Here is a 57,671-nt window from a genome sequence, read left to right on the forward strand (position 1 = left end):
AAATACCACTTTGGGGCACAAATCCTCGTAAATTGTCCTTAAAGTTTAATTACAGCAATGGTTCACTAAGCGGGTATCTTAAATATCGGATTGACTTATACGATCGCTCCACTATTTCCTCTCTTACTGAACAATTTGTAAAAATTATCCAGATAATTAGTAAAAAACCAGAAATAAGTTGTGGCTCTTTGTTCCATAAATTGTGAGTTAAATTATGCCTAAGTCCTATTTAATTTGTCCGCCAGTATCGATATTTAAAGAATATGATATACGTAACCTGATTGGTGAATCTTTGAATGAAAATACCTATTACACCTTAGGGGTTGCTATTGGTAATGAGTTACAGGAGATTTATAAATTACATACCCTGTTGCTTTGCCGTGACGGCAGAGGCAGCAGTGCTGCTTTTAGTGCGGCTCTTGCGAAAGGTTTATTGATAAGTGGTATCAATATTATTGATCTTAGCTCATTACCTACGCCATTAATGCATTATGCAATGTTCTATTTACAATGTGCATCTGGGTTAATAGTTACTGCGAGCCACAATCCCATTGAATATAATGGACTCAAAATAATTTTAGGCGGTCAAAACTATCATGGAGAGCGCCTTCAGGGTTTGTACAACCGCATTCTTGATAAGAAGCTTGAACCGTTCGCGCACAGCAGTGGTAAATTAATAAAATATCCGGAAAGACAGATAATTAACCATTATATTGACGCCATTAAAGCCAATGTAGGTCCTATAAAGAAATTACGTGTTGTAGTTGACTGCGGCAATGCAGTTGCGGGATACGTTGCTCCACAATTATTAGCCAGTTTAGGATGTGATGTTATTCCATTATCTTGCGATGTATTACCAACTTTTGTTAATCACAATCCAGATCCGTCAATCGAAGAAAATCTGGTTGATTTGCAACAGATGGTTTTGGAACAACATGCTGATTGTGGTGTTGCATTTGATGGCGACGGGGATCGTTTGGGCGTAGTAGACAGCCATGGCAACATCATACCTTCAGACTATCTTCTTTTAGCCTTTGCAGACGCTTCTCTTAAGAAAAACGCAAATCAAGCATTTGTATTTGACGTAAAATGCACCCAATGTTTGTCCGAATGCATCACCCAAAACAATGGAATGGCGATAATGACTAAAACAGGAATGGCCCATATTATGGAAGGTATGCAGAAACATCAAGCTGTTATAGGTGGAGAATTCTGTGGTCATTTCTATTTTAGTGATCGTTGGTTAGCCTACGATGACGGTATTTATGCTGCCGTTCGTACTTTAGAACTGTTGAGCACACAATCTCTTGATAGTCACGATTTCTTTGAACAATATCCTAAGTTATTAAGTACAAATGAAATAAAAATTGATATTGCGGATGAGTTGAAAGAGGAGTTTATGCACCAATTACTAGCCCAAGCGCCTCAATATTTACACGGAGAACTTTTACATATAGACGGTTTAAGGGCTAATCTTGATGACGCCTGGGGTTTAATTCGCCCATCAAATACCAGCCCTTATCTAACGCTCCGCTTCGAAGCAAAAACTTCTGAGGGAATGGAGGACGTAAAACAGCGCTTTGCAAAGTTAATTACCCAAGTTAATCCTTTATTAAAATTACCTTTTTAGTGGATATATATGGAGAAGCAGATTATTGCCGCTTTTGATTTTGATGGAACCTTGACACAAGGGTTTTCAAGTCGGCTATTATTTTTAAAACACCTGGTCGGCATGCCAAAAATGTTACAAGGCATCGTCTATTCTGTGCTTCAGGCACAGGTTAAGCAAAACAGCGTGACTTGGCACAAAGAGTTAGACCGGTTTGTTCTTAATGAAAAGGATATGGATTTCCTAAATGAAGAGGCTTTAATTTTCTTCAATCAGGTTTTGATTAAGAAATTACGTACAGAGGCATTACATCGCTTAGACTTTCATCAACGACAAGGACATACTTGTATCCTTGTGAGCGGGGCTTGGGACATTTATCTTAAACATTTTGCAAATCAATTTCAGTTCGATCAGTTGATTTGCACAGAGTTGGAATTTAATCCTCAGAATAAATGCACTGGTCGCATGAAAAAAGAGTACTGTCTTGGAAAATATAAGCTGGAAGAATTCAAGGAAAGATACAGTACCCGGGATAATTATATTTTGTATGCATATGGAGACAGCCCCAGCGACTTAGCATTGCTTAATTATGCAGACTATGCTTTTTATAAATGTTTCCAATAAAGAAACAATGATGAAGCAACAAGATATTACCAGAATGTTAAGGATGGTCCATCAAACAGATCCTCGTCATTATGATACTGCCTTTTTGGAAATTCTACGAATATATTGATCTCCATACTATTATTCTTACTTTTGGGGGGTGCTCAGTAGCCCCTTCAGCATTCTTTTGCAGACTTATTTTCATATGACTCAAAACGGTTTAAGGTCTGCGTTTTTCAGGGTTATCACCTTACTTCTGTGTGGCATGGGTATATTTTTGACAAAAAAAATAAAATCGGAAGAAGTTTAAGAAGCTCCAGCAACAATTGGGATGGTGGAGCTTTTATGGGCATTTCTCTAACATCATTCAATGAAACTAATCTCGAAAATTCTCATACTGTAAGGGCAATTTGATATCTGATTTCTTCAAAAGCGCGATTGTTTCTTGCAACTCATCTCGCTTTTTCCCTGTAACCCGAATCTTGTCTCCCTGAATAGATGCTTGAACCTTAATTTTGGAATCTTTTATACATTTCACAATCTCCTTAGCTGTTGGCTGGTCAATTCCTTGCTTAAAGGTCATATTTAAAGAATAAAATTTTCCACTGTGTACGGGCTCATCTTCTATATCTACTCCCGAAGCATCAAGATTTCGTTTACTGCAATGATTACGGAATAAATCCTCTAATTGTCTGACTTGAAAGTCTGATTCGGTTCGTAATGTTACCGTCATTTCTTTAAGTTCTATACTTGACTCTACTCCCCGAAAATCAAAGCGAGTACCCATCTCACGCAAAGCATTATCAACAGCGTTACGTAATTCAACCATGTTTGTTTCAGAGACAATATCAAAAGAAGGCATAAGTTACTCGTTCAAATTAAAAAATATAATTTAACAAAAAACCGAATGCTGCACCACATTTTCTAATTGTCAATTCTTATTGTTGCATATTCACTTAAAGAGTGTTATCAAATTAATTGGCTCAAAAATATTCTATTTAGTTACCAACCGTACAATAACCATCTGGTTATTCTAATCTCAAGGAGTGAGAAGTATGGCAAAGGAAAAAAAGGAGTATTACACGTCATATCAACCCCAACCACATCATTCTCGTTTTTGGGTCCATTCGGAGTCTTGTTATACTGAGGAAGAATTGGCGCAAAGAGAATGGATTCTAAAAGCACGTGCCAACTCAGGGATTCACCCAGATTATTTAGCCAACCCTAGTTCCTGGTTTGCTGATGATTCCCAAGCTTTAATCAACGTTTACGAGCGCTCTTGGTTTTACTCTAATGCATTTAAGACGCGCCATGCATTAACTCGAGATGATTTTCATGTCCAACCCATTGATAGTCAACGTCTGCAATGGTCTTCCTTATATCAATTAATGCAAAAAACTGGTGATTATTTATTGTTAAGAAACCAGGACTTACGCCTAGATCATTTAAATCAACCAATGAATTTCTTCTTATTGGATCTGAATCATATACTGAAAGGAATAAGTCAAAATCCAAATATCAAGCAAACAAGCGAACAATTAGAATTAGTGACTCGTTACGTACGTACTATTGAGAAAAATATCTCTCCTTTTGTGGGTTCAGATCGCTTATTTTTAGCTAATTTCCGCAGCACGATTGATGATGAAATTCATCCGCAGTTAGCCCACAGGATTGAATCGCAACTATTGAGAGATCGCCTTGGCGACTTATCAAAAACGATTGAACAATTATCCACCGAGCGCAACAGGATATTGCACTTTGCTCTGAATGCAAATCAGGTTAATCCCCATCCTTATACATTCGCAATCGATAAACCTGCTGATTTAAAATCGTACCCTACTCAAGCGGTAAAAGAATGCGGGAAAAGTTCAACTGAGATCGTAGATGGTCCTATTTCTACATTACAGTTAACAGCGGACCAACTTAAAAACTGTCCGGATTTTCAATTAGTCAATATGCAAGATAATGTGTTAGATAATTATGCTCAAGCCATAACTGATTTAAATGAACTCGATCAGTTTCAAAAAGTTATTACTCATACGATGGATCTATTAGGGCAAGCAGGCGAGGTATATACCGTTCTTCAATTTAAAGAACAACTATCTTTATTATTGAAACAAATTGACTACTTCATTGATGAATCTTCAATTCATATTAATGAAATTATACACGCCAATACAAATGCGTATCATAAAGCGATTCAAGAGGAACAAAATTTATCTTTAATTAAAAAATGGTTAACCTCTGAGCAATCAAAATTAAATACTTTCATTGCAAATCAGGATACATTGGCACAATTTCCGTCCACAACAGTCGATCTTTCAAAAACGAATCAAGTACTCAAACAACAAGTCAATTACGTTATTGCTCATTTAAATGGACCTAAATTGAAGGATACTGATTTCGCAACCCTAGCTGGACAGGCTCAAGAATTAAATGCCTTAATGGATTCGATGCATCGCTGGGTCTCATTTCAATACTCCATCAAAGGTCTGGAGCCCCCCAAAGAACCAGAAAAATTACAGTTATTACCACAGTCTAGCTCGCAGCAAAAAAACCATCACCAACCGAAACTAAGCCCCTCATTTTTTGACTCGAACAAAAAACAAGCTATAGACTATTGCTCTCCTAACTTGAGTTACGAACCCCCAATATGCCGAATCACCCCAGAACAACCACCGGCTATAGCAGCCTGTACCGATCAGGATATGTCTGTATGTAGAGTACAAAATGACTCGTCACGAACAGATCTTTCAGGGATGTATATTGGGCTCATTATTTTTGTTCCCCTTGGAATGATTGCACTCTATTTACTGTATCTATCTCTTAATAAATCAGAACCTAAGGTGAAAATTCTAGGAAGCCAAGAAGAGTATGAAAAAATGAAAACTGAATTGGATGATTTTATTATCGAAATCAAAAAAAACGTCGACTTAAACGACTCCCAAATACAGTTCAAACTAGAAGATTTCATTGAAACATACAATAAGTTAAACAACCAAGCACAAAAAGGAATGTATGATGTAGAAGAATTAACAGAACTTTTTGAAGAAATGAGGGACTTTTATATTGAGTACACCTCTGAATCGGAATCACTCACATCATGTATGTATTAATCTAATACTTAATTGAGTCGTTCCAATGAGCAACATACAAATAAACCCGGGGGATGCGTTACTCCCCCAGGCTTATATCATTTCATCAACCGAAATAAACTTTGAACAATAAGAATAGACCGATGAGTAATGAAATTACATCAATCGTAATAAATAGTTCCGACTTATTTATCAATTTATTCCAAATTTTATATACAGTATCTGGACAATAGAGCCTAAATAAGCCGCTAATTAGTATTAGCCAAGCAAAAACTGTCACAATGACAGGCCACCCCATTACCCATACGTTATGACTAAGTACCATTAATAATCCAATAATTAATGTTATTACGCCAACAAATAACATGACAGCTCGTTGCCCCATCAGCTCCTTCATTGCAGCAACTACAATTTCACGTCGTACAAGCAAAAGCAGGCTCACAATTACCAGATACCAACCTAGTAATGCTGCTAAAAAATTGGTACCCATAACAATCTCCTAATATATAACCCCTCTACTTAAATTATAGTTCAATATGCACCTTTATAATGTGGTGAATTAGGTAAAAATAGCTAAACTTATATATATAAGTTTGGATCTAGGATTCTTAAAATGAGCAAGCTATTTACTGCACATGTTTACTGTAAAGAAGCAAGGATTGCGACCCAAACAGGAGAAAATCTCGATAAGCTTTATACTTGGATGTTAATTCAAGTTAATGGACACTTTGATGATATTCGCGGTGAAATTATTGATAATGACACTAACAAAACCGTCAGGACATTTCGCAAAGCACCCATAGAATAAGAGCAAGCTGAGCCTACTTTGGGTTATCTCATTATCCATCCATGATGAATCATACATACACCCAAAGAATATGTTGAAGATAAAGAAGCACTTACAATGAACCACTTTATTTTTAAAGTCACATTAAGGACAATTATGTAGTGGGTATTGTTTGGCTCTTTGTTGTTGAACTATTGCTGATAAAATCTTTAAAGGTAAAATAATACAGTGCTGTATCAGGGGGTTCAGATTAACTAGAGAGCTCGATAGCTCGATTTAGGGAGACAGCGATGGGACATGGTCATTTACCACAATCACTTCAAAATTTCTTAGATTTGACCAATACAAAACCAGCAGTCTTCATTCCTGAGGAAGTACGTGCTCTTGCTGAAAAGACAGCTGAAGCTTTTGCCCTACCCAAGGTATTTGTTCCTCTAATCAGCAATTCATTGCTGCAACTTACGGATCATGAGATACCGATACGAATTTATCATCCCGCTCCACAAAAAAAATTACCCTTAATTATTTATTTTCATGGAGGTGGGCATTTATCTGGAAGCCTCGATACCCATGATGCACTTTGTCGGCGAATTACTGTGACAAGCCAAGTCGTCATCGTTTCTGTTGGCTATCGTTTAGCGCCAGAATTCCCCTATCCAGCGGGGCTGATGGATTGTATCGCTGTTTTTGAGCACAGAGATGAATTACTCAAAGAGTTTCAGGTAGATACTCAACATGTTTTTTTAGCAGGTGACAGTGCAGGAGGAAATTTAGCACTTTCTGTCTGCCATCAAATGAAAGAACAGGGTGATCAAGCGATTAAAGGATTAGTATTAATTTATCCGTCTATAGATTTCTCCATGAACTATGAATCGTATCAACGCAATGGGGAAGGTTTTTTACTCACCCGCGACAAAATTAAATGGTATTTTGACAATTACTTCAAAAATGGCGGAGATAGAATTCAAGCATCCCCCATGTATTTTAAACATTTGGAATTACTACCGCCCTGCTATATTGCAGCTGCTGAATACGATCCTCTATTTGATGAAGCAATCACTTTTGCAAAAAAATTAAATGCCCTGGGAGTTTCGGTTGAATTAGAAGAATTTAAGGGAATGATCCATGTTTTTGCGCAACTTGAAATATTTGTACCTGATCAGGTCTTTCGATTAATTGAATCCATAGAACATTTTATCAAGTTATACCCAAGGTAACCTGGGGAACGCTCTGCGCCACCCCAGTTATCGCTATGTGTTAATTAAAAAGTATCAAAGCCTTGATATTCCTGCCAAATAACTTCTTCATAAGTACATTCATCTACAACAGCAAGTTGGGGGCCCTTTTTTAACCATGAATAAAATAGTTTTAACTTGTCAGCCTTACCGCAAGCAAAAACTTCTACGCGTCCGTCATCCAGATTTCGCGCCCATCCTGTAATTTCCAATTTCATCGCTTCTCTTTGTGCTGAGGCGCGATACCATACTCCTTGTACTTTTCCCGATATATAACATCTCATACATGCTTGATTTGCCATAATAGTTCTTACTTGGTTTTTGGAGAAATAAAGTTTATCTTATTTTAATGTCTTTTTACATTTCACTAACTTGATAGCAGAAATGCAAAAAACTCTAATAAAAAGGAGATAACTATGGCTATATGGTTTAGAGAAATTACTCTAGAAGATCTCAATCGATTTGGAAAAAATACGATGTCTGAATTTCTTGGTATCCAATTTATTGAAATAGGTGATGATTTTTTAAAAGCAACCATGCCAGTGAATGCGCGCACCAGACAGCCTATAGGTATTCTTCATGGAGGGGCTAATGTCGCCTTATCAGAAACCATAGCAAGTACTGCGGCAAACGGAGTTATTGATGTGAATCAATTTTTTTGTGTTGGCTTGGAAATTAATGCCAATCATATTCGCTCTGTTAAAGAAGGGATTGTCACAGCACTTACCGCTCCGCTTCATCTAGGACGCTCTACTCAAGTTTGGGAAGTTAAAATTTTTAATGAAGAAGGAAAGCTAACCTGCATTTCGAGAATGACTGCCTCAGTAATAAATCGGCCTAATCAATAAAACAGTCTCCAATTCTTTTCCTCTGTTTCTTTGGGCATTAATGATACAATAAACAGCAATTTAGCTAACTCCTTGTTGTTATGAAACCCAATCAAACTCTTAAAAATAGAGGTGCTCTAAGCAATTCAGATGGCCGATTTGAACCACAAACCCGTGAACATTTTGCTGATGGCTGGGATATAGAGGAAGATATCCTTCCTCCTTTACAAACATTTTTATTGCCCGAACACTCCAAATCACTCATTAGTCATAATGACTCCCCAGATATTGGTTTTGAACAATCAATTAATCCTTATCGAGGCTGCGAGCATGGATGTATTTATTGTTATGCCAGGCCCAGTCATTCTTATGTTAACTTGTCTTCAGGAATCGATTTTGAAACCAAAATCTTCTATAAAGTAGATGCTGCAAAACTTTTGGAAAAAGAAATTAATAAAAAAAGTTACAGATGCAAACCCATTGTCTTAGGGGCAAATACAGATCCCTATCAACCTGCAGAAGCAAAGCTTGCCATTACACGTAGTCTTTTAAACGTATTAGCTCATCATCGTCATCCTGTTATCATTATAACGAAAAATGCGCTTATAGAACGCGATTTGGATATATTGTCCGCTATGGCCGAACAAAATTTAGTTCGCGTTGCTGTAAGTATAACCTCGCTTTCAAAAGATCTGAAACGGATTATGGAGCCAAGAACGACAGCTCCTTCAGGCAGAATCAGAATAATAAAACACTTAACTGAAAACGGTATACCATCTCGTGTCATGATTGCCCCTATCATTCCTATGATCAATGACATGGAACTGGAAAAAATCATGCACGCTGCGGCAGAGGCTGGTGCTAGGCATGCCAGTTATGTGTTAATTAGACTGCCTCACGAAGTAAAAGAATTATTTAAAGAATGGCTTAGCAAACACTTTCCGCAAAGAGCCGAGCATGTGATGAGCCTCATTCGCCAAATGCGCGGCGGGAAAGAATACGATTCACGATTTGGGGTTCGAATGCGTGGTGAGGGAGAATATGCCAATCTCTTAAAAACTCGATTCCATCTTGCTTGTAAAAAATTTAGGTTAAATATTGAACCTGCTCCTGATTTAGAAATAAGTACGTTTCGTAAAAAAGAAGATTTATCATGCCAACAATTAAGCTTATGGGATGGCGAATGGTAGCATTTGAACGCTTTATAACTATGTAGAAAACCAACAAATATATTTGATTAAAATTTATGCAAATCACAAAATAAATTCTATACTTAAGCTGAGTGAAAAAAAGTAAAACCCAAGGAGGATGTAATGAATACCAGTTCCTGTGTTTCAAAAATATTACGTACAAGTATTATAGTAGGTTCATTATTCTTCGCCGTAGGTTATACGTCTATTGCCAGCGCAGCTCAAGGTTGCGGACATGGATATCATCGAAATATGTATGGTATGTGCGTATACAATAGCCCCGGCCCTAATGCAAGACCAGCCCCATATCATCCAGGATGTTGGCGAAATGTTTGGGGACAATTACGTTGCTACTAAAATGGCTAAACAAGGCCTTACCTTGACCCCAAGGTAAGGCCTGAATTTATAATTTATTTTATTTCTTTTTATTAGAATGAGATTCTAATTTGGTTTTTTCATGGGTAGGTTTCATCTTATCAGGATGAGCAGAGTGCTGTTGATCATGGCGACGTGCATCTTGTGACTCATTTTTAAATTTATTATGTTTTGACATTTATACTCTCCTTGAGATTAAAATTCCTTCCAAATTTAAACTTAGTTCGACATCCTTGAAAAAGCAAATGAGCCTTTTTAAAGAAGTTGTATCCCTTATACTCGCTGTTAAGAATTCACATATTTATAAATTCAGTAGTTGTAAATCAAAAAGTACGCTAAAGTAATTTCAATTAAACTTATTGAAAAATGGATTTTTTCATGACACCGGAAGTAAATGAAGCCTTAAGGAAAATAAGACAACAAAAACCTTTTATATTAAACATTACCAATTATTTCCCTATGGGTTATGTAGCAAGTGGGATACGTAGTATTGGTGGCTTCCCATTAATGTGTAGTGCAGAAGAAGAAGTTGAAGAATTACTGGGAATTTCTAAAGCCGTAGTTATTAATCTAGGAAAATTAGATAACCCATTTGTTAAATTAAGTAATCATATATGTAAGATAGCAAACCAAAAGAATATTCCTATTATTTTGGATCCTGTAGGAGCCGGTGCAACTCGATACCGAACAGATGTTGCAACCAATATGATAAAAAAACATCAAATTTCAATTGTCCGCGGCTATCCTAATGAAATTGCAAGTTTAGTAACTAATGAACTCGTAATCCAAGACAACAACTCTCTACTCAAAGAGAAAACAATACTAGATAACGCAAAGTCATTATCAAAAAAATATAAACTATCTGTGGTTGTCAGTGGGAAAAGACATCTCGTTGTCAACGCGGATCAAATCGATCAATTTAATTTTGATTCAGAGCTGGTACAAAAAGTGGCTGGGATAAGTAATTTACTTTCAGCAATTATCAGTGTTTTCAATTCGGTAATAGAAGATCCATTTTTAGCCGCTAAAAATGCAGTACATTTCTATGCTGAATGCGTTGGGCCTACTTCAAGCAGTGCCCCAGGCCCGGCTTCATTGATTATCGGAATCATTGATAAAATCTATATGAATACAATAAAAGCACAATTATTTACTTAGTGGCGTATCAGGATTTGGAGCGACAACCCTAACCCGGAGATTTGCTCGCTTAAAAAGTTATTTAGTAAATGCCATAAAAGCAAATATTCCTTTATCGACAAGAACTTGAAAATTACTCCAAGATTGCTCACGAGCAATTTGGGCAAAAGTATCAATGTACTCGGGGTAATCATCAGCGCGTGGATGCTCCATCCGTGCCATAATCTCATCACTGGTGATTTCAGGGTTGCTTTCACCGATACGTGATTTCAATGCCTCCAACCATTCATCCCTTGTCTGATCCTGTTTGAGAACCCCATCAACCATTAACAAAAAACCATTAGGATTTAGTTTTTGTTTGCATGTAGCAATGAAATGGTTTTTATCGTGGAGGGACAAATGATGGACGGCATAACTTGTAAAAATCACATCCACTGGGTCTGATAAACGAGGAAGCGCGACCGTCATATTATCCGCAATAAACTCTTTTTTACACTTAAGTAAGGCAAGAGTTTTCTCTGCCATTTTTAAAACATCTGGTGCTGCGTCGATACCTATGTATTTTTCTATTGAAGTAGCTGCAAGTACAGAAACAACCGTACTGCTGTCACCACACCCAACATCCACAAAAGAAAAAGGGCGATTTCCTATATGAATCGAGAGAAATTTTTGTAATGCCTGCACCATTTCACGATGATATAAGGTATTATTTTTAATGGTGCTTTGATAACGTTGCCAATTCTCATTAAAGTATTCACTCGCAGTAGTCATAGCATATACCTATAAATTATGGGATAGAGAAATAATAGCAACGCTTATCATTTCGGTACACTAGAAATTTAAGGATAAATATGATTCAGATTGAACAAAAACAAACTAAGTGGTAAAATTCGACTCATTTGGTAGATATATGGCCCACATATGAATTATTTTTTTTCACTATTTCTCACTTTATTTTTCTCTGCGAGTTGTCTCGCTGGTATTAAAACCGAAGTAAGTTTACGAGATAAGATTGGTCAAATGCTTCTTGTAGGTTTTGATGGTAAACAAATTAACAATCAATCTCCAATAGTAAAAACAATTGAAGAACATAATATTGGCGGCGTCATTTTATTTGACTACAACTTCCGTACACAAACGTTTGACAAAAACATTGAAACCCCAGAACAAGTAAAAAAACTGAATCATGAACTCCAATATTTTGCGGAACAAGGTAATTTAAAACATCATCGACAGCAATTACCTCTATTAATTTCTGTAGATTATGAAGGTGGACAAGTCAATCGTTTAGGAAAGCAATATGGATTTCCATCGACTTTATCTGCAGCCGAAGTCGGTAAAAGAAGTGTTAAAGAAGCAGAAACTACTGCTGCACCCATGGCTCATACTCTAAAAATGGCGGAGTTTAACTTAGACTTTGCCCCAGAATTGGATGTAAATGTTAACCCTGATAATCCAGTTATTGGAAAAAAAGATCGAAGTTTTTCTAGTGATCCCAAACAAGTCACACGCTATGCAAATATTTACAGCCATCATTTCTTAAATCAAAAAATTCAATGTGCTTATAAACACTTTCCTGGACATGGCAGCTCTGTTAATGACTCACATCAAGGTTTTGTGGATGTTACCGATACTTGGCGAACTTATGAATTAGAACCCTTTAAACGCTTACTGAGTTCATCTGAGGCGTGTGGTGTCGTTATGACCGCACATATCGTGAACCGTCAATTAGATCCATCGGGATTGCCAGCAACGCTATCCCATAAAATATTAACAGATATTCTCCGTAATCAGCTCCATTTCCGCGGGGTTATTATCACTGATGACATGCAAATGAAGGCAATTAGCGATAATTATGGGCTGGAGCAAGCTTTAGTATTAGCTATCAATGCGGGTGCGGATATGCTGATGTTTGGTAATAATTTAACAGTTCCCTCACAAGATCCAGTTCAAGTCATTAATATCATTGAAGCCAAAGTTCAATCTGGAGAAATCAGCCAAGAACGAATAAATGAAGCCTATCAGCATATAGTAACGTTAAAAAAATCATTAAACTAAAAGGTCTATTGCAATGTAAATCAAGGCGCAGTGAAGTGAAATTTAGACCAGGGACTGCTAAATTTCACCCCCGCGCAATTTAACTCTCTAACCAGCTCGTTTAAATTGAATAGCAACATCGACATCCATACCAGGGGAAACAGTAAGTTTTCCTTTCGCGCTTCCTGAATTTTTTGAAAAAACACCGCTCAAGTTACCGTATTCTGTTTTAATGGTCACCGTTCCATTAACACAAATTCCACGCAGTTTCGTTGAATGATGTTGCGGACATATAAGACTTCCTGAACGCTTGTCTGCATTAACTTCAATAACAAAATGACCTGTACTATCTAAAGCTCCTACTGTTCCTGCTCCGTTATAGTTGCACTCCCCTATCAACCAATTAGAAGCCTTACCTGATCCAGCCCAATTTCCAGGAATATCTTCACAGTTACTTGAACCAGAATAAAAAGTAAAATCAGCATAGGATATGCTTGCGAAGGTCAGGGCAACAGCTGTAAATCCAATGAGCAGTTTTTGTTTCATTTATCATCCTTAAAGAAATAAAGCCATACAAACACAACTTGTTTGCGACTGGTTGAATTCGAAATGTATTATTACTTTATAAGATTATGAGTGCAATCAAAAAATCAGAACCAGGAAATAAACTCCAGGAGCAACTTGAGCTATTCACGCTCAAGCAATAATGCTCCTGTTTCCCCGACGCATTTTATGTCTTTGCGTTAGAAAATTGGATACGTGGCGATGAACATTCGTACACATACAAATATCGCGGCTTAGTCAATTTGTGAATTACGGGAATGATCTTATTATGAGATATTGTTGCCACAGATCGACATTGATTAAAAAATTGTTCTGGGCATTGTTTTGTATCTTTAAAATCAAAATAGTATATTTTAGCAATTTCTCCTTTGGAAATTGCCTCTAAAAATGCTTTATCCCAGTATTGATATTGATTGATGTCATTGCAAGGAATTGCATGAACAGACTCATTGGGCATAAAAAAATTCAACGCTGAAGCATTCGTATAATATCCGGCTACTATAGGCTGTCCTTTCTTTATGAGCTCGGGCTCATTAATTGCTTTTTGTAGTACCGTATAAAATTTCCCTTTTTTCATATAGGTTGCGATTGGCCATGAATTAACAACGATCACCACGAGGCTAAAGACTAAAAAAACTGGGTAGCAGATTTTAAAAAGACGGTGGTAATTATATTGTGTAATCAAATACCCTGTTGCTAAGGCAATGTTCATTCCTAGAGGTGTTAAGTAAATCGCACGGGCACTTCCACCCAACAGTGTTGATATAAACCAAAATAATAACCCTACAAATAATACTGCATAAGTCAGTTCCAAAACTGGGTTATTGGACGTAGTTTGATTTTTCCGATACTTATACCATCCAAATACAGTCAACAAGAGAAAGACTGAAAAATTGATGACTAATGTACTTATAAGCCTTAAGAGACTATGGGATATCGTAGTATGATTTTGAGTTTGACTGTGGAAATTTAATAAATAAGTAATTGAGATCCAATCATGCTGGATATTCCAATAGATAACAGGAGCGATCATTAAAATAATTATTAGGCAGGCTAAATAAAAATGTACATTTTTAAAAAGTTCCCGCTGCTTGGAAAAAATAACATACAAAAAAAGTCCCATCACACTGACAACAGCAGTATACTTAGATAAAACCATGGCTCCAATAAACAAAGCACATAGATACACATCAAGAATACGTTTGTATGAAATGTAACGCGCAAAAGAATAAAATGACAGAATAGTAAATAAATTCAATGGCGCATCGTATAGCACACGAACAAAAACACTTTCTGTGGTAGTAGGCAAAACAACCCATATTAGCGCACTAATTAATCCTGTCTGCTGATTGTGTAAGAGCGAACCGGTTTTGTATATATAATAAGCTCCTACAACCAAGCATAAAAAACCAATAATATTAATTGAAAAAAAGGTATCACCAAAAATTGCCCTAGAAATATGGAAGAAATAAGCGATCATGGGTGGCCCATCAAAATACGACCAAGCTAATTGTTTTCCCCAGGCGTAATAATAGAAACTGGTTACTGTTGGAATAATGAAAAACGTTGCAAGAAACAACAAACCAATATAAATAACTAGAAAAGGTTTTGTTACTTTTTCATTCCACATAAATCACCACGTTCCTTTATTTTAAATGATTGAGGTCCCATCAGGACATTATGAAAAATTGAATTTTATAATAACATAATAAACATTTAATGTGCATTATTCAGTGGATTCTCGGAGAGGAGTAGAGTAATTATCTTCTTATCATCTCCCCTCATCCGCCCTATGGGCACCTTCTCCCCAAGGGGAGAAGGGAAAGCTTTGTTTTCTTCACCTCGAATCCCTTCTCACATGATTGGGAGAGAGTTAGGGTGAAGGGAATTATCCACATCACCTACCCTTCTCCGCAGAGTTAGGTAAAATCTCTACAACATGCGCCAACCATTTTTTATTATCAGCTCTAATAATGGTATTGGTGCGTCCATAAATAAAATCATTTAAATTGCAATGAATCATTGATGCTAATGCACTGTCACATCTGACCTTATAATAAGCTCTATCTTGTGTAAGTATTTGCAGATGATACTTGACTAGCAATTTACCAAAAGGAGTATTCGTATGTAGTATTTCTTCTATCATACCTTTTGGCAGCTCATTAAAGTTCATCGTGATAAACGCTAATTCAACGACAATCACTTCTTTTTTTGTTTGTGCTAAATCAGGCTGATTTCTCTCTTTATTGCTATCAATAAACATTACAATGGCACGTTGATAAGTATTTTTAGCTGGCTCCTGAGCTGCAAAAATTGTTTTTATAATGGCACTGCGTGCATAATATTTTTCTATGCTTTTAGTCATTAAGGGTTGAGTCAATAACTCATTGTAGGGACTTGGCAATTGCGAAGAATCCACTTTTGTACCTATTTTATTGATTTCTGCAAGTTGATTTACCTTCAGTTGAATTTCTTTCGATTCAGGAGCTCCATTGACCGCAATGGCTTTAAAGAAAAGAACCATGCCCAGGAAAGGAAAGAATAGAAAAAGTTTCATTATTATCTTTATTAAAAATCTCATTTATACTCAGCCTGATATGTTGTAGTCTCAAATTGACTTAGTCACTGCACATTGCCTAATTTAAATCCAACTTCGTCCCTACTCTCAAGATTGGAGAAAACAGATAAACTTGGAGTACTATAGACAATTTCTGTATAAGAAAAACCAGTTACTTCCTGCTGATTATAACTTCCTGATACCTCGCAATATCCTTCCCAATAACCATGTTTTTCCTGCTCGGGAAAAGCGGCAACATTAGTAAATGACAGTCCAATACTGGGTATATTAATCCTGTATGTAGTGGGATAAAGAATTGATAATGCGGGATCAAGCCAATAATTTTCACGCACCACCTCCATATCTTGATAAGAAATAAATCGCTTTTCGCCAGAAGGAAGAATTACATTTGCTAACCCGCCAATAACATTGTTACCGTCAAAATTAAAAATAAGGAAGATATTGGCATCAATTCCATTATTCAGGCGCACTCCAAACCACTCCCAACCATTTGAATCAAGGTTGAAGTCCCCCCATTGATGATCCATCCAAGCATCACCAGGAGTTAGGTTTACTTGGTACGTCTTATCATTGAGTTTAAGCGTTCCTGTGGTTTTAAAATGGGGTATGGAATAATAATATGAATTGGTGTTATCAGCCATTGGCATCAGTCCGTTTTCATTGATTAAGAAAAACGATGCTTTTGGCTCCAGAATTAAATTGAATTTTAATTCCGTGTTATTTTGGCGTCCTTCGGCTTTTAACAAGTAAACCTCTTTCCCTTGTTGACCCTTTTTCTGTAAGCTGTAGTCATTTTTTACAAGAATGTTTAATTTTTCAGTATTAAATTTACCGTCATTAAGAAAATAGTCTTTAGCGACTCCATAGCCTATTTTATTGTCCAAATCAGCAAGTTGCATATGAAGCATGGGTTGGGTATAGACATGTCCTTTTACATTGATGGCGGCATTAAACAAAGCCACATCAAAGCTTAAATGTCTCCCCTCGTCAGTAACCAGTTTGCCATTGAAGTACCACCATTCAATCATCTTTGCAAATGAGTAAGGTATGTTTTGATGGTGTGCGGCCTCGTCCCTGGGAAAATCTAAAGGGAAATAAGGTAAATTGGCGTGAGCCATTGAAGTAAAGAGTCCTATTAACATCCATTTCATACGCATTATTAGTTCCTTTTAAATTGCAGAGGCGCATTTTAGGTGCGATGATATAAGATGTTGAAGTAAATTATCAATCCTGGATATTCATTTTATGTTAAATCATATTAGATGAGTAACTCCGCAGCCTTTAGCTGCGGAATCCGAGCTTACATTGAAAAGTAACTGTAACCGAACTCGTCGCTCTTTTCTTCCTCTTCGCTCTTTTCTTCTTCTTTCTTACTTGTATCTACGTTAACTTTTATTGGTCCTTCTTCCGGCTTTTGCTCGGTTTGTGGGCCAACATTTTCTTTCAGATCATTTTTTTCATTTAAACCTAGAGCCTCCAATATTGTTGCGAGTGCCATCATACGCATTAATTCAGGACTTGCATGGAGTGTCATAAACACTAAAGTGTTATCACTGAAATCTATAAGATGTAAATGTCCGTGGGGACAGACAAAAACTTCAGGACCACGTGGAGTAAAACCAAAGAGTGTATTTGTATTTCTTCGTTGCGCGTTATTTTTTGAGGCTTGTTCTTCTTCAGTAGGCTCCGTAGTTGGTTGCGAACTCTCTTCAGAAGTGTATTCATACCCTTCATCTTCGCTTGATTCGTAATTTTCCTCATCGCTCTCTTCAAAACTACTAGTCTCCTCAAAACTGCTTGCTTCTAGACTGTTTTCTTCAAAACTGCTTGCATCAAAGCTACTGTCCTGTGAGCTGTTTAAACTTTTTGCTTCTTCAGTTCTTTTTTCAACTTTGGGTGAGGCTGATGGTGTGTGAGGCATGTGACTGCTCCTTTAAAATTAATAATGAAATCCGATAATAAAAATACCTCTGAAAAGACCACGCATGGTAACGGTCATATCTTTTCATGGAAAAGTTTACAGTTAATTTACAAATTTTGGTAGAGCAAATGTACAAATTTAATTTATGCTTTGTATTAATTATTTTAGAAAAAAAACCTTAAAAACAAGACCAAGCAATTGATTTTAAATTAAATTTTTAATAATAAAATGCAGTTAAATTTTGACTAAACTAGCAATACTAGCTTACATTGATATGGAATTACGAACATCTAAGCCAAATATAAAAAAATGCCAGCTGGCATTAGTTTTACAATACCTATACTCACGCATTTTACACCTTAGAACATAAATTTATTTGAATCATCTCAATATGGATATATATTTAAAAAATGCCTAAATAGAAATAATGTAATGAGACCCTTCATGAATGCATACCAACAGTTAGAACAGCATTTTAAAAAGTATTATGATTTTGAAAATCTAGCAGCAATTGTTTCCTGGGATGAAGCATCAATGATGCCGCCTGGTGGAGGTAAAGCCCGAGCAGAGGCTTTAGCTACGTTAAGTGCTGTTCAACATGATTGGTTAACTAATAAAAAAGTTGGTGACTTGATTAAGCACGCAAAGGAGATTGACGGTTTATCATTATGGCAGCAAAAAAATCTTTATTGGATGGAAAAAGAGTATCTTCAGGCAACCTGTATTCCTGTAAATTTAGTCGAAGAATTTACTAATGAATCTTTAATTTGCGGCCAAGCGTGGCGGGAATTACGAGCAAAAAATGATTGGAAATCATTTAAACCGTACCTGGAAAAACTATTTCAAAAAGTAAAAACCATTGCTGAGATTAAATCACAAACGTTCAGTAAACCTATGCTGGATGTTTTAATTGACGAGTACTCCCCAGATTTAGATTGCAACACAATTACCTCAATTTTTAATTCATTAAAACAAGAATTGCCCAGGATTATTCCCAGTATCATTGAAAAACAAAAGACCAGACAAATCCAAAATTTTACAGGCAATTTCCCAATAGAAAAACAAAAGCAACTTGGTATGGAAATAATGACTCGTCTAGGATTTGATTTTAATCACGGACGACTTGATGTAAGCCATCATCCGTTCTGTGGGGGTATTTCCAGTGATGTTCGCATTACGACACGTTATAACGACCATGAGTTTTTATCATCCTTAATGGCAATTACCCATGAAACTGGCCATGCGCTTTATGAACAAGGTCTATCAAAAGAATGGAGCACACAACCGGTCGGCCATTCCTTAGGAATGGCTGTGCACGAAAGCCAATCCTTGTTTATAGAAATGCAAATTTGCAGAAGTCTCGAATACCTCCGTTTTCTTGAGCCCATAGCACAGAACTATTTTAAAGACGTAGAACATATCACTGCAGAAAATCTTTTTTATCATTACACTAAAGTACAACCAGGGTTAATCCGTGTTGATGCAGATGAAGTCACCTATCCTTTACATGTGATACTTCGTTATGAAATAGAACAACAATTGTTTTCTTCCGAGATTACTATTGCTGATTTGCCCGAGGTATGGGATTCCTCCATGCAAAAATATCTAGGTTTATCTACAAAAGGCGATGATAAAAATGGTGTGATGCAAGATGTTCATTGGCCATCTGGAATTTTTGGATACTTCCCCGCTTATACCTTTGGGGCATTAATTGCAGCTCAATTGTTTTCAGCCGTAAATAAATCCATTCCTGATCTTAAAGAGCAATTACAAGGCGGTAATTTCAAATCATTGGTGTCTTGGCTGAGGGAAAATATACATCAGAAAGGAAGGTTATTAACCTATCCAGAACTAATGCGTCAAGCAACAGGTGAAACATTAAATCCTGATTATTATTTTACACATATTAAAGAACGATATTTATAATATCCTAACTGGATTAAGAATTATGAATAAACGCAAAATGCAAAATAGTGCCGTCATTGCTGCAGCTTTAAGTGCTTCCCTTGTAGCGTTATATACAAATACTGATTGGCTGTCTGAAAAAAACCAAAAGGAAGAATTTGAGCGATGTTATGGCGTGGTACGTGTTAATAAAAATGATTGTGCCACTTCGAAACACTCTTGTGCCGCTCAAGCAACAAAAGACGGGGATCCCGAGGAATTCATCATGCTACCTAAAGGATTATGTGATCGCATCTTAGGAGAAAAGAGTGCTTAGCTATACTCAATTACCGCAACGTATCAGGGATGATATGAAAGCCCAGCAATATCGAAGCGAATTGCTGGTTGGAGGCGTCCAATTAGGGGTTATATTTTTATTCATGGTCATAGACTATTTAACACCTGTAGGTTATACCCCTAATGCATCAGTACATTCTACCACCTTGGGTTTATCATTATTTACTATTTTGATATTAACGCGATTATGGTTTGCTTATACAGATCAATTAACCCCTAAGGTACTTGGATTATTTGTAATCACTGAAATGTTCTTACTGCTGTTTGTTATTTGGACTTACTATCTACAATATGAAACCTCAGCAACAATTAATTTAAAAAATACCCACATCAATTATGTTTATATTTTGATTGCTCTTCGTGCGCTGCGTTTTGAACCAGAATGGGTATTACTTTCAGGCTTTACTGCAGTTATAGGTTGGACTGTTATTGTTTGGCAAACATTATCCAGCACAGGCATGAGCGTTATTACCTGGGACTATGTAACTTATGCCTCCACCCGAAGTGTGTATTTAGGTGCAATATTTGATGTACTTTTGTCTATTTCGTTAGTCACAGTGATTTTGGCATTAGTTTTGCGACGCGCCCAAAAGACACTTTTCCAGGCAGTAGCACAAACCAGTGCGGCTAAGGATCTTGCTCGCTTTTTTGACTTAAGTGTAGCTGAAAAAATCATTAACTCTGACTCAATATTACAAGCAGGTTATGGAGAAACACGCCATGCTGCAATTTTATTTACCGACATGCGCGGCTTTACCAAAGCATCGAAAACCCTTTCGCCAAGTGATTTGATCCAATTACTGGGAGAGTATCAACGTTTACTCGTGCCCATTATTCAAAAACATAATGGCACGATTGATAAGTTTATGGGAGATGGCATCATGGCAAGTTTTGGTGCTGTCACTCCTTCAAATACTTATGCAGCAGATGCTTTAAGAGCGGTAGATGAAATTCTTGCCATGCTGGCAGTATGGAATGAAACACGTAGAGCAAATGGAAATTTTGTCCTTGATGTAGGCATGGGATTGGCAGTAGGTGAGCTCGTTTTTGGGGTTATTGGTAATGCAGACCGGCTTGAATATACGGTGATCGGTGAAACTGCAAATTTAGCCGCTAAATTAGAAAAACACAATAAAGCAGAACACTCAAAAGCATTAACTACTGCGTCTACACTAGCTGAAGCGCTAAAACAAAACTATAAAAGTAAAACACAAAAAATAGAACGTAAATCCAGAAATGTTGCAGGAGTTGATGACCCTATGGATTTAGTCGTTTTAGCTAAGTAACCATCCCTACTTAGCCAAGATACTACCAAGCTCTCTAAGAGAGAGATATTTCAACTCAAGCATTTCCACAATAAATGATTTTTTAACATAAATTGTAAGCCAGCAACCAAATCAAAATCAGGGTTTATTTTGCATATATATTCATAGGATTGCATTAAATGGGTCCGATTTTGGAGGCATACGAGCCAATGAAACAGATCTTTGGAAATCCAATGAGTCACCACCTGACAGTTTTGGCGAGCAATTACTGCATAGGAAGGTATGTGTTGTAAATCTATAACCTTGTTATCATCTGAATGCTCAATGAACTCAATAATTTCTTTTAATGAATAAAGTGATGAAAATAAGTACACTGATGGATTAAAAACCAAACGCACCTCTCCCGAGTGCTCCAACTTTTTTTGTAATTTCACTGGATTAAGAATTTTGAACTCTAAGGCACGATAACTTTTATGTTTCAACCATTCTAATTGGGCTATATCTTTCAAATAAACAAGATGTTGAATTGAATTGATTTCTTGTAAAAATCCAGGGAAATTTGTCCCCCAATCATCAAGACAATTGGTAGTAGGCAAATTCATTTCTTTTTGACAAAACATAGAAGCGATTTGATTGGCACATTCCTTCCCTATCAGCTTCCAAATTGAGGGATAAGTGATTTCTAGTGCACGGCATAAATTCTGCATAATATTGTTTCGATAGATGCTGAACCTAAATTCCGGGTTTATTTGATTTTGGCAGATGTGTTTCATCAGTTCATTATTGTTTTGATGAAACACTGCATGAGTAAAATCATTCTGTATTTGCTTTATTGTTAATATATTTGACTGATTTTCTTGCTTCATTCAGTAAAACCTCCAAATCAGGTAGATCTGCATCCCACTCCATCAACGTTGGAACAGGGCCAATGCGATCTACAGCATATCGATATAATTCCCATACTTCCTCACATACAGGTCCATCATGGGTATCTAAAAGCAAACTATTTTTTTCATCAAACATATGAGATGAATGTCCAGCCAAGTGAATTTCTTGTACTTTTTCATAAGGAATTGATTGGATGTATTGATAAGGATCCCAACCATGATTAAAACAAGAAACATAAATATTATTTACATCCAGTAAAATTTGAGCTCCAGTGCGTTTAACTAACTCCGCTAAAAACTCCCCCTCTGAGTAGCTTGATGTTCGATACTCCAAATAAGAAGATGGGTTTTCAATAAGCAATACTCTTTGTAAATAATTTTGAGCTTCATCAATATGATTCGCAATCATCACTAAACTTTCTTCATTATAGGGAATAGGTAACAAATCAGGTAAATAGGCACGTTCGGTATTGCTCCAAGATAAATGATCTGAAAGTAGAACTGGCTCAAAACGCTTAACCAATGTTTTAATTCGTTTTAAATGATTTTTGCATAGTCCCTGAACAGAGCCTAAAGATAATCCTACACCATGAAAACTTATAGGATAAATCTCACCTATAGCAGATAAAATATCTAATAATGGGCCTCCATCGCTCATAAAGTGCTCCGTATGCACTTCCAGCCAATCAATTTTAGGCTTTTGCAAAACAATTTGTGCATAATGAGGAGGTCTTAAACCAATACCTATCCTATCACCACTGATCAACATAGTTATTTAAAATCGCGTTTTTAATTAATTGAAACGTAATATTCATCCTCCCTCGCTTTCGCGAGAGAGAAAAAGAATCTTAAATCGAATAATTCTTGGAACCATTCACCAGTTTTATAAATTGCTGCAACTCACATGTGCTTCCACCACAGGCTGGAATTGAAACAGGAGTACCATTATAGGTGATTTTTACCAAATAATAATTGGCATCATGTTCATAGAGTGAGAAATTTAGATTGGAAGCATACGGCGGTGCGATTTGCAAAGGAGATCCTAAAAAGCTCAATGCACTCGCAATAGTCGTATCATGTGCTGATAATAAAACGTATTTAAGCTTGGATTTTTTCAGGCTACCGCTATTGAGATAATTGGCGATATTGGTCATTAGTTTGGAACTGTAGACAGCTGCCACTTCTTGAGGTTTTTCTTGTGCCATAAAAGCCCAGTTACTGACATTAATGATTGTTTCGATATCTTGATTACTCAATCCAATGGGCATCGGTGCGTTATGTATTTGATGAATGTATAAAGCATCGCCTAATAACTCAAGATTAGCCAAGTTTTTAATTTGAATCCCTGTCAAAGCACTCCAAAGAGGGTATTTATCCTTGAGCTCATTATTTTTTTGTTGCCATTCTGTCGTAGAGTACACATATTGTTCCATTAATTTGGCTCGTTCTGCGGAACTTATCTGCTGAATAATCACCTCATCATATTTAGATGGGGCACTAAAAACAGGAATGGGCTGGAAAGCGTAAGGCAACGCTGGAAGAGAAGATTCTGTCGTATTGGGACCTGTCCCAGGCGGATACAATCCCATTAATAACGATTGAGCGCTCATTAGGGTGCGTTCATAATCAGTGGAGCGCACATACATTGTTCCATGCTCGTAGTACTCAGGCAATAAATGGGTTTGCTCAATATATTTTTTACGGAACTGCATGCCCATTTTATATTCTTGTTGCATGCCTTCTGCAGTTAGCTGACCTGGGCCTTCTTGCCATTGGTAATTTACAGCTGCAAGCGGAACAATAGGTGTCCTATCACCATGCCGAATAATATCAACAGCAAAAATCAGGGTATCATCTGCAAATAATAGAGTTGGCAGACTCAGTAATAATGCAACGCTTAAACGAAATTTGTAGCCCATTTCTCATACTCCTTATTAAGAATATACTCATAGTCAAATGGAGGTTGTATAACGCTTCTTCATCGGTTTTAGATTTGCACTATGATGAGTATGCACGCAAAAATCAAGATTTTATTTTCGAGACTCTATTTATAAATCAGCTGTTTCAGTTCTTTAAATGCTTTTTTTGAATTTTTAAAAAACTACAATAAAAACAATAGCTAGTAGTTCTATTTACCCTGGCAAAATTCTTACATCGATGTAAAATGATTTGGCGATTAGATAAAACAGCTGAAATGCCAGGAGTTAAAGTGAACGGATTCAAATATATTTTTTTATTGATTAGTCTCTGGCTAATAGGGGAAACTACTTCTACAGCGGGTGAATCATCATATAGCACACTTCATATTGTTACTCCAAATAAATCGTTCACCTTAACTCGAGATGAATTGCTATCCCATCGAGACCTAACCCAAGTAACGATCAATAATGACCGCGCTTATCCAAACAAAGTCATGCACCACAAAGCCATCCCTTTATGCAAGTTACTGGCTTCCTTGCATATAGGAAAACAAGATATCATCGAACTCATAGCCAAAGATAATTTTCATGTCTATGTTCCCGCACATAAAATTATGGATTGTAGTAAGAATGCATCCATAGCAATGCTGGCTATAGAACCTAAATCAAGATGGCCAATAATTGACAATCACACCGGTCTTACAGCTGGACCTTATGAGATTATTTGGCTTTATCCTGAGCGCTCCTATATATCACCAGAATATTGGGCATGGAGTGTTACTTCCATAAAAGTTACCCCCGAACTCAATTACCTACATGTCCTTAGCCCTCCCAAAACAACAAACGCATCGATTGCTAATGGGTACAAAATTTATATTAGCCATTGTGAGGGTTGCCACAGGATAAATAAGGTGGGAAAAAGCGATATCGGACCAGACTTGAATTGCCCCAAAAATCCGTTGGATTATTATCCTGATATCACTCAATTGAAAAAATTTATTCGCGATCCAAAATCAGTTCGCTCTCTCCCACAAGGCCGGATGACAGGCTCAGATAAACAGTCTTTATCTGATAAAGACATGGATGATTTAATTAAATTTTTCTCATATATGAATACAAAAAAACAATGTTAACGGCTAAAAGGATTCAGACTCATTCACTGATTGCATTGACAAGCCTTTTTTAACATTCTAGAGTTTAACTATATAAAATACGGATATACAACATGAAGCTTTTAAAGCACATTGTTTTTATAATCCTATTAGCAAGTCATTTCGTTGCTTATGGTAGTTCCCTTGCTGTAGGCGTTTTGAAATTTGCTCCCCCTTTTTCATCAACCGACAGCGACAATCATTATTTTGGTTTTAGTGTCGACCTTATGGATGAAATATGCAAACGCATTGCTACAACGTGTATCTATAAACCAACTGATTTAGATTCACAATTTAAAGATCTTAATGCGGGTTTTATTGACATTACTTTTTTACCGAGTCCACTTCCTTCAACTGAACCAACCGATTACGTATTCAGTCTGCCTTATATAACAAGTAATGGACAGTTTATGTCATTAAAAAATTCAAATATCAATTCAATCAACGATATTAAAAACAAAAAAATTGGTGCACTTCAGGCAACTTTTATCCAATACAATGTGTTACCTAATTATACTTCGAAACAAAATATCAAAGCCTATTCCACAATCACATCATTAATAGATGCCCTTAACAGTCGTGATATTGATGCAGCATTGGTCAATGAGAATGTTGCTAAATATCTGCTGAATAATACGCTACAAGGATTTCAACTGGTAGGAAAACCGATTGTGATAGGTAACGGATATGGAATAATTGCGCTTAGAAAGAATGCCCCTATAATTGATAGAATTAATAAAGCCTTATTAGAAATAGAAACCGATGGAACCTATTTAACTATTTATAATAAATATTTTGGCGATTAAACAGCCCTCAAAATCAATTGTAATCCAATGCTAAGGTACTCGTAAATAAGCTCTATCCTTCTGTCAAATAATCTTTAACCCATTGAAAAAAATATCAACTTTTATTGATCTAAGATAAGTAATCAACTTAAGATAAACACTAAAATGAATATCTGAAAATGGATTTGAAGATGCGAATATTTAAAACTACTTTGCCCCAGCTTTGTATGGTTGTGGTTGTTTTTCTATTCCTTACAGTATGCCATGCAAGTAGACCAGTATGGACTTTTGCACCGGATCCCAACTATCCACCCCAAATTTATATAACACCGATAGGAACAGCGACAATCAAATATACGGTAACCAATCAATCGCACAAAACACACACTTTATCTATGAAACACATTAAGGGGGTTACCCAAGTCACTTCAGCCGGGAATTGCCCTAACCCATTTAAATTGAATTATCATCAATCCTGTACACTTAATTTGCTTGTGAATGGAAGCAAATTACCTGGCCATATCAAAGATGGTCCTATTGTATGTGAACAAAGAAATGGACTGGAGTGTTATCGCCCAGGCTTAGCTAACATTTTAAATATTACTTTAATTCCTGTGACAAAATATTTGATTTCACCAACTGCTGGCGCACATGGAACAATTAAACCCAATACGCCCCAAACGGTGATCGCAGGAAGTAATTTGACTTTTATAGCAAAGCCAGATGCGGGTTACCAAGTTGATGAATGGTTGATGGACGGAGGCACCGCACAAAAGGGTGGAACAACATTCACACTATTTAATATTGATAGCAATCATACAGTAGAAGTTACATTTACACGTGCAGGGATAGTATATGCAGGGACTGCTAGCGGTTCTGTTTATTTTTCTATTAAGAATGGTTTAACTTGGACTGCTACACCAACCGTACCATCGCCGGGTAATACCGTGAATGGGATATTCGTAACACCAACTACTTTATACGTAGGAAGTGCCGATGGTAAAGTTTACTATTCAACGAATAATGGTACTTTTTGGAGCGCTACCACCGCACCAGGTACTTCAGCAGTAAATAGTGTCTCTGTTACAACTACAGCAAAAATTTATGTTGGAACTCAAGAGGGAAAAGTTTACTATTCGAACGACAAGGGAACTACTTGGGTATCTACCGCAACAAATCCAGGTACTGGAGCCATCAACAGTATATTTTTAACCCCCTCTACTATTTATATAGGAAGTGACGATGGCAATGTCTATTATTCAATAAATAATGGCGCTACCTGGAATAGAATCAGTGGTCCAGAATCAAGTATTCCAGTTCCCATCCAAAATGTTTTTGCTACAAGTAGCCAACTTTATGTTAATACTCGGCAAACCTCAACGAATAGTACCTTACCACCTGGTACCATCAATTTTGAATATGCCTATTTCGCTAACACCTTAACCCATTCAAATCCCATGTGGACTCTTTTATCCCAAATAACGTACACCTTGTTCGTTAATGCAGATGCCACCGTGATCCATGCAGGAACTCAGAATGGTCATGTATTTTCTTTAACCACTGGGGATGATTTGGGATTTATCACATATAGTCCGATTACTAGTCTATTTTTTTTCGGATAACATAGGGAGATAATTCATGTTGAAACTTGAAAAAGTAGTATTTCTTTTATTGTCATTTGGTTTTGTGACAACAACTCCCTATGCAAAGCAAGCAACTGACTTATCGAGCTTGCCTAGCCCCGGAATAAACTTACTCAATCAGGCCACCCTGATTCGACCTATGGATTCTAATATAAAAATTTCATTTATAGCGAGATTAAAAATACGCAATCAAGCAGAGTTAGATAAGCTTGTTCAAGATGTTTATGACCCAAATAGTTCTCGCTATCAACAATTTTTAACTTCCGCTCTTTATGAAGAGGAGTTTGCACCTAATAAAGAAGCAGAAGAGGCAGTACAACGATTTTTCTCTTCTCAAGGAATGCAAACCCGTATTGTTAATCATAGTATTCAAATCACTGGTACAGTAGCACAAATTGAACAAGCGCTTCACGTGCAAATAAACTATTATCAGTATCAAAATAAACTCGTTTATGCCAATACAAACAAACCCAAAATAAATTCGGAGATTGCTCAATATATTGCCGAAATTACGGGGCTTAGCACCATTCCTGAATTTCATGCAAACATAGAAAGTATTAAAAATAAAAAGGATGAAGTTCATGATTTAAATTTTATGTGGAATGCTTTTACTCCTTTTGCAATTCCTACAGATATTTCATTACAAGGGTTCACCGGTGAGCATTTGCAAAAGAGTTATAATCTGAAAAACCTTCCTCTTATTAATGGCAAACATCTCGATGGGACAGGACAAACCCTTGTGATTGTTGATTCGTGCGGTACGAATAGACCAGAGGAAATTTTAAGGGATGCAAATAAATATTTTAAAGAAAACAAGATAAAACCCTTTGTAATTTCAGGACCATCCAGGAATTTTGCAATCATTAATCCTGATGGAACTCCATTTACACACTGCCCTAATGCCTCATCTTCGAGTCATGAAATCTTCCTGGATATTGAGGCTTCTCATACACTAGCGCCTGGAGATAATACAGTTCTGGTATTAGGTAAAAATCAAAAGACGATATTAACCGAGGTGATCAATAATCTGATTAAGAATAAACATACCATTGCAGGTTTTTCTAATGCCTACGTTATTTCTAATAGCTGGGGTGGCGAAGAAACTTTAGATACTTCACTCGAACAAACTTTAAAATTAGCTGCTGCAGCAGGAATCAGTGTTAATTTTTCTTCCGGTGATTGTGGAGACTTTACCTACAGCACCCAAAAAAAATGTACTGGGACTTGGCCCTCTCCCCCAAAAGTTAATTATCCCGCCAGTTCTGCTTATGCTACTGCTGTCGGAGCGACTGCTTTGTTCGTAGATAAAAAATACCGCTATGCATTTGAAACCGTCTGGGGATCAGTTAAAGCATCTAAAGGTAGCTATGTTTATGATGGTGGAACTGGTGGAGGCATTAGCAAGTTTTATGGTCCAGTTAGGTGGCAGAAGTCCATTAGCAATTTCACTGCGGGTGGTTATGGAGTTATTAGTAACTTCGGAAGTCGCCGTGCATTACCTGATATTGCGATGCTAGGTGACCCACAAACGGGACTACTGATTATTGCGGATGGAGCACAAATTCAGGATGGAGGCACAAGCTTGGCATGTCCTTTATTCTCAGCCACTTTAATCTTAGTAAATCAAGCACGTAGTTTACTAAATAAAGGAACACCTATAGGCCAAGCAGCGCCTTATTTGTATCAAATGAATCATGTTTTACTCGACAACGGAGCAATTAATCTTATTATTCCGCCAGCCCTTATAATCAGTGGTGCAACACCCCCACCCTCTACAATAATTCAAGGCAGTCCTCCCCCGGCCTCTGCATTTACTATTAAGAACAAAACTTTTGGATGGGATTCATCACTTACTCTGGAACCTGAAGATCAATATTGGAATGATGGGGTTGGTATAGGTTCACCAAATATTCCAAATTTTGTTTTAACTATGGCGAATATGTAGCAGCCATGCACTACGGGCAGACTTAAGAATTGGAGTTTAGTATTTAGTATAATGAGGGGACCCGGTTTAAATGAGTTCAGACCGCCGGGATTCCTCTTGACCAGGATCAATTTCTGACATACTTAATAGGAAGAGTGATTTTAAATTCACTCCCTTTTCCTAAAGCACTTTTTATTGTAATCGTTCCGTGGTGTTCCTGAATAATACTATAAGAAATGGATAAACCTAAGCCTGTCCCTTTTCCGACAGGTTTCGTAGTAAAAAAAGGCTCAAACATCTTAGCCATTGTCTCTTTAGTCATTCCCACACCTGTGTCCCGAATACGAATTAAAATGTGATTCTTTTTCTTAGCAGTTGTAATAGTAATTTCCCCATGCTCAGGAATTGCATGTGCTGCATTGGTGAGAATATTCATAAAGACTTGATTGAGTTTTCCGGAGAAACATTCTATTTCAGGAATATCACCATAATTTTTATTAATGATAATTCGGTCGCGAAATTGATTGTGTAATAAGGTTAAGGTTGAATCGATATTCTCGTGAATGTTAACTTGTTTTAGCTCCCCTTCATCAAGACGCGAAAAAGTACGCAAATCCTTTACAATACTTGCAGTACGTCTTGCACCTTCTTCAATACCATCAAGTAAATTATGCGTTTCTTGCAGCGTAAACGACAAATCGATTGCTTCTCTGTATTTTGAAATTTCGAGTAGTTTCTCTTTTATTGATGTTTCAGGGGTAATTTCCTCGTATTTATTTAATAGATTCATTATATCGTCAATATCGTTTTTTAATGGACCGATATTGGCGGAGATAAAATTAACTGGGTTGTTAATCTCATGCGCGATTCCAGCAGTTAATACTCCTAAAGAAGACATTTTTTCTGCTTGAATTAATTGTGTTTTCGCCTTTTTTAAAGTTTCTAATGTCTTATTAAGTTGAATGTTCTTTTTGTTAAGATCCCGTGTACGTTGTTCCACTCGTGATTCCAGTTTGATATTGGCGTGGAGTAATTCTTCTTGTGCTTTTTTTCGTTCGTTTATTACTGCAGACAAGATTAATGTCGTAAAAAATATGACTGCAACAAATGCTTGTAAAAATATTAAGCTACTTGAAATATCCATATAACTGAACTCTTGATAACCATGGATCTCTAACCAGAGTACAGAAATCGAAATGATAAATGCTGTAATTATTGCCAATCGAATACTAAAACGTACAGCAGACCATACACAAAATGGGAGCAAAATATAAGCTAGGGGATAATGCAGTATATAGATCATCACAATCGTGCAGCTTAATAAACCGATTAAGAGCACATACTCAAGAAATAGCTTCAAATTGAATGTAGGTTTACTATCATACCAAGCCATAATAAGGGGAGTTATAACCATAATCCCTACAATGTCACCTATCCACCAAACAAACCAATTATTAATAATTTGTCCGGGTTTAATTAAGTCAAACAACACCAGCGAAGCAATACCTACAGTACAACTGGTAAGAGATATAAGAAAATCACCTCCGAAGATAAAAATTAAAACATCTCTAACTGTATAGAATGGTGTTTTGGTATGAGTATAATGCTGAATCAATTGAGCAGCCCAGATTGCTTGGAGCCCAGCCCCCACTCCTACGAATGCAGATGCAATCCAAGTTTGCCAAGACAACACGTTACCCAGTGTTGCAGTAACGAGTACTTCTGAAATAGCGATCCCTAAAAAAACCTTATTGCCATACCAAAGCACCATAGCCAATGCTGCGCCCGATGGAAGCCAAAGAGGAGTTACTAATGTATGAGGAATCATCCAAATATTACTTGCCACACCCCCTATCGTGTAAATTAAAACGGTGATTATATTGGGGTACCAAAATTGCCACGTTTTTATCGTATTAGCGCTCATGTTTTCTTCCAAGCACTCGATAAAGCTTGATTTTTTCTTCCTTGCCACGAATTACTTGGGGTTCTATTTCTTCAACAAGAATTTCATTTGCAATAGGTTTGTAGGTAGTTTCGCTAATCAATAAAGTATTGGGCTTATTTTTGGTCAGCTCTTCTATGCGTGAAGCAGTATTCACCGTGTCGCCGATGACCGTATATTCCATATGTTCACTAGTACCTACGTTACCAGCGATTACCTCTCCGGTATTTATGCCTATTCCAATAGAGATTTCGCGACCAATTATCTCATGGTATTTCTCATTAAATTCTTGCAATGCATCAATCATTGCTAATCCTGCAAATACAGCATTTAATTGATTATCGATATGTGAAACAGGCGCACCGAATAAAGCTAAAATTCCATCACCAATTAATTTATTAACACTACCATGATGATTACGAATTTTTTGAGTCATTAATTCAAAATAAGCATTCAGTACTTCCACAGATTTTACAGGGCCTAATTTATCTGCTATAGAAGTAAATTGGCGTATGTCCGCAAACATGGCTGAAATAATACGATATTCACCGCGTATCAGAGATTCTTCTCCCTGAGAATTTAAAATTTCATCGACTATATTTTTAGGCACGTATTTTTGAAACAACTCCATAATTCGTTTTTGATATAATACCTCTTGGTTCAGTTTTTCAATCAAAAACAAACGCTCTTTTTCAAGATTCAACATCTTTATACCTGTATCAATATTAATCTTTAAATCAACAGGATCCCATGGCTTCGTTATATAGCGAAAAACTCGCCCCGTATTAATGGCTTTAATAATTGCTTCAACATCAGTAAAACCCGTCAAAATCATTCGAATTGTATGGGGATATTCAGGAATAATGGACTCTAAAAATTGTACACCTGTCATTTCGGGCATTCGTTGGTCCGTAATAACAATTTGAATATTATTATGGCGCATAATATCCATACCTTCGCGTCCTGAAGTAGCAGTATACACATTGAAATGACGACGAAATGTCGCGACAAAGGCAGTAAGATTATGCGCCTCGTCATCAACATAAAGGATATTACATTTTTCTTTATCCATAAAAACTCTTTAGCAGCGAATTAAAAACCCTATAGATATTTATAGTTCATTAGCTATCACTTTGGCCAGTCTTAATGCTTGGAATAAAATGAAATTTTCCACTATCTTTTAACCGCAATTCGCAGCCATTATTGAATTAATTGAGTTTTTTAAGATAAAAATCCATCCAATCTTTAAATCGTTGCAAGCGATCAATTTGAAAATCGGGTCTATCAAGAGAATGGTATTGTTCAGGATAAATGATCAATTCTGTAGGTATATTTTGTGATCTTAAGGCTTGATATAATTGTTCAGAACCGATGCACGGCATATTAAAATCCAAACTGGCGCACATAAACAAAGTAGGGGTTTTAATTTTATTAGCCTTCATTAACGGGTAACTCAGTTTCATATAAATTTGAGGGTTTAACCAAGGTTTTCCTAACTCTGACTCATAATCCAAAGTATATTGATCGACACCATAGTTGCCCAAAACATTGCCGGTCCCTGCTCCGCTGACAGCAGCCTTAAAACGTTGCGTGCTGGCAATAACATAATCCGTAAGCATGCCGCCATAACTCCAACCGCCCACAGCCAATTGATTGGGATCGACAATACCCTTACTAATGGCATAATCCACAGAAGCAAGAACATCTTTAACATCCAGATTGCCCCAATCTGCGTTAATCGCATTAGAAAAATCAAACCCCTTTCCGGAACTTCCTCGTGGATTGGGAGCTATGATGGTATAACCTTGGGCAGCAAGCCACTGCCACTCAAAGTTAAACTCATGACTAAATTGATAAACAGGTCCCCCATGCAAATTTAAAAGCGCCGGATATTGTTTTCCAGGTTTGTAATTTGCCGGTTTGAGCAATAGACCTTCGATCAACGTTCCATCAGCGCTTTTAAACTCAATATTTTCTACAGGACGAAAAATAACCTCATCCAAAAGCTTTTGATTATGGTGGGTTAAGGGTCTCAACGTATTTTCTACTGCAAAGAGTTCGGGTGGATGTTGATCATCCGAAGAGACAACCACAATATGCTGCTTCGCAGTTGCAAATTCACTATCAACCTGTTCTCCTTTAGTTAATGCTTTGACCTCACCTGTAAGTACATCAATCTCGTTCAGATGGGTATTCCTGCTTGTTTCAATTAAGGCATATATTTTTTTACCGTCCTCAGACCATTCAGGTTTTGTAAACCAACGATCTATAGGAGCGACAATTCGTTCTTGATGACTGGCCAATTTAACAATCGCTAGTTGCGTAGGTGCATAGATAGGTGACTTATTATTAAAGCTTAAATAAGTTATTTGAGAATTGTCCGGGCTCCATGAGGGAATCGATTCCCAATCTGGATCCATCCCGGCTCCAGGGAAACGAGTCAATTGTATTGCCTTACCTCCAGTTTTGCTACTTATGACATATACATCTGAATTATAATTCCTATCCGGTTCGGCTCCTCGTTTAGAGACAAATGCGATGTATTCTCCATTGGGTGACCATACTGGAGACCATTCATCATAAGACCCCGGCGTTAGTAACTCAACTTGTTTGCTTTGAAGTGCTATACGATAAAGATGCGTTCTTTTGTCGCAAAGATAACCCTCGGTGTCTTTTTTAAAAAGAAATCGTGTAATGATTATGGGTTTGTTTTTAGAGGCTTTTTCAGTAGGCTCACTGGCAATAAAAGCAAGGTTTTGGGAATCCGGTGACCACGTAAAATCACTTACCTCGTACTGATTATTCGTCAATCTGATAATTTGACCACTTTGTCTATTCAATAACCTGAGACTATCATCGCTATCCGATAAAAAAGCAATCCATTGACCATTAGGGCTCCATTTTGGTAAGTAATTACTGGCTTTCTTATTATTGGTGAGCTGCTTGGAGACCTTGCCATCGTAGGATACTAACCAGATATTTCGTATTGCACTTGTTTTATTAACATTTTCTTCTAAGGTATAAACTATCCATTTTCCATCTGGCGACAAATCAGGCTCACCGACCGTTTTTATCCGCATATAATCACTTAAAAGTGGCAATCTTTGTGCAGACCACCCTCTTTCACCACAAATAAAAGTCAACAGCAATAGAACAAGCTGAAAGCAGACATGTACTTTTTTCAAAATAATTTCCTTTTAGATATACATCTCTGGTAGTCAAAAAACAGCAGAACTAAAATTAAACATACTGGAGATGCGCGAAAGTATCATATCGTCATTGTTTTATATATTAGTTCAAAATTTCATATGTATAGATAAATTGCACAAAAAAAATTCAATAATTTGAATGCTAATTGAATGATTTTTATACGATGTTCTGTCATTACTAATAACAAAAAATATACACTAACCTGCTCACTTTAATTGTTTTTTTGACAAAATAGCCAACATTTCTACCGTATGACAACCAATTCAACAAAAGATTTTTATTGACCAAGTAGGATAATATGTGAGATAACAACGACGATATAAAAAGAACAATAATGCAAATTAAGGATCATTATTGATGAATTTATATCAATGAATAACAGGATCTGTCTCCGCAAGACCAGAAAGAGACAAAATACCAAGGGAGTTATTTTATGAGAGCATATAGAGAATTACGTCATCTTTCGAATCCCATTTATTTATCGCATATAAAGGAAGTTCATTCCTATAACCAACCCAGTTATCTATTGGGAATTTTTTCTGGAAATGGTTGGCGTCATAAAAGTATGGGCAAAACAATAGACCATGTAACAGACCCTAAGCTATATAACGAGTTAAAATCACATGCATCTGAAAATTTAAAATCATGGAAAGAAGAAAAAGTAGAACCACCCAATAAAGTTGAAGTAGTGTGCAAAGATTTTGGGGATGCTGCTTTAGAAGTAACTAAAAAACATGGAAAAATATATCCTATTTTGAATATGGCCAATTCACTGTTTCCGGGAGGAGCTGCTCTAGAAGGAGGAAGTGCTCAGGAAGAAAATATGTGGCATCGTTCATCTTGTGTCCGTTCGTTACTCTCCAAAGGCATTTATTACGATGGAACTCGGAAATGTTTTCTTTATGATGAACAAAGCAGGAGACTCTTAAGCGCGCAAGAAAAAATGAGCCCTGAAGAACTGGAGTCATTAAGCATACGACGCGGAATAAAAGTACCCGAAGCTTATAAAGTATATATGGATGATGAGCCGCAGATTTGCTTTCGTGGACCTGAAATTTTGGTTCCAACAAGTTCTGAAGAACTTGTATCTAGAAAACAGTTTACAGCGGACAGTGCATTGAGTTATTCCTTCCTTCCAAAAAACAAAATATTTCCTTTTTATGAATTGAGAGCAGCAGCTCCTGAGCTTATTGATAGAAAAATTGACTTCAAGGATGAACATTCAGTAAAAGAATATACTCAAGACCTAAGTCGTCGTATCGGTGCACAGCTCGATACTTTAATTCTCAAAGGAAAAACTGATGCAATTATGGGAGCCTGGGGATGCGGAAGCTTTAAAAATGATCCAGAGATTGTTGCCAAGATATATTGTGAAGAAATTGGAAAACGGGCGCAACACTTCCAACATATTGTGTTCCCAATAATAGATATTGAAAATGGGCCTAACTTCCAGGTATTCAAAAAACATTTAGATGGTGTAAAGCTTGGAAATTTAGCAACACAATCAAGTTCCAAAACTCCACTAGAGCCTAATCCCTATGGTATGTATGCTCAAGCACATAAAAAAGGAGCAGTAAAAGAGGAGTCTTCGAATTCATGGAATTGCACTATCTTATAATCAACTAAAATCCATATTCAAAAAACGTTAACAATAGTTCTTGCTCGATAGCACAGCATTTTAACAATCTTGTGCTATCACATGAAAAGAACATCTTCATAAGATTTCTCTATACCCTATCTCATAACTTCTTAAGTAAGAGCAGGTCACTAATTACATAGAATAAACATTCAAAAACTTCTTTTTCTATTCAACAAAACAAAATTTATTTGGTATGATCCTTTTTGAATCACAGGGTCCATTTAATGATTTTAGTGACAATTAGTTGACCCAATAGTTGGAGTATGGATGTGCGATCAAAATTAACACTAATAAATAAAACAATTTTTAATCAACGAGTATTAAAATCCTTGACTCAAACAAGTCATTCTTTTTTTTCAGATAAGCTTGATATAACTTATGCTTCCCTATCATCAAAAGAAATAAAGATAGGTGCCGAGCAACTACATCATAGCCTTCCATCTGGAAGCGACTTCCTTTTCAGAGGAACAGAAGGAACTAAAGAAGTTTTTGAAGCAATGACGAGTAATTATCTTGGGATGTCTTCAGTTCAAAGAAAAAAATCATCAAATCATGATATCGTGAGCTACCTTGTCGATAATGACAGTAAGTACTTTTTTTCTACATCACCCTGCAAATATACAGCAAAACCTTACGCAGCTGGTATATCAATCATTCCATGTCGCGGTTTCATTTGGGTCACTGGACTACCCAAAGTGTATACGATCCCGCAAAAACATTTATTCTTAAACGAGGAATTGTTTGATAATTATACAATAAAGAAAATTAAAGAATTGGAAAAAGAAGAAAAACATTATCCTATAAAGGAAACAGCCGCTGGCAATAATGAAGTAACCATTATTATTGGTGCTACCAAAGATGATAATTGGGCATTAAAAGTTTCTGAAGACGTAATGAAAGTAATTCAAGTACGTGGCCCTGGCCGCTTCCTTGGAAAATTTATGCCTTCAACTGAGATAGTACACGTCCAAGATATAGAAAATCCAGATTTCAAAAAAAGAGTGTGGTCTCTTGAAGTAGTATTCTCAGATGGCAGAACTAGTGAAGACTTTGAACGAATGAATAAAAGAGCCCGGGAATTAGGTTTAATAGGAATTCACGAGCGCTTGTTAACCATTCATGATGCAGCAAGCGTAGTGGATTCTGAGGAATTAGAAGAATTAAATACTCGCTACAGAATACCAACCACCCTTAGAGTGGCGAAGGTCCATAAAGATATTCCTTTAGGACTTAAAGACCCATTAATTCAATGCATAGCGGCTGAAATTAGAGGCAACAAAACCTTAGAGGAAATTGTACGAAGAGGTAGTGCGCATACTCTATGAACGAATCATCGCGCATCAAGCAGCTCCTTTTCTAAATCACAAGAAAAAGACAAAGTAAATAATCGCAATTTTCATTTCCAAATAGCTAGAATAACACCTTGCTCAAATGACTATTCTAGCTAACAAAATAACATTATTTAATGAAACTCATAGGCCAAATTCAATCAAAGTGAACAACTTAAGCTACTTTCCTGCGTTATAAAAATATATGCTATATTTTAAATCATATAGATCTTAAATTATTCACCCGGGGATCAATTGGCCCATAATTACTTCCATAAAAGCTTATTTATAGAACTCTCAGTAATTATTTGGTACCAAATAATATAGGAGTACCCTAACATGCGAAGATTACTACAGACCCCAGTAGCTAGATCTGGTTTTAATCAAAGTGTATTATCTTCATTGTCTCTACGACGTGGTGGACTTTTTACTCCCGATAAGTTGGATCCAGCATACCCTTTGTTAACGCCACAAGAAATAGATGAAGGAATAGCTCAGTTACATGAAAGTTTACCCTCAGATAAAGACTTTCTTTATAGAGGAACTGAAGGGAGTAAAGAAGTTTATGAAGCGATGTCTAGCAACTATCTTGGGATGTCTTCAATGCAAAAAAGAAAAACACCAAGTATCGATCTTGTTCGCTACCTTATAGACAATGACAGTAAATTTTTCTTTTCTACCAGTCCCTGTAAATATACTGTACAACCTTATGCAGCAGGCATATCAATCATTCCATGTCGGGGTTTCATTTGGGTCACAGGAATGCCTAAAGTGTTTACCCGCCCACAAAAGCATTTATATTTGAATGAAGAACTGTTTGATAGCTATAGTCAAAAAACAATCGAAGCCTCAAAAAGTGGAGAAAAATACCATTCTATAAAAAACACAGCAGCTGCTAATAATGAAGTAACTGTGGTCATTGGATCAGGAAAAGATGACAATTGGGCATTCAAAGTTTCAGAAGATGTAGCAAAAATAGTGCAAGTAAGGGGCCCTGGTCGTTTTTTAAAAAATTTTATGCCTTCAAGTGAGATTTTACATGTACAAGACTGGACCAATCCTGGCTTCAAAAAAAGAGTTTGGTCTCTTGAAATAGTATTCTCTAACGGAGTTACTATGAAAGATTTCGAAAAAATGAATGAAAAAGCTCGAGAATTAGGTTTAATAGGGCGGGACGAACGTTTATTAACTCTTTTTGATGCAAGCAGCGTAGCAGACTCAGACGAGTTAGAGGAGTTAAATTCTAATTATAGGGTCTCCGAGACTCATACCGTGGCAAAAGTCCATAAATCCATAGCTATTGGCGACAAAGCCCCTCTTCTCGATTGCATAACCCATGAAATTAGGAGTTCACAAACGTTAGAAGAAATTGCACGAACAAGCAGCTCACAAACTTTATAAGTGAACACTAAGAGGAATGGTCTCTCCTCTATTTCATGCTGTTAAATTTATTTGATAGTTCAATTAGCTATTCACGCGGACTATGATTTTCAATGTCCAAGTAAACCGTATAAAAATCATTTGAAAATAAGATTTATAGGCTCTTCTTAATGAAGAGCCTTTTAAAGGTTAGTGTACCAGAACATAACGACCATTTTGTAACATATAACGATGACCATTATGATTAACATATTGTGGTTTTGCTTTGTAAACTGTATGTCCAGTTACTACTCCAACTCCAGTATCAACTACCTTACCAACTCCATGACCTACTGCAGCACCAGTATCAGCTATAAACCCCACCCCGGTACCCACCACATTAGCACCATATTTTACACCGGCGCCTACCGTTGAGTTACTGTACTGACTGGCTTGGTTCATTGTATTGCAACCAACTAGACTTAAAGACATGAGCAATGCTGAGGATGTAAGTATTAATTTCATTATTCTCTCCTTAAACAACAAAAATGACCTCTATATGTATATATAGTTTATAAATTGGACATTTGATAGTGATTTTTTGAGAAAAAAATTTATTAACTCATGAAAAAATCAAGAAAATTAATCAAAAATTTCAAATTTTTTAAAATTAAGTTGCAGTATTTGGATTGAAATTTCGCGTTTTATTTAAGGTAATCAGTGGGAAAAACAACATCTTTAGTAGGTAATACATTCAATCAAAATCGATCAATTCAATGTATTACCTAAAATTCTTTTTATTAGAAGTCATCTTGATAAGAATCAGGGAGATTTTCTTGGAAGTTCCTAAAATTTTCTTCCGCTTCATCTTTTTTTGCAATGTTATAACAATCCTTTCGCTCCGCAGGATCTTGTATGCTTTCACAATCATTATTATTTGGATTTACAGCATTAACAGCAAATGCATTCAATGAACATAATGCCAAAATAAGAACTAATTTTTTCATAATTGACTCATAAATTTATTATTTTTGTTAGAACAATCATACCGAATTCAGACAATAAAATATATGTAAAATATCTTAATAAGCTCATCTAACACTCTGCTTGTCATAGAAACATCACTGTAAATGATTTCCTCTAAACACCCAAACATATTTCCACCCCACATGTCATTAGACGTAAAGGGGTTAGTAACTTGTCCTAGGTCGCGCCAAAGCGACACCCGGGCTCCTGTCATTGGACCTGCACCCAGGCTACATGCTTCACTTAATGCCTACATTTATCCCTCTTAGTAGTATTCTACAAATCAAATAGGAAGAAACAGATTATTAGAAGCATCAACTGGCGATGTCTTAAGTATTGATTTATAAACCCATCCAGTAAAAGGCCGAATCCAACCCATCTCGGCCGGTTTTTAATTGCTTCTGTTGCGATTCATCAAATACTAATTGCTCTGCAGCGGTAACTGCTGCATAGGGTATGGGCTTAACCGCTGCGGTGAAAAATGTATTGTGATTAGCATCTCCAAATAAACTGGTATCTTGCGGTAACTTTTTCATTTTTTCAGTAATCTGAGTTAGGTGCGCTTCTAACGATTCAGCTTTTGAAATTACCTCAGTTGCAAAATGATAGGTGCCATACAATCCAGCGAATACAAGAGGTAAACTAATAATTATCGGTATCGCAGTAAATAGCAATACTAACCCTGTAGTTACTCCTAATAAAGATAATACGGTATTACAACTATTATCAGTAATAGATAATACCTGCTGGTTGAAAGCTGAAATTTCTTTAATGAACGAAGCTAGGCCTTCTTTTTTTTTGTCAAAGTTAATATCGACATAAATACTATTATTATGACTTTGTTTTCCATGCATTGCACTGAGATGATCAAGCATTTGATCAATAATATAAATTAGATCTGAAACATTTCCTTTACGTATATAGGCCATAACAATATTATAAAGTGCTTTCGACCAGTTAGGTTGGGAATTAATAAATTCTCGAGAGTAAATATTTAATTGTCTTGTAAAGTCAGTGGATATTTCCCCAATTTTTATAGGTTTATCATTTTTCCAAGGAAGCAAACTCGAGTATTGCGGCAATCCCTCAGCAAACGATTTATTTCTTGCTGTCAGGGTATTTAGCAAACTGACATACATATAAAATTTACCAAAATGGTCGGTATCTTGATTTTCAATCTGTTGACATAAGAACGCTAATTGACTTGATGGCATTTTTGACTCTCTGTAAAAAAAAAATGATAATATAATAATGTAAATTAATAGTCACTTTTTTTGCGATGTAAGATATTTCTTGGTCTATTTACAGTCTTCCCTCGAGCAGCACAAGAATGTTTTGCTATTTTTTGAAATTTTTTATTGAAGCGGCAGTTGAAAACACGAAGCAATGATTGGTATTCATTATCTTATTAAGGTAATCCTAGGTACTGATTATCTTTCATCGGCTATTGGGTATACTCCACATTCTAAGATAGAATAAAATTTTAAACGATACTCATGGAATGAATAAAATTTTAAAGCGAGTAATAGGTTTATACTGCTGCTCCTTAACTCTTTATGCAGCTACTTTTCCTCAAAAATCAATCAGTTACTCTACTGGAATCGGCTCACCAATAACTACTGCCACCGCCGATACCATGGATAAAGGGCAAGTAGGGATAAGTTACCGAGTAGAATATTATCCCAGTATCCCCCTTTCTAATACTGTACTCTTGCAACATCCTTTAGCTGAAAATCAGAAGTATAACTTGACGAATTATATTTTGGCTTTTTATGGGCTAGAAGAGAATATAACCATTGGAGCTAGCCTTCCCTATGTTATCAATTCATCCATTTCTGCGGTTGCTATTAATGAGGAAACAAATATTAAAAGCATTATTCAATTAGGAAATTCTTCTGGCATAGGCGATACCAATGTCTTTTCTCTGTGGCGATTGCTGGATGAGGAAAAGCATCCTGCTTCCCTGGCTTTACTCTCAGGAATTAATACTCCAACAGGTAAAACCACAGTAAGAGATAACTATGGTGTACTCTTTTCTGCTGCTGATCAACCGGGAAGCGGTGCCTGGACTCCATTTGCTGGGATTATTATTTCTAAACAATTTAAAAAGCTCTCACTAAGTTCCAATTTAATATATACGCAAAGTACGGAGGGTACACAGCAGACGACCCTAGGCTCCTTGTGGGATTATAATTTTGGGACTGTTATAGAGCTTTATAAAAGTGAACAGAAAAAATTACACATTGATGGAATTATAGAAATTAATGGGGAATATGCCGCAAAGGACAATATCGAGGGATTAATCGATCCGAACAGCGGTGGAAATAGTATTTTTTTATTACCGGGTTTAAGGATAAATTTAGGTGCTAACATTTCCTGTTATTTAGGTGTGAATATCCCTGTAATACAATACTTTTATGGAACCCAAGTGAAAAGTGCGTATGGGCTGACTGGAGGCATCGATTTCAGTAGTAATACTTGATATAACCTTACTATCTCAAAATATAATCATGGGTGTTTTACAATTGATTTCTAATAATTGGCAATTGTAATGCGGTTGTAATTAGCTCACTGCGGCTATGACAGTTGAGCTTATTTTTAGCTGAATTAAGATGATCTTCAACTGTTCTTGGCGATAAATTTAATTGTTGACCAATTTGTTTTATTGTCATGCCTTTAACCAAATAAGATAAGCATGTAATTTGTTTCGTGGTGAGTTGATTATTTGTATTTTGATCATGAACGTTGATATCCACAGTGCGTGGCATAATAACCGGTATTGTCTCTTGTATCGTCGTAAATAATGAAACATCACCATCTATCAAAAAGGATATTCCCACGACCCCAATGATTTTACCTTGTCGCGTATACAATGGTGCTTTACGGCTAAGATAATGCTGAAAGGAACCATTAAGCTGGACTGTCTCTATAAACGTTTTTGCTTTATTCTGTTGCATTATCTCCGCGTCATTTTTCATGAGTATAGGAGCTTGGTCTTTCCATAATAAGTCAGAATCCATTTTCCCCTTCATATCGGGCATCTTGTTAAGACATAACATATTCTGATTGCAGTCTAAATAACGTCCTTTTTTATCTTTCACATAGATATTCGCCAGAGTAGTATCTAGGATATTGTCTATACCTACAGTTGTTGAAGTTCCTGAATGCAGATAGTGGGATAGTGTATGCATTACATTAATACATCGATAATAATTTATTAACATTATTATATGATAATGAGCAACTTGTGTACAGAGCCCCCCCCCTTATACGCAAATGCTAACACCCTAACCCTCTCCCGCATGCGAGAGGGTTAGGGTGAGGGGCTACCAAGGCCAACCTTACTAAGAGCCAACCCCAACCGAATCAGAAACATTAACAATCACTGATAAAGTACGCCCCAACCCCCACATACATCCAAGACAGATAAACGGAAAGAACATATGCGTCATTGAAATATTACTGAAATAAAAGACTTGAAAAAAAATAGAAAAACACATTAAGACTAATCCAAACAAAATAGTACACAATGATCCTAAAGGTTCAACTGGCTTTCCTACAAAAAAGGCTAATAAAAAAATATAAATTGAGATAGCAAATAAGATACGCTCAAATTTCTCTTGAATATTACACCAGTAGATAGGCTCAAAAAATAAGGTAACCATACCTAATAGTCCAGCTAAAAAGACAAACACTACTAGAGCCTTACCCTGTTCTTTTTTAGAAAATAATTGAATCAATCCATTCATTTGGTACGTTTTAATCTTTTTTAAGTATCTTCTTATTTTGTTATTAATTTAAAATTTTGAATACCGTATTGATCACGGTGTTTATTGGAGTGTCATGCCTTATAAATAATATTCTGGATGCACCACTAAAAGCCACGCCTTGCTTTTTTATTTAACAAATTTGTAATCGCAAGAGAGCTTATTGAGCAAAATGGAATTCCTTTAATAGGTACTATAATTATTTATAATAATTATTTTAAGTTATAAAATTTATAATTTATTATTTCAATAGATTGATTTTTTGACTCGTTGGTGGTGAGCTTATTTAAGTATGGAAGCTCGAATATTTTAGTGAAAATAAACTAACTATTAGGGATAGATAAATGCACTTTGAGTCTTTTAGTCGGGAAGAATTACAAGATTTTATTTTCCAATTTGAACAAGCACTCTACAATCATCACCAATGGTATAACTCAATTATACGTTCTCTTATTTGTAGATTACCCCCTGATCGGCATGACATGGGTTCCAGTGCACATAAAGAATGTCGATTCGGACAATGGTATTATGAAACTGCTTTCAAGAGGTTAAATCAACATCCAGGATTTATTGCACTGGGAGAAGTGCATCTGCAAATGCATAAAGCAGCAGCCACTCTATTAATCGCCATAAGTAAAGGCAATCCGGTACTACCTCATGATTATGATCTTTTTTCAAATAACATGGAAAAATTGCATCTTGAAATTTCGACAATGCAACGAGAATTAAGTGAATTACTTTACAACCGTGACCCATTAACGGGCTCGATCAATCGAAATAATATGTTACCCATGTTACGAGAGCAACAAGAATTAGTTAATCGACAAATCCAATTATGCAGCATAGTAATGGTCGATTTAGATCGCTTTAAAGAAATTAATGATAAATATGGACATGCTGCGGGTGATAGCGTATTAGCTTCCGTATGTCGATTCATTATGCAGAATATGCGCCCATACGACAAAATTTTTCGGGTTGGCGGCGATGAATTTTTACTTTGCTATCAAAATACTAATAACGAACTGGCCCTTGAGATTACTGAACGTATTCGGATAGGAATTTCTTCACTTAAAATTAATATTAACCACAATAAAACTGTACATTTAACTGCTTCATTTGGTATATCGCATCTTAAAACAGGCATTACAATTGAAGAATCAATTGAAAACGCGGACAAGGCTCTTTATAAAGCAAAAGAAGAGGGACGAAATTGCGTTCGAGTTTTTGGCTCATGAGCATTTGCAACTTTTGCTCAGAGGTATCGCTTAGGTAAAGCAATGAAAAAAAAATCATGGTTTAATATCTTCTATTCGATTAGGCACCCCATTGCTATTCTTTGTACCCTACTCGGTTTCTTTATCATTCAGTACGTAACATTGCTGTTGTATATAAAGCCTTATCAACCACTAGATATCTTAAAACTATGTCAGATGTTATGGCATTCAAACAGTTTGTTTTTACAAATGATTTTGATATTTAATGTATTTATTAAACCACTGTTCATTTATTTCCTGGTGATTTTTTTATTTTATTGTTTTAAAAATAAAAACCTATAAATTTCTCACTCCTTTGTTCCTCAAAAATAAATTCTTTGGAATAGCTTCGAATCATAGCAAGTAGCAACTGCTCAAGACAGTTGCCATCTTCTGCGACAATTTTAGCTTGGTAATTTTCGGAAGCTTACGGCGATGCGGTTCCAGCTATTAATGGTAATAATCGCCATAGTCAGATCAATGAGCTCTTTTTCACTGAAACAAGTCAATACTTCATTGTAAAGCTCATCAGGAACGTGGGTCTCTGATAATAAAGTAACTGATTCAGTCCAAGCTAAAGCAGCGCGTTCACGGGTAGTAAAAAAAGGAGACTCTCTCCATACAACCAGTGCATGGAGACGGCGCTCAGACTCCCCTGCTTTTTTGGCATCAGCACTGTGCATATCAACACAATAAGCACAGCCGTTAATTTGTGACGCACGTAGTCTAACCAGCTCCAGAAGAGATCGTTCTATTCCACTATTCACAACATACTGTTCAAGACCTAAAATCGCCTTAACCGCGTTAGGAGCAAACTTAGTATAATCAATCCGTGTATGCATTATCATTCTCCCTAAATTTTAATCGGATAAATTCTTCCTATAATTTATAGCATGGCCATTGACCATAAGGCGAAAATAAATGGAATCATGGCTGCAAAATAATAAATACAGCATTAGGGTAATGGCGCATCATATCATAAAACTCAGATTAGCCTTCTCACTACTACTCTTGCTATAAGCCATATAAAAAAATAAAGTAGTGGTATATTCTTGTTTAGGAAAATTACATGGATTCACTTCATTGGTACTCAAGCAAAAACCCTGAACGCTTATTCCTATTTTTTATTCTATTCTTTTCTAGAAGCCTATTTGCTAACGATACTGCTTTAGGCGGAAATGGATCCTTACCTATCCCTGTTTCTCAACCTGATATAAAAATGGTTAAAGAAGTAATTACAATAACAGGAAAGCAATTAAATAATTCCGAGTGGAATGGTTCCTGGATTTACAGTTGTGATTTCCAATTTAAAAATACATTAAACCAAAAAATCAAAGTATCTATGGGCTTTCCTTTTCCAATAAATAATGGAATGAGTGCGGTAGCACTCCCCAAGGGTCAAAAAACCAGTGAAGGAAAAGCGCTGGTTTATAACTTCCAAGTTCGAGTTGATAATACTCCTGTTTTTTCCCATAAAGAAAAAATCGCTCCTAATGAGGATAAAGGGTTACATTATGATGAGGCATATGTATGGGACGCTATGTTCCCAGCTTTGGCAACCGTTAACATTCACCATAATTATGAAACGGGCGCAACTTATGATGTGATGGGTTATCACTGGGTGTCCTATGTGCTCAAAACCGGAGTACTATGGCGTGATAATACCATTGGCCATACCCAACTAGAGGTCATTCCCAACACCCCCACACGATTATGTTCTGAGATAGATCCTAAATCAGAATATCTTATACCTAAGCCTGCCGGTATAAAGATTATGGGTAATGGCAAAGATAGGAAATATGTATGGAACTTGGCTCATTTCCAACCCAAAGCCGATTTACTACTGTGCTTATACACCCCCAAAAGCTATGTGCGTCATACAATGATTTATCCCATATTAAACGCAGAGAATCCCGTGAATTCTTTATCAAAATTAAGTAGTAAAGAATTACAGATTCTTCGTAATACCATTTATGCCCAATATGGGCGGCAATTCAATTCGCCGAACTTACAAAACTACTTTAAAAAGCAATGGTGGTATGAAATTAATCCCGATTATGCAGATGCTATGTTGACTAAAGAAGATAAAAAATTATTATCAATAATTAATCAGCTGAATGAACAATGAACTGAACCCCTGAATATACAATCCGATACCATCTAATGTTCATTGCTTTCTTTTCGCGCGTCGTTCTTCGTCTTCATCCGACTCAGAACGTTCGTGTTTTTTGGTCTGATTTGCAAGAGGCTCTTTAACACCGCTTTTATGCTGGAAAAACTCCATCCAACCGGTATAAACTCCTGGATTCTGTGGCGCGGATATTTTCATCCGTACACTGGGTCCCCACATCGATGATATATAGCGCTCATCAGAGAGCATTGATAATTCATCAATTGTAAAAGGAGTATTACCGCCGACCTCTCCATAACTTTCAGCCATTATGGAGAAATACTCCATACAACGCTCATAAATTCTTTCATCCGAAATATCAATCTCAGAATAATCAGGCAATTTATCTGCCTTGGCCATTTTTTCTTTGGAACGTAAAACCATTTCATAAGCAGCTTTGTAATGACTGTCCAGCATATACGTTTGAAGATTTGGCAATCCAAGCTCTTTACCAAAACATAATAATAGAGAATTAAAAACAAAAGGAGAGCGACAACTAAAACTAAATTGCTTTGAATCCAAAGGGGCATTAGAAGAACGTTCAGAATCCTCTACAGAATCTAATCCCATTTCCCAAAGACTTAGACCATTTTTTGATTTTACCGAAACTAAAATATGTAACAAGTGAACAAAATCAAGTTTCTTTTCTGACTTAATATTTAAATCAATATCACCCTTTTCTACCGCCTTGGCAAACGCCTCAAGCAAGAGTCGATGAGTATAAGAACCATGTAAAAGAACACGATTAACTTGTTTATTTTCATTAAAAAGCTGGCCACTTGAAACGATGCGATCAGCTATCATGCTGCTGACATAGCCAATAAACTTAACTATAAATCCATGTTTATTTACATCACGTAAACCCTCACGTTCTAATAATATTGCATCCAGCATTCTTCCCTTTTTCAAAGGTTGGTAGTTAGGTGGAGGAGCACCTGGAATGAAGTTTCCTCTCCCCGCAATTAAATAAGTAGGAAGTGAATTTTGCTGTGAAGGCAAATTTGGACTTGCTTGCATTTGTTTTCCCAATACTTCATCCAAATCTTTGAGATGATGGGTAACTTTCAACGGATCATAAGCAAAACGTATGAGTTGATTAGCAATGTTAACTATTTCATCGGAAGTTAAATCTTTTAATAAAAATTCAGGGATATTTAAATCATCCGCTTTGACAGTTGGCGGCGGTGCCTTAGGTGCTTGAATCGTGATCTGCTCTTTATCCACCTTGAAATTTGGCTCTATCGCACATTTATCAAAAAAATCCACACTCTTATAAGTAGGATCTTGAGCTAATTTCTTTACCTGCCTGGTCACAGCAACGCCAGTGGAATCAGTCATCGGCAAATCATTCTCATCGCGACTAATCATTTATTACCCCAATAATTAATTGCTCGTTACACCATTAATTATAGGAGATGATTCAAATAAATGACTTAAAGTTGGACAAGCGAGCGCTAATAAAAACCGACGAGCTCTAAAGAGCATTTGGATTCTATCCGCTACAAATTATGCAGCTCAAACTTTGTTACTAAATCCTGGACTCTCATCTAAAGCTTTAACCGCAGAGAACCCCTGATTTCTCATAAAACCAGTACTACTGAGCTGATTGGTTTCTTTAGAACAAACCTCTCCTGGATGGTGCCCATGACTATATCTATTAGGTAGGGATTCTGGAGCGTTCATTTTTTGATCTATTTTTTTGTCACCCTTTGATTTTTTAGGTTTTTGGGGGCTCTCAAGTAAACCCTCAATGTTGTTAAGAACCTTATCCGAGCCATGAATCAGATCTTGTTGTTCTTTATAAACATTGTACTCCAACTTATGAATAGAGGCTCGTTGCTCTCCAAAAATCATATAGCCTTGTTTTCTGGTTTCATAATGATAAAGAGCAAGAGCCCCGGCCAGTATTAATCCCACACCTAAGGCAATACCAATACCAACGGGACCTGTAGAAACAATAAGAGCAGCCAAGCTGGTACCGAGAATTTCAGCGCCAACAGCCAAGCCCAGCCCCATAATACCCAAGGTACCGGAATACGTACATAAAAAGCTGCCCACCGAACTTAAGGCAACAAGTATTTTATCATTTCTCGTTACATAATCAGCCGCATTTTTTTCATGGCCTTGCACTAGTCTGGGTTTTTGAATGATCTTGGTTAATTCTATCTTCATCAAGGCCAGTTCTCGTTTTTCCTCAGAAGTTAACAACTGTTGCGATGCAAGTTGCGCGACTCTTTTTCTAATCCCCTGCAGAAAAGCCAGTTCCGCTTGTAGCTCTTCCAATTCGCGAATGGCATTTTTTTCAGATTGATTTTTTTTATAATTAGCATACATGATCATGCTAAAACCCAAAATGGAGATAATGGCAAATGCAATATTCAAACCCAATGCAACTGCCGCACTGGCTCCAGCCAATAGCCCGGTATAAGCAAACGATTCGGATAACTCTGCTATAGATGCAGAAGGACAAAACGTTTCCAGCAATGCAGCCCAAAAACTTTTACTTTGCAAACTTCCTATGTGTTTTTGCCGCAGGCTCAAAGCCTCATCAATATGTTTTCTTGCATATCCAGGTGCAGGTTCAAGCAGTAAAAGTTTTTTATAAATCAGGTCATCTTTTAAATTGGCCGCAATAATAAGCGGTATTTGGCCTTTATTATTTGGTACAGTAAGAAGGGTTAGGGCCATGCTCTGAGAGTTTTTAAGTGTGTCTAACTTTATGCTACGATCTTTATCAGTCCATTTTGCTTTATTTTTTCTGTCTTTTGCTTCTGGTGAAATTCCCAGCATTTCATTGACTATATTAAAATAGCCCTCTTGCACTGCAAGGTGTAATGCACTGTTACCTTCCTTATTTTGCAGAGTAATATCTGCACCGAGAGCAAGTAAGTGCTTTACAAAATATAAAGAACCTTTCTTCACCGCTAGATGAAGTAGCGTATTACCTTGCTCGTCAGCTTCGTTGAGGTTTTCCTTGCTACATAATCGAATTTTTTGCTTAAAAACTTCCTTGTTGTTGTTCAAAAGAGCTTTTCTCACTGACTCAATCATGTTGATTTTCCAGATTAAAAAAATGAATGAGTCATTATAGCAAGAAAAAGTTAAGTAAAGATTAGAGCCATCTGTGATGACCTTAAATAAGTGCCCAATAAGGAATAATTTACCCATTAGGTATACATGGATAGGCTTGAGAGATAAAATTTCCTGCTTTTGTGATATAAATGCGCTTACAAGAAAAATACCAAAAATTCTGAAATGCCCTTGCGAGGTATCACGCAGATTAGACAAAGGAATAAATATGAATTTAGTTGAAGTAGATTCATTAACGGTACAGGTGATCGTAGACAATATAACGGATAGCCTTTCAAGTGTACCCGCTAATGTAACTCATGAAATGGATTATCTTGAAGAGCACGGGATGGAAGAGTTGGCCGGTGAGTGTCTTTGTTGTGGGGCTCATGGGTTATCACTTTTACTCACTGCCACATTAGGGGGCATGTCGCACTCAGTTCTGTTTGATGCAGGCCCAGAAGGTGAAGTTTTTCGAAGAAATATTAATAGACTATATATTGATCCAACCGTTATTGAAGAAATAGTTTTATCTCATGGACATTGGGATCATGCGGGCGGTTTTTTAACGGCTTTAGAATTAATAAAATCTAAAAACGCGCAACAAAAAGTAATTTTTCACCTAAATTCAGAGATGTTTTACCAAAGAGCTTTAAAATTTGATGGAGCAATTCATCCTTTTAAGAAAATACCTTCTGTTGAAGAGCTAAAAAATCAAGGAGCTGAGCTTGTCATTTCAAATGAGGCACGATTATTATTAGATAACATGTTTTATCTGAGTGGAGAAATTCCACGAATTACTTCTTATGAAAAAGGCTTCCCAGAACATGTGAAACAGTTATCCAATCAAGAGTGGGTTCCTGATCCTTTAATTATGGATGAACGATTTCTGCTAGTGAATGTTCGTAATAAAGGTTTAATTGTTTTTTCTGCCTGTTCTCATGCTGGGATTATTAATGTCCTAAAGCAAACCCAAAACCTATTTCCTAAAATACCATTATATGCCGTAATGGGGGGCTTTCACTTATCAGGCCATTCTGTAGAAAAGATTATTCCTAACACAGTAGAAGATATGAAACAATTTGATCTTAAAATGATAATTCCTGCGCATTGTACTGGGTGGCGAGCAGTGAGTGCTTTAGGCAATGCCTTTGGTGATCAGGTTGTTGTACCCTCTGCTGTTGGACGCTTGTACCAGTTTTCATCGGTTTAAAGGATAAAAAAGTAAGGGCAAGGAAACTTCATGATTATTCAAACACTTGCACTAATCGTAGCAGCAATATTCAGCGGTGCTGCTACTTACATCAATCTAGTAGAACAACCTGCACGACTCGATCTTGAAAATCGCGCCCTACTTATGGAATGGAAACCGGCTTACAAAAAAGGGTTTATAATGCAGTCCTCCCTTGCATTAATTGCCGGGATACTAGGGACAATAGCCTTTTTAAATACGCATAACTATTATTGGCTTATCGGTGCAATTCTTATATTAAGCAATTGGCCTTATACATTGATCGTCATACTTCCAACAAATAATATTTTACTCGCTACAGATGTAAACTTGGCGGATGAATCAACGCGTAATTTAATTATTAAATGGGGAAAACTGCATGCAGTTCGAAGCCTTTTAGGTCTAATGGCTACGTTCATTTTTTTATTAGCCCTCACTTAATAGACACGCAAAAATTGCTCAATGGTCAAGACACCCTAGGACGTGTTGCCCATTCATCCCAACGCCTACGTGCCGCGACTTGTTCGGGGCATCCGGGAAATTGTCAACACTCCCTAAAATACTCTAAAGAAATTTTTTCTAAAATTTCCTCAATAGGTAAGCCCATAACATTGTAATAGGACCCTTTTATTTCCTTAATAAAAGTATCACGTACTGTCTGAATACCATAGCCTCCCGCTTTATCAAAAGGGTCTCCTGAATCAATATAATTTTGAATTTGTTGCTCTGTTAATTTGTGAAACGTAATGTGCGTTGTCACATAGTCAATGCACCATTTTTGTTCTGGTAAAAAAATAAGAGCATAACCAGTATATACTTCATGGGAATTACCACTAAGCATACGTAACATTCTATAGGCGTCTTCGGGATCTCGAGGTTTTTCTAAAATATGATTCTTATAAGCTACTGTGGTGTCTGCTGCCAAAATGAGATTTGCACTATCTACTGCTGTTTGTAACAAAATAGTTCGAGCTTTTTCTTCGGCTAACCGAGTCACATAAGCTTTAGCGCCTTCATCTTTTTGCAAAATTTCTTCAATAGCGGCAGGCATGACGACCGCATTCAATCCATGCTCTTGCAATATGTGTAACCGTCTGGGAGATGCGCTCGCTAGAATGACTTTTAATGGATGGTTCAATTTCATAAATTTAATCGCTATAAATTCAACAGCTTTTTAAAAACTCGCACGATAGAAAATCATCGGAAATGACTTTAATTTGCGCCATAATACCAATTATTTAAGTATTTGTTTTATATATCCCCAAAACCAGTAAAAGCCAGCCAATTATAAAGCATGTGCCGCCTATTGGAGTGACCATTCCAAGCGCTTTTACTTGCATAAAACTCATTAAATACAAGCTTCCGGAAAAAAACAAAATTCCTATAACAAACAACCATCCGGAAATTCGGATGAATCGGCTATTAAGATTCCAAAGAATAACTCCAATGAATAATAAAGCCAAACTATGAATAAATTGATAAAAAACACCGGTTTGAAAAATATGCATTTGATATTCACTAAATTGTGCCTTTAGACCATGAGCAGCAAAAGCACCTAAAATTGTGGCAAACATTGCTGACAAAGCCCCAATTGCAATAAAACGCTTGAACATTCTTTCAGAAGCAGAAGAAATCATTTTACTATCCTAGAACCCTCAAAATGAATTAAAAATGACTATTTTGAATATTATTTTGGACATCTTATGCCTCCTTTCCTAGAATTACAATGATATGGATCGTTTTAAGCCGCCTCGATAAGGACAATAATTATGTGTCGATTCGTAGCTTATATAGGAAAAGAGGATCTTTTATTTGCTGATCTATTAGTAAAGCCTAACAATTCGCTTATAAAACAAAGCCTCTTGGCACGTGAATCACGTACTCTGACTAATGGGGATGGATTTGGCTTGGGGTGGTATACGCATTTTGATAAGAAGCCCGCTTTATTTACCTCTCTTTTTCCCGCATGGAATGATCTTAATTTTTCCTATTTGGCAAATAAAACCATGGCGCCACTTTTTTTTGCTCATATCCGTGCGGCAAGTACGGGCGGAATTTCCCATTTTAATTGCCATCCATTTATATATAAAAACTGGCTATTTATGCATAATGGATTTATTCCTTACTTCAAAAAAATTAAACGCCAAATCCATGATTTACTGGATGATGACGTTTATAATTGGGTTAAAGGAAGCACCGACTCAGAATTAATTTTCGCCTTATTTTTACAATTTGCAAAAAATTCAAAAATAACAAACTCTTATGATATTTATATAATTTTACAAAAAACATTAAATATAATTAATGAATTAGTTAAAAAGCATCATAAAAAAGCGGTGTGCTATTTTAATATTTGCGTTACAGATGGGAAACGGATTGTCGCTTTTCGTTATTGTACTTCTTCTCGAACTAAACCTGAAACCATGTATTTCTCTTTAGGAGAGCGTGTTATACAAAGCTCAGCTAAAGAAAGCCATTACAAGCATGTAATTATTGCTTCAGAAAAATTATCAATTAATGGAGCTAAATCCACCGATGAATTTAAATGGCAAATTATTCCAGCGAACCATTGCTTCATGATTGAGTCGAATTTAAGTGTTTCATTACAAAAACTTTAGTCTAACTAAGGACGAAGCAATGCATATAAAAAAAATGGAAAATTATATAGTTGATTGTGAATTATTTGAAAAAAAGTTAATTGCTGAAACACTACTTTTAGAAGAATGGTTCGCGAAAGACTATTTTAAATATGAAGCCATGAAGGCAGGCGCTGAAATTGAATTTCTTGTTTTAAATAAAGAGTATCAGTTAACACCCGATAATCTTTTTTTTACTAAAAAACTAAACAATCAAGAATTGGTAAGAGAGGCAGGAACCACTCAATTAGAAATTAATACCCCAGTTCTTTTTTTGAAAGATAATTTTTTATCTTCTTTACATCAAAGTATTTTAACTACATGGAATAAATGTTGTGAAACAGCTTTTAATTCCCAACATCATTTAGTACTCATGGGTTCAATACCCTACGCAGATTCAGCTTTTTTTAGTCATTTATATATTACACCTGAAAATATTTTTGTTTTAATGGATGAGTTTGTAGCTAAATATCGGAACGGTGAATCTTTGTCCGTACATATCAAGGGAAAAAAGGAAAATCTTAGTTTATATCCTGAGTCTTTAGCTATAGAGGGTTTAATATGTTCGTTACAACTGCATTTAGAAGTCCCTAAACATCAATTAACTCATTATTTTAATATTATTCAAATATTGTCCGCTCCCTTATTAGCTCTTAGTAGTAACTCACCTTACTTTTGTGGAAAACGTTTATGGAGCGAAACCAGAATTAGTATTTTTGAACAACTTTATACATTTCCATTTCCATTGCAAAAAACCGTTTTTTTTGAACCCAATTATTTACAAGAAACCCTTTTTCCCATTTTTAAAAATAATTTCAAAAACTTTCCTTATCTGTTGCCTCTTGTTGCGTATAAGGAACCTATTCATCATATGTTTCATGTGAGATGTCAAAATAGTTGCCTCTTCCGCTGGAACAGACCCATTTTAGATTTTAACCCACAGCATGAACCCTATCTAAGAATAGAGCACCGAGTATTATCTTCTGGCCCAACTATAGTAGATATGGTAGCCAATGCCGCCTTTTTTTATGGTATAACTTATTATTATGTGAATAACCCGCCCTCTCTTACCTCTTTAATTCCTCAAGAGTCCATCTTAAAAAATTTTTATGAATCAGCTCGTTATGGACTAGAGGCGAGATTAAACTGGAGTCATGGAAAAATTAAGGCCAGTACTCTTTTAAAAAACTTATTACCCCTAGCTTTTAAAGGACTTGAAGAGATGGGAATTGCCCCCCTGGAGGCGCGTTTTTATTTAGATATAATTAAAACCAGGCTTGATAGAAATCAAAATGGAAGTATATGGCAAGAAAAATTTCTGAGGAAACACCATAATGATTTTAATAGCCTCCTTGAGCAGTATGTTAAAAATCAGTATTCAGAAACCCCGGTTGCTGAATGGAGCTTAACCTAATACGGCTAAAGAGAACTGGGGCAATGTGTGCATACGGGCAACAATCAGAACATTGGTTGCTTATTTACTTTCATAATCAATAACTACAACGGATTCAAAACCATTTTCTAACATAGGAACCAATACCTCGGTAGCAATTCGTTTATGTTCTGCATGCTCTAAATAAAGATCTCGTCCATTTGAATCATCGAATTTCATGACAAATACATGAGTAAATCCTTTATTTAATTGCTCAGGACTACAGTTTTTTCCAAATGAAAAGTCTTTAATTGAGGGAATTATTCCCTGTAAGCTTCCTAACTGATTTAAAGCAGAAATAATATCCGACTCTGCTAAATTTGCTTTAAATTTTAATACAACCACATGATTAATCATTAGATTCTCCCTTTATCAATCATCTACACCTAGATTTTGTAAATAGTACCTGAATAACAGCCCAATTACAGCCTTTATTCTCTCATGTTGCTTTAGCAAAAGACTTGGCGCGAAACACTATTTTCCGCACACAACTACATATAACTACAAAACGTAGCAATTATAAGCGAAACACTATAAAATACGTTTTTTTAGGAGAACTATATGGGTATTGTAAAAATTTCCAATGAACTACATGAAGCGACCAAGCTTATGGCTAGAGCGATGAGTCGCTCGATAAACTCCCAAGCTGAATACTGGATTAGGATCGGAAAACTGGCAGAAGAAAATCCTTCGATTACTTATTCTGAAATTCTAAAAATTTTAATAAATCAAGCATCATTAGGTGAAATCAACGATGTTAGTGAAGACGCATGAAGAAATAAAAAAAATGCGCGTTGCAGGAAATCTGGCCGCATCCGTACTGCAAATGATAGAACCTTATGTTATGGCGGGTGTAAGTACCAGTACCCTTGAACAAATATGCCGCAAATATATTGTTGAAGATTTGCAAGCCATACCTTCAACATTAAATCATCATGGATTTCCAGCAAGCATTTGCACCTCTATTAACCATGTGGTTTGTCACGGAATTCCCTCGAATAAAATAATTAAGAATGGTGACATCCTTAATATTGACGTTACAGTGCAAAAAGACGGTTATATCGGTGACACCAGTAAAATGTTTCTCATTGGCGATGTAAAACCTTTTGCTAAAAAATTAGTAGACGTGACACAACAGTGTCTTTATAAAGCGATTGCCCTAGTGCGTCCAGGTATTCGACTCGGAGATATTGGAAATATAATCCAGGAACATGCTGAAAAAAATCGATTTTCTGTAGTTCGTGAGTTTGGAGGACATGGCATTGGTAGAACAATGTGGGAAGAACCTAGCGTCATGCATTTTGGTAAACCCAATACAGGCTTGCAATTACAAGCAGGAATGACGTTTACTATTGAACCTATGCTCAATTTGGGTAGTAGAGCGATCAAAATATTAGGAGACGGATGGACGGTAGTCACCAAAGATCATAAATTATCCGCCCAATGGGAACATACAATCTTAGTCACTGAGAATGGTTATGAAATTCTTACCTTAAGAGCAGATGAGCATTTCTCTCAATAAAATTACCTCTCATTTCTGCAAAAATTTCCGATCTGCCTTATTAATACTTCTTAGCAAGGCAGTTTCACCCGATTAGTTTCAAGCATTTTAAAATTTTTGATAAGATACTTCATCTTTACTCGCATTGATAAACTCTTAATGACTAAGACGACCTTAATAAAAAAACAATCATTTTTTGGGATGAAATTTGAAGATGTTTTCACCGAAGAAAATATATTTACAGATGATTTGAAGAAAAGTGCATTAACAACAAATCCTACTCCAATTCCTGAAATTGATTTGGTTTATGTGCTCGCAGCAAGAACAACCGCTTT

General features: G+C 36.4%; 58 protein-coding genes (2 of these 58 running past the window's edge). 31 read left to right on the forward strand and 27 right to left on the reverse strand.

What is annotated here, in order from left to right:
- The 3 genes in view from ACWTEW_RS18935 to ACWTEW_RS18945 are tightly spaced (at most 9 nt apart) and all read left to right on the forward strand, a layout consistent with a single transcriptional unit that may run on beyond the window.
- Positions 1-206 carry the 3' end of an SDR family NAD(P)-dependent oxidoreductase gene (locus ACWTEW_RS18935; protein ID WP_454783207.1) on the forward strand. Its footprint begins 7,597 nt before the window's first position, so only the last 206 of its 7,803 coding nucleotides appear in the window; its start codon lies off the left edge, out of view; its stop codon occupies positions 204-206.
- An 8-nt stretch (positions 207-214) separates the two neighbouring features.
- Positions 215-1,630, forward strand: a complete 1,416-nt coding sequence (locus ACWTEW_RS18940; protein ID WP_454783208.1) for a phosphomannomutase/phosphoglucomutase — start codon at positions 215-217, stop codon at positions 1,628-1,630.
- Between the two features lie 9 nt (positions 1,631-1,639).
- Positions 1,640-2,233: an HAD-IB family hydrolase gene (locus ACWTEW_RS18945; protein WP_454783209.1), complete on the forward strand. Its 594-nt coding sequence runs from the start codon at positions 1,640-1,642 to the stop codon at positions 2,231-2,233.
- 355 nt (positions 2,234-2,588) lie between these two features.
- Here the strand turns inward: ACWTEW_RS18945 and ACWTEW_RS18950 are convergent, their stop codons facing one another.
- On the reverse strand, positions 2,589-3,074 hold the full coding sequence (locus tag ACWTEW_RS18950; protein WP_454783210.1) for a YajQ family cyclic di-GMP-binding protein: 486 nt from the start codon (positions 3,072-3,074) through the stop codon (positions 2,589-2,591).
- Between the two features lie 193 nt (positions 3,075-3,267).
- Here ACWTEW_RS18950 and ACWTEW_RS18955 point away from each other — a divergent pair, with 193 nt between their 5' ends.
- Positions 3,268-5,328 carry a hypothetical protein gene (locus ACWTEW_RS18955; RefSeq protein ID WP_454783211.1) on the forward strand — a complete coding sequence of 687 codons (2,061 nt, stop codon included), beginning with the start codon at positions 3,268-3,270 and terminating at the stop codon, positions 5,326-5,328.
- An 85-nt stretch (positions 5,329-5,413) separates the two neighbouring features.
- Here ACWTEW_RS18955 and ACWTEW_RS18960 read toward each other — a convergent pair whose 3' ends face one another.
- Positions 5,414-5,797 carry a hypothetical protein gene (locus ACWTEW_RS18960; RefSeq protein ID WP_454783212.1) on the reverse strand — a complete coding sequence of 128 codons (384 nt, stop codon included), beginning with the start codon at positions 5,795-5,797 and terminating at the stop codon, positions 5,414-5,416.
- A gap of 123 nt (positions 5,798-5,920) precedes the next feature.
- Here ACWTEW_RS18960 and ACWTEW_RS18965 point away from each other — a divergent pair, with 123 nt between their 5' ends.
- Together ACWTEW_RS18965 and ACWTEW_RS18970 are read left to right on the forward strand one after the other, a co-directional pair.
- Complete coding sequence (locus tag ACWTEW_RS18965) at positions 5,921-6,115, forward strand: hypothetical protein (protein ID WP_454783213.1); 195 nt, start codon at positions 5,921-5,923, stop codon at positions 6,113-6,115.
- 269 nt (positions 6,116-6,384) lie between these two features.
- Entirely contained in the window at positions 6,385-7,311 is a 927-nt protein-coding gene (locus tag ACWTEW_RS18970) for an alpha/beta hydrolase (protein WP_454783214.1), read from the forward strand.
- Positions 7,312-7,355: 44 nt separating this feature from the next.
- Here the strand turns inward: ACWTEW_RS18970 and ACWTEW_RS18975 are convergent, their stop codons facing one another.
- Positions 7,356-7,631: an acylphosphatase gene (locus tag ACWTEW_RS18975; protein ID WP_454783215.1), complete on the reverse strand. Its 276-nt coding sequence runs from the start codon at positions 7,629-7,631 to the stop codon at positions 7,356-7,358.
- 114 nt (positions 7,632-7,745) lie between these two features.
- On the opposite strand from ACWTEW_RS18975, the gene ACWTEW_RS18980 reads away from it, so the two are divergent.
- The 3 genes from ACWTEW_RS18980 (at position 7,746) to ACWTEW_RS18990 (ending at position 9,703) form a co-directional block, all read left to right on the forward strand.
- Positions 7,746-8,177 (forward strand): hotdog fold thioesterase, encoded by a 432-nt coding sequence (locus tag ACWTEW_RS18980; RefSeq protein ID WP_454783216.1) that lies wholly within the window; start codon positions 7,746-7,748, stop codon positions 8,175-8,177.
- 80 nt (positions 8,178-8,257) lie between these two features.
- A complete protein-coding gene (locus ACWTEW_RS18985) occupies positions 8,258-9,346 on the forward strand; it encodes a PA0069 family radical SAM protein (RefSeq protein WP_454783217.1) in 1,089 nt (362 codons plus the stop codon).
- 123 nt (positions 9,347-9,469) lie between these two features.
- Complete coding sequence (locus ACWTEW_RS18990; protein ID WP_454783218.1) at positions 9,470-9,703, forward strand: GCG_CRPN prefix-to-repeats domain-containing protein; 234 nt, start codon at positions 9,470-9,472, stop codon at positions 9,701-9,703.
- Positions 9,704-9,761: 58 nt separating this feature from the next.
- Here the strand turns inward: ACWTEW_RS18990 and ACWTEW_RS18995 are convergent, their stop codons facing one another.
- A complete protein-coding gene (locus ACWTEW_RS18995; protein WP_454783219.1) occupies positions 9,762-9,899 on the reverse strand; it encodes a hypothetical protein in 138 nt (45 codons plus the stop codon).
- Positions 9,900-10,099: 200 nt separating this feature from the next.
- Between ACWTEW_RS18995 and thiM the strand changes: the two genes are divergently transcribed.
- Positions 10,100-10,879, forward strand: a complete 780-nt coding sequence (gene thiM, locus ACWTEW_RS19000; protein ID WP_454783220.1) for a hydroxyethylthiazole kinase — start codon at positions 10,100-10,102, stop codon at positions 10,877-10,879.
- A 57-nt stretch (positions 10,880-10,936) separates the two neighbouring features.
- Here thiM and ACWTEW_RS19005 read toward each other — a convergent pair whose 3' ends face one another.
- Positions 10,937-11,629: a class I SAM-dependent methyltransferase gene (locus tag ACWTEW_RS19005; RefSeq protein ID WP_454783221.1), complete on the reverse strand. Its 693-nt coding sequence runs from the start codon at positions 11,627-11,629 to the stop codon at positions 10,937-10,939.
- A 150-nt stretch (positions 11,630-11,779) separates the two neighbouring features.
- Here ACWTEW_RS19005 and ACWTEW_RS19010 point away from each other — a divergent pair, with 150 nt between their 5' ends.
- Positions 11,780-12,916: a glycoside hydrolase family 3 protein gene (locus tag ACWTEW_RS19010; RefSeq protein ID WP_454783222.1), complete on the forward strand. Its 1,137-nt coding sequence runs from the start codon at positions 11,780-11,782 to the stop codon at positions 12,914-12,916.
- Between the two features lie 87 nt (positions 12,917-13,003).
- On the opposite strand, the gene ACWTEW_RS19015 is transcribed toward ACWTEW_RS19010, so the two are convergent.
- From ACWTEW_RS19015 to ACWTEW_RS19035, 5 genes are all read right to left on the reverse strand, one after another.
- Positions 13,004-13,441, reverse strand: coding sequence for a hypothetical protein (locus ACWTEW_RS19015; protein WP_454783223.1), 438 nt, complete (start codon positions 13,439-13,441; stop codon positions 13,004-13,006).
- 184 nt (positions 13,442-13,625) lie between these two features.
- Positions 13,626-15,089: an ArnT family glycosyltransferase gene (locus ACWTEW_RS19020; protein ID WP_454783224.1), complete on the reverse strand. Its 1,464-nt coding sequence runs from the start codon at positions 15,087-15,089 to the stop codon at positions 13,626-13,628.
- A gap of 267 nt (positions 15,090-15,356) precedes the next feature.
- The gene (locus tag ACWTEW_RS19025; protein ID WP_454783225.1) at positions 15,357-16,040 is read right to left on the reverse strand and encodes a hypothetical protein; all 684 of its coding nucleotides are present in this window, start codon (positions 16,038-16,040) and stop codon (positions 15,357-15,359) included.
- A 41-nt stretch (positions 16,041-16,081) separates the two neighbouring features.
- Positions 16,082-17,194 (reverse strand): lipocalin-like domain-containing protein, encoded by a 1,113-nt coding sequence (locus ACWTEW_RS19030; protein ID WP_454783226.1) that lies wholly within the window; start codon positions 17,192-17,194, stop codon positions 16,082-16,084.
- Positions 17,195-17,337: 143 nt separating this feature from the next.
- Complete coding sequence (locus ACWTEW_RS19035; RefSeq protein WP_454783227.1) at positions 17,338-17,958, reverse strand: hypothetical protein; 621 nt, start codon at positions 17,956-17,958, stop codon at positions 17,338-17,340.
- Between the two features lie 444 nt (positions 17,959-18,402).
- On the opposite strand from ACWTEW_RS19035, the gene ACWTEW_RS19040 reads away from it, so the two are divergent.
- Genes ACWTEW_RS19040 through ACWTEW_RS19050 form a run of 3 tightly spaced genes read left to right on the forward strand, consistent with a single transcriptional unit; the run spans position 18,403 to position 21,485 of the window.
- Positions 18,403-19,884, forward strand: coding sequence for a carboxypeptidase M32 (locus tag ACWTEW_RS19040; protein ID WP_454783228.1), 1,482 nt, complete (start codon positions 18,403-18,405; stop codon positions 19,882-19,884).
- A 22-nt stretch (positions 19,885-19,906) separates the two neighbouring features.
- Positions 19,907-20,179 carry a BufA1 family periplasmic bufferin-type metallophore gene (locus tag ACWTEW_RS19045; protein WP_454783229.1) on the forward strand — a complete coding sequence of 91 codons (273 nt, stop codon included), beginning with the start codon at positions 19,907-19,909 and terminating at the stop codon, positions 20,177-20,179.
- Complete coding sequence (locus ACWTEW_RS19050) at positions 20,172-21,485, forward strand: adenylate/guanylate cyclase domain-containing protein (protein ID WP_454783230.1); 1,314 nt, start codon at positions 20,172-20,174, stop codon at positions 21,483-21,485. Before ACWTEW_RS19045 ends, ACWTEW_RS19050 begins: the two co-directional genes overlap by 8 nt.
- A 50-nt stretch (positions 21,486-21,535) precedes the next feature.
- Here the strand turns inward: ACWTEW_RS19050 and ACWTEW_RS19055 are convergent, their stop codons facing one another.
- From ACWTEW_RS19055 to ACWTEW_RS19065, 3 genes are all read right to left on the reverse strand, one after another.
- Positions 21,536-22,330 carry an HvfC/BufC N-terminal domain-containing protein gene (locus tag ACWTEW_RS19055; protein ID WP_454783231.1) on the reverse strand — a complete coding sequence of 265 codons (795 nt, stop codon included), beginning with the start codon at positions 22,328-22,330 and terminating at the stop codon, positions 21,536-21,538.
- Positions 22,278-23,120, reverse strand: coding sequence for an MNIO family bufferin maturase (gene bufB, locus ACWTEW_RS19060; protein WP_454783232.1), 843 nt, complete (start codon positions 23,118-23,120; stop codon positions 22,278-22,280). The genes ACWTEW_RS19055 and bufB overlap by 53 nt, the downstream gene beginning before the upstream one ends.
- 79 nt (positions 23,121-23,199) lie before the next feature.
- On the reverse strand, positions 23,200-24,270 hold the full coding sequence (locus tag ACWTEW_RS19065; protein ID WP_454783233.1) for a histidine phosphatase family protein: 1,071 nt from the start codon (positions 24,268-24,270) through the stop codon (positions 23,200-23,202).
- Positions 24,271-24,515: 245 nt separating this feature from the next.
- On the opposite strand from ACWTEW_RS19065, the gene ACWTEW_RS19070 reads away from it, so the two are divergent.
- The 4 genes from ACWTEW_RS19070 (at position 24,516) to ACWTEW_RS19085 (ending at position 29,794) form a co-directional block, all read left to right on the forward strand.
- Complete coding sequence (locus tag ACWTEW_RS19070) at positions 24,516-25,403, forward strand: c-type cytochrome (protein ID WP_454783234.1); 888 nt, start codon at positions 24,516-24,518, stop codon at positions 25,401-25,403.
- A gap of 92 nt (positions 25,404-25,495) precedes the next feature.
- Positions 25,496-26,227, forward strand: coding sequence for a transporter substrate-binding domain-containing protein (locus ACWTEW_RS19075; RefSeq protein WP_454783235.1), 732 nt, complete (start codon positions 25,496-25,498; stop codon positions 26,225-26,227).
- A gap of 170 nt (positions 26,228-26,397) precedes the next feature.
- On the forward strand, positions 26,398-27,828 hold the full coding sequence (locus ACWTEW_RS19080; RefSeq protein ID WP_454783236.1) for a WD40/YVTN/BNR-like repeat-containing protein: 1,431 nt from the start codon (positions 26,398-26,400) through the stop codon (positions 27,826-27,828).
- Between the two features lie 16 nt (positions 27,829-27,844).
- Positions 27,845-29,794 (forward strand): S53 family peptidase, encoded by a 1,950-nt coding sequence (locus ACWTEW_RS19085; protein WP_454783237.1) that lies wholly within the window; start codon positions 27,845-27,847, stop codon positions 29,792-29,794.
- Positions 29,795-29,900: 106 nt separating this feature from the next.
- Here the strand turns inward: ACWTEW_RS19085 and ACWTEW_RS19090 are convergent, their stop codons facing one another.
- The 3 genes from ACWTEW_RS19090 to ACWTEW_RS19100 all read right to left on the reverse strand — a co-directional run bounded on the left by ACWTEW_RS19090 (position 29,901) and on the right by ACWTEW_RS19100 (position 34,795).
- Positions 29,901-31,697 carry an MASE1 domain-containing protein gene (locus tag ACWTEW_RS19090; RefSeq protein WP_454783238.1) on the reverse strand — a complete coding sequence of 599 codons (1,797 nt, stop codon included), beginning with the start codon at positions 31,695-31,697 and terminating at the stop codon, positions 29,901-29,903.
- Entirely contained in the window at positions 31,687-32,787 is a 1,101-nt protein-coding gene (locus ACWTEW_RS19095) for an adenylate/guanylate cyclase domain-containing protein (RefSeq protein WP_454783239.1), read from the reverse strand. The genes ACWTEW_RS19090 and ACWTEW_RS19095 overlap by 11 nt, the downstream gene beginning before the upstream one ends.
- 136 nt (positions 32,788-32,923) lie before the next feature.
- Complete coding sequence (locus ACWTEW_RS19100; RefSeq protein WP_454783285.1) at positions 32,924-34,795, reverse strand: S9 family peptidase; 1,872 nt, start codon at positions 34,793-34,795, stop codon at positions 32,924-32,926.
- A gap of 563 nt (positions 34,796-35,358) precedes the next feature.
- Here ACWTEW_RS19100 and ACWTEW_RS19105 point away from each other — a divergent pair.
- From ACWTEW_RS19105 to ACWTEW_RS19115, 3 genes are all read left to right on the forward strand, one after another.
- Entirely contained in the window at positions 35,359-36,543 is a 1,185-nt protein-coding gene (locus tag ACWTEW_RS19105; protein ID WP_454783240.1) for a poly(ADP-ribose) glycohydrolase domain-containing protein, read from the forward strand.
- Positions 36,544-36,833: 290 nt separating this feature from the next.
- Positions 36,834-37,889 (forward strand): hypothetical protein, encoded by a 1,056-nt coding sequence (locus ACWTEW_RS19110; RefSeq protein ID WP_454783241.1) that lies wholly within the window; start codon positions 36,834-36,836, stop codon positions 37,887-37,889.
- A gap of 342 nt (positions 37,890-38,231) precedes the next feature.
- Entirely contained in the window at positions 38,232-39,293 is a 1,062-nt protein-coding gene (locus ACWTEW_RS19115) for a hypothetical protein (RefSeq protein ID WP_454783242.1), read from the forward strand.
- A gap of 168 nt (positions 39,294-39,461) precedes the next feature.
- Here the strand turns inward: ACWTEW_RS19115 and ACWTEW_RS19120 are convergent, their stop codons facing one another.
- From ACWTEW_RS19120 to ACWTEW_RS19130, 3 genes are all read right to left on the reverse strand, one after another.
- On the reverse strand, positions 39,462-39,776 hold the full coding sequence (locus tag ACWTEW_RS19120; protein WP_454783243.1) for a hypothetical protein: 315 nt from the start codon (positions 39,774-39,776) through the stop codon (positions 39,462-39,464).
- A 275-nt stretch (positions 39,777-40,051) separates the two neighbouring features.
- Positions 40,052-40,258, reverse strand: a complete 207-nt coding sequence (locus ACWTEW_RS19125) for a hypothetical protein (RefSeq protein ID WP_454783244.1) — start codon at positions 40,256-40,258, stop codon at positions 40,052-40,054.
- 360 nt (positions 40,259-40,618) lie between these two features.
- Positions 40,619-41,491 carry a hypothetical protein gene (locus ACWTEW_RS19130; protein ID WP_454783245.1) on the reverse strand — a complete coding sequence of 291 codons (873 nt, stop codon included), beginning with the start codon at positions 41,489-41,491 and terminating at the stop codon, positions 40,619-40,621.
- A 287-nt stretch (positions 41,492-41,778) separates the two neighbouring features.
- On the opposite strand from ACWTEW_RS19130, the gene ACWTEW_RS19135 reads away from it, so the two are divergent.
- Positions 41,779-42,759 (forward strand): transporter, encoded by a 981-nt coding sequence (locus ACWTEW_RS19135; RefSeq protein ID WP_454783246.1) that lies wholly within the window; start codon positions 41,779-41,781, stop codon positions 42,757-42,759.
- 37 nt (positions 42,760-42,796) lie between these two features.
- Here the strand turns inward: ACWTEW_RS19135 and ACWTEW_RS19140 are convergent, their stop codons facing one another.
- The gene (locus ACWTEW_RS19140; protein WP_454783247.1) at positions 42,797-43,468 is read right to left on the reverse strand and encodes a helix-turn-helix transcriptional regulator; all 672 of its coding nucleotides are present in this window, start codon (positions 43,466-43,468) and stop codon (positions 42,797-42,799) included.
- Between the two features lie 153 nt (positions 43,469-43,621).
- Positions 43,622-44,026 carry a hypothetical protein gene (locus ACWTEW_RS19145; RefSeq protein ID WP_454783248.1) on the reverse strand — a complete coding sequence of 135 codons (405 nt, stop codon included), beginning with the start codon at positions 44,024-44,026 and terminating at the stop codon, positions 43,622-43,624.
- 362 nt (positions 44,027-44,388) lie between these two features.
- On the opposite strand from ACWTEW_RS19145, the gene ACWTEW_RS19150 reads away from it, so the two are divergent.
- Entirely contained in the window at positions 44,389-45,279 is an 891-nt protein-coding gene (locus ACWTEW_RS19150) for a diguanylate cyclase (protein ID WP_454783249.1), read from the forward strand.
- A 422-nt stretch (positions 45,280-45,701) separates the two neighbouring features.
- Here ACWTEW_RS19150 and ACWTEW_RS19155 read toward each other — a convergent pair whose 3' ends face one another.
- Entirely contained in the window at positions 45,702-46,139 is a 438-nt protein-coding gene (locus tag ACWTEW_RS19155) for a carboxymuconolactone decarboxylase family protein (RefSeq protein ID WP_454783250.1), read from the reverse strand.
- A gap of 227 nt (positions 46,140-46,366) precedes the next feature.
- Between ACWTEW_RS19155 and ACWTEW_RS19160 the strand changes: the two genes are divergently transcribed.
- Positions 46,367-47,425 carry a YARHG domain-containing protein gene (locus ACWTEW_RS19160; RefSeq protein WP_454783251.1) on the forward strand — a complete coding sequence of 353 codons (1,059 nt, stop codon included), beginning with the start codon at positions 46,367-46,369 and terminating at the stop codon, positions 47,423-47,425.
- 39 nt (positions 47,426-47,464) lie between these two features.
- On the opposite strand, the gene ACWTEW_RS19165 is transcribed toward ACWTEW_RS19160, so the two are convergent.
- Together ACWTEW_RS19165 and ACWTEW_RS19170 are read right to left on the reverse strand one after the other, a co-directional pair.
- A complete protein-coding gene (locus ACWTEW_RS19165) occupies positions 47,465-48,835 on the reverse strand; it encodes a hypothetical protein (protein WP_454783252.1) in 1,371 nt (456 codons plus the stop codon).
- 147 nt (positions 48,836-48,982) lie between these two features.
- Positions 48,983-50,518: an ankyrin repeat domain-containing protein gene (locus ACWTEW_RS19170; RefSeq protein ID WP_454783253.1), complete on the reverse strand. Its 1,536-nt coding sequence runs from the start codon at positions 50,516-50,518 to the stop codon at positions 48,983-48,985.
- A 247-nt stretch (positions 50,519-50,765) separates the two neighbouring features.
- Here ACWTEW_RS19170 and ACWTEW_RS19175 point away from each other — a divergent pair, with 247 nt between their 5' ends.
- Both ACWTEW_RS19175 and ACWTEW_RS19180 read left to right on the forward strand, forming a co-directional pair.
- On the forward strand, positions 50,766-51,749 hold the full coding sequence (locus ACWTEW_RS19175) for an MBL fold metallo-hydrolase (protein ID WP_454783254.1): 984 nt from the start codon (positions 50,766-50,768) through the stop codon (positions 51,747-51,749).
- 30 nt (positions 51,750-51,779) lie between these two features.
- On the forward strand, positions 51,780-52,208 hold the full coding sequence (locus ACWTEW_RS19180) for an anthrone oxygenase family protein (protein WP_454783255.1): 429 nt from the start codon (positions 51,780-51,782) through the stop codon (positions 52,206-52,208).
- Between the two features lie 103 nt (positions 52,209-52,311).
- Here ACWTEW_RS19180 and ACWTEW_RS19185 read toward each other — a convergent pair whose 3' ends face one another.
- Positions 52,312-52,911, reverse strand: a complete 600-nt coding sequence (locus ACWTEW_RS19185; RefSeq protein ID WP_454783256.1) for a nucleoside triphosphate pyrophosphatase — start codon at positions 52,909-52,911, stop codon at positions 52,312-52,314.
- A gap of 94 nt (positions 52,912-53,005) precedes the next feature.
- Positions 53,006-53,404: a DUF423 domain-containing protein gene (locus ACWTEW_RS19190; protein WP_454783257.1), complete on the reverse strand. Its 399-nt coding sequence runs from the start codon at positions 53,402-53,404 to the stop codon at positions 53,006-53,008.
- A 132-nt stretch (positions 53,405-53,536) separates the two neighbouring features.
- On the opposite strand from ACWTEW_RS19190, the gene ACWTEW_RS19195 reads away from it, so the two are divergent.
- The gene (locus ACWTEW_RS19195; protein WP_454783258.1) at positions 53,537-54,385 is read left to right on the forward strand and encodes a class II glutamine amidotransferase; all 849 of its coding nucleotides are present in this window, start codon (positions 53,537-53,539) and stop codon (positions 54,383-54,385) included.
- A 19-nt stretch (positions 54,386-54,404) separates the two neighbouring features.
- Positions 54,405-55,817, forward strand: a complete 1,413-nt coding sequence (locus ACWTEW_RS19200; protein ID WP_454783259.1) for a glutamate-cysteine ligase family protein — start codon at positions 54,405-54,407, stop codon at positions 55,815-55,817.
- 60 nt (positions 55,818-55,877) lie between these two features.
- Here ACWTEW_RS19200 and ACWTEW_RS19205 read toward each other — a convergent pair whose 3' ends face one another.
- Positions 55,878-56,192 (reverse strand): Dabb family protein, encoded by a 315-nt coding sequence (locus tag ACWTEW_RS19205; RefSeq protein WP_454783260.1) that lies wholly within the window; start codon positions 56,190-56,192, stop codon positions 55,878-55,880.
- A 204-nt stretch (positions 56,193-56,396) separates the two neighbouring features.
- Here ACWTEW_RS19205 and ACWTEW_RS19210 point away from each other — a divergent pair, with 204 nt between their 5' ends.
- From ACWTEW_RS19210 to ACWTEW_RS19220, 3 genes are all read left to right on the forward strand, one after another.
- Entirely contained in the window at positions 56,397-56,609 is a 213-nt protein-coding gene (locus tag ACWTEW_RS19210) for a ParD-like family protein (RefSeq protein ID WP_454783261.1), read from the forward strand.
- Positions 56,590-57,357 carry a type I methionyl aminopeptidase gene (map, locus tag ACWTEW_RS19215; protein ID WP_454783262.1) on the forward strand — a complete coding sequence of 256 codons (768 nt, stop codon included), beginning with the start codon at positions 56,590-56,592 and terminating at the stop codon, positions 57,355-57,357. The genes ACWTEW_RS19210 and map overlap by 20 nt, the downstream gene beginning before the upstream one ends.
- Before the next feature lie 138 nt (positions 57,358-57,495).
- Positions 57,496-57,671, forward strand: partial view of a hypothetical protein gene (locus ACWTEW_RS19220; protein WP_454783263.1) — the 5' end (the start) only. The gene runs 793 nt beyond the window's last position; 176 of the gene's 969 nt are visible here — the first part of the coding sequence; its start codon is at positions 57,496-57,498; the stop codon falls past the right edge of the window.

It is taken from the genome of Legionella stuttgartensis (assembly GCF_977063405.2).

Excerpts from the sequence above, each read along its gene's own strand:
- ACWTEW_RS19210 (WP_454783261.1), top strand. The coding sequence starts at position 56,397 with ATGGGTATTGTAAAAATTTCCAATGAACTACATGAAGCGACCAAGCTT.
- ACWTEW_RS19070 (WP_454783234.1), top strand. The coding sequence starts at position 24,516 with ATGATTTGGCGATTAGATAAAACAGCTGAAATGCCAGGAGTTAAAGTG.
- ACWTEW_RS18940 (WP_454783208.1), top strand. The coding sequence starts at position 215 with ATGCCTAAGTCCTATTTAATTTGTCCGCCAGTATCGATATTTAAAGAA.
- ACWTEW_RS19175 (WP_454783254.1), top strand. The coding sequence starts at position 50,766 with ATGAATTTAGTTGAAGTAGATTCATTAACGGTACAGGTGATCGTAGAC.
- ACWTEW_RS19090 (WP_454783238.1), bottom strand. The coding sequence starts at position 31,697 with ATGAGCGCTAATACGATAAAAACGTGGCAATTTTGGTACCCCAATATA.
- ACWTEW_RS18980 (WP_454783216.1), top strand. The coding sequence starts at position 7,746 with ATGGCTATATGGTTTAGAGAAATTACTCTAGAAGATCTCAATCGATTT.
- ACWTEW_RS19010 (WP_454783222.1), top strand. The coding sequence starts at position 11,780 with ATGAATTATTTTTTTTCACTATTTCTCACTTTATTTTTCTCTGCGAGT.
- ACWTEW_RS19100 (WP_454783285.1), bottom strand. The coding sequence starts at position 34,795 with ATGCGGATAAAAACGGTCGGTGAGCCTGATTTGTCGCCAGATGGAAAA.
- ACWTEW_RS19065 (WP_454783233.1), bottom strand. The coding sequence starts at position 24,270 with ATGGGCTACAAATTTCGTTTAAGCGTTGCATTATTACTGAGTCTGCCA.
- ACWTEW_RS19015 (WP_454783223.1), bottom strand. The coding sequence starts at position 13,441 with ATGAAACAAAAACTGCTCATTGGATTTACAGCTGTTGCCCTGACCTTC.
- ACWTEW_RS19125 (WP_454783244.1), bottom strand. The coding sequence starts at position 40,258 with ATGAAAAAATTAGTTCTTATTTTGGCATTATGTTCATTGAATGCATTT.
- ACWTEW_RS19075 (WP_454783235.1), top strand. The coding sequence starts at position 25,496 with ATGAAGCTTTTAAAGCACATTGTTTTTATAATCCTATTAGCAAGTCAT.
- map (WP_454783262.1), top strand. The coding sequence starts at position 56,590 with ATGTTAGTGAAGACGCATGAAGAAATAAAAAAAATGCGCGTTGCAGGA.
- ACWTEW_RS19105 (WP_454783240.1), top strand. The coding sequence starts at position 35,359 with ATGAGAGCATATAGAGAATTACGTCATCTTTCGAATCCCATTTATTTA.
- ACWTEW_RS19030 (WP_454783226.1), bottom strand. The coding sequence starts at position 17,194 with ATGCGTATGAAATGGATGTTAATAGGACTCTTTACTTCAATGGCTCAC.
- ACWTEW_RS19135 (WP_454783246.1), top strand. The coding sequence starts at position 41,779 with ATGAATAAAATTTTAAAGCGAGTAATAGGTTTATACTGCTGCTCCTTA.
- ACWTEW_RS19200 (WP_454783259.1), top strand. The coding sequence starts at position 54,405 with ATGCATATAAAAAAAATGGAAAATTATATAGTTGATTGTGAATTATTT.
- ACWTEW_RS19005 (WP_454783221.1), bottom strand. The coding sequence starts at position 11,629 with ATGACTACTGCGAGTGAATACTTTAATGAGAATTGGCAACGTTATCAA.
- ACWTEW_RS18945 (WP_454783209.1), top strand. The coding sequence starts at position 1,640 with ATGGAGAAGCAGATTATTGCCGCTTTTGATTTTGATGGAACCTTGACA.
- ACWTEW_RS19165 (WP_454783252.1), bottom strand. The coding sequence starts at position 48,835 with ATGATTAGTCGCGATGAGAATGATTTGCCGATGACTGATTCCACTGGC.
- ACWTEW_RS18965 (WP_454783213.1), top strand. The coding sequence starts at position 5,921 with ATGAGCAAGCTATTTACTGCACATGTTTACTGTAAAGAAGCAAGGATT.
- ACWTEW_RS19115 (WP_454783242.1), top strand. The coding sequence starts at position 38,232 with ATGCGAAGATTACTACAGACCCCAGTAGCTAGATCTGGTTTTAATCAA.
- ACWTEW_RS19080 (WP_454783236.1), top strand. The coding sequence starts at position 26,398 with ATGCGAATATTTAAAACTACTTTGCCCCAGCTTTGTATGGTTGTGGTT.
- ACWTEW_RS19025 (WP_454783225.1), bottom strand. The coding sequence starts at position 16,040 with ATGAGATTTTTAATAAAGATAATAATGAAACTTTTTCTATTCTTTCCT.
- ACWTEW_RS19150 (WP_454783249.1), top strand. The coding sequence starts at position 44,389 with ATGCACTTTGAGTCTTTTAGTCGGGAAGAATTACAAGATTTTATTTTC.
- ACWTEW_RS18950 (WP_454783210.1), bottom strand. The coding sequence starts at position 3,074 with ATGCCTTCTTTTGATATTGTCTCTGAAACAAACATGGTTGAATTACGT.
- ACWTEW_RS19095 (WP_454783239.1), bottom strand. The coding sequence starts at position 32,787 with ATGGATAAAGAAAAATGTAATATCCTTTATGTTGATGACGAGGCGCAT.
- ACWTEW_RS19035 (WP_454783227.1), bottom strand. The coding sequence starts at position 17,958 with ATGCCTCACACACCATCAGCCTCACCCAAAGTTGAAAAAAGAACTGAA.
- ACWTEW_RS18955 (WP_454783211.1), top strand. The coding sequence starts at position 3,268 with ATGGCAAAGGAAAAAAAGGAGTATTACACGTCATATCAACCCCAACCA.
- ACWTEW_RS19045 (WP_454783229.1), top strand. The coding sequence starts at position 19,907 with ATGAATAAACGCAAAATGCAAAATAGTGCCGTCATTGCTGCAGCTTTA.
- ACWTEW_RS19195 (WP_454783258.1), top strand. The coding sequence starts at position 53,537 with ATGTGTCGATTCGTAGCTTATATAGGAAAAGAGGATCTTTTATTTGCT.
- ACWTEW_RS18970 (WP_454783214.1), top strand. The coding sequence starts at position 6,385 with ATGGGACATGGTCATTTACCACAATCACTTCAAAATTTCTTAGATTTG.
- ACWTEW_RS19170 (WP_454783253.1), bottom strand. The coding sequence starts at position 50,518 with ATGATTGAGTCAGTGAGAAAAGCTCTTTTGAACAACAACAAGGAAGTT.
- ACWTEW_RS19020 (WP_454783224.1), bottom strand. The coding sequence starts at position 15,089 with ATGTGGAATGAAAAAGTAACAAAACCTTTTCTAGTTATTTATATTGGT.
- ACWTEW_RS19190 (WP_454783257.1), bottom strand. The coding sequence starts at position 53,404 with ATGATTTCTTCTGCTTCTGAAAGAATGTTCAAGCGTTTTATTGCAATT.
- ACWTEW_RS19160 (WP_454783251.1), top strand. The coding sequence starts at position 46,367 with ATGGATTCACTTCATTGGTACTCAAGCAAAAACCCTGAACGCTTATTC.
- ACWTEW_RS19120 (WP_454783243.1), bottom strand. The coding sequence starts at position 39,776 with ATGAAATTAATACTTACATCCTCAGCATTGCTCATGTCTTTAAGTCTA.
- ACWTEW_RS19205 (WP_454783260.1), bottom strand. The coding sequence starts at position 56,192 with ATGATTAATCATGTGGTTGTATTAAAATTTAAAGCAAATTTAGCAGAG.
- ACWTEW_RS19130 (WP_454783245.1), bottom strand. The coding sequence starts at position 41,491 with ATGCCATCAAGTCAATTAGCGTTCTTATGTCAACAGATTGAAAATCAA.
- ACWTEW_RS18985 (WP_454783217.1), top strand. The coding sequence starts at position 8,258 with ATGAAACCCAATCAAACTCTTAAAAATAGAGGTGCTCTAAGCAATTCA.
- ACWTEW_RS19055 (WP_454783231.1), bottom strand. The coding sequence starts at position 22,330 with ATGAAGCAAGAAAATCAGTCAAATATATTAACAATAAAGCAAATACAG.
- ACWTEW_RS18960 (WP_454783212.1), bottom strand. The coding sequence starts at position 5,797 with ATGGGTACCAATTTTTTAGCAGCATTACTAGGTTGGTATCTGGTAATT.
- ACWTEW_RS19085 (WP_454783237.1), top strand. The coding sequence starts at position 27,845 with ATGTTGAAACTTGAAAAAGTAGTATTTCTTTTATTGTCATTTGGTTTT.
- ACWTEW_RS18990 (WP_454783218.1), top strand. The coding sequence starts at position 9,470 with ATGAATACCAGTTCCTGTGTTTCAAAAATATTACGTACAAGTATTATA.
- ACWTEW_RS19185 (WP_454783256.1), bottom strand. The coding sequence starts at position 52,911 with ATGAAATTGAACCATCCATTAAAAGTCATTCTAGCGAGCGCATCTCCC.
- ACWTEW_RS19180 (WP_454783255.1), top strand. The coding sequence starts at position 51,780 with ATGATTATTCAAACACTTGCACTAATCGTAGCAGCAATATTCAGCGGT.
- thiM (WP_454783220.1), top strand. The coding sequence starts at position 10,100 with ATGACACCGGAAGTAAATGAAGCCTTAAGGAAAATAAGACAACAAAAA.
- ACWTEW_RS18975 (WP_454783215.1), bottom strand. The coding sequence starts at position 7,631 with ATGGCAAATCAAGCATGTATGAGATGTTATATATCGGGAAAAGTACAA.
- ACWTEW_RS19140 (WP_454783247.1), bottom strand. The coding sequence starts at position 43,468 with ATGCATACACTATCCCACTATCTGCATTCAGGAACTTCAACAACTGTA.
- ACWTEW_RS18995 (WP_454783219.1), bottom strand. The coding sequence starts at position 9,899 with ATGTCAAAACATAATAAATTTAAAAATGAGTCACAAGATGCACGTCGC.
- ACWTEW_RS19040 (WP_454783228.1), top strand. The coding sequence starts at position 18,403 with ATGAATGCATACCAACAGTTAGAACAGCATTTTAAAAAGTATTATGAT.
- ACWTEW_RS19145 (WP_454783248.1), bottom strand. The coding sequence starts at position 44,026 with ATGAATGGATTGATTCAATTATTTTCTAAAAAAGAACAGGGTAAGGCT.
- ACWTEW_RS19155 (WP_454783250.1), bottom strand. The coding sequence starts at position 46,139 with ATGCATACACGGATTGATTATACTAAGTTTGCTCCTAACGCGGTTAAG.
- bufB (WP_454783232.1), bottom strand. The coding sequence starts at position 23,120 with ATGTTGATCAGTGGTGATAGGATAGGTATTGGTTTAAGACCTCCTCAT.